Here is a 57671-nt window from a genome sequence, read left to right on the forward strand (position 1 = left end):
AGGAGGAGACCCGCCGACGAATCCTCGAGGTGAGCGAGCGCCTCGGCTACGACATGCAGGATCGCCGCGGAGGCATGCCGGCGCTGCGCGACGTGGCCGTGCTGTCCTCGCTCGCCGACGACGAAGAACTGCAGAACGCCTACTTCGCCGAACTGCGCGACGCGCTCCTCACCGCCGCCGAACAGCGCCGCGTCACGCTCACATTCCGTTCCGACATCGACCGACTCATCGAAGAGGCGGACCAGTACGACGGATTCATCTCCATCGGACCGGAGATCCACGCCGCCGAAAGCCTCTCCCGCTTGCACGACGCATTGCCGCACGGCGTGTTCATCGACGTGAATCCGGCCCCGAACCTGTTCGATTCGGTACAGCCCGATCTCGCGCAGACCGTGCTCGACGCAATCACCGAGGCGCGCCGGCGCGGCATGACGCGCATCGGATTCATCGGCGGCGATGGCTATTCGATGGGCGACTACGAGTACCCGGAAGACAGCCGTTCGATGGCCTACCGCAACTGGTGCGAACGGCTCGGACTCGACACGACCGGATTGTATTTCGTGGGCGGCAAGACCAGCGTGGACACCGGACGCGAGCTCGGCCGCCGAGTCGTCGCGCAGATCGGAGATCAGCCCGGCGAACTGGCCGCCAATCTGCCCGACTGCTTCATCGTGAGCGCCGACCCGATCACCGTGGGCGTGCTCCAGGAGTTCACGCAGGCCGGCATCGTCGTACCGCGCGACGTGGAACTCATCTCCATCAACAACCAGTCAATCGCCCGCTACACGTCACCGCCATTGACCACCTATGCCATCGACCTCAAGGCCATGGCGCACACCGCGCTCAGCCAACTCGTCGAATCGGTGAGCTACGGCGGCGACACCAAGCGCCACACGTTCCTCTCCACCAGGCTCGTGGTCCGGGGCAGCTTCACCCCGGCAGGAGAGTAGGCGAAGGCGAGCGGCAGCGGGCAACCATGCGGCCAGCCACAGGCTGCCCTCAGTTGCGGACGAGGTGTCAGGGAACCCACCCCCTCAGTCGGCTTCGCCGACAGCTCCCCCTAAAAGGGGAGCCATACCCCCTCAGCCGGCTCCGCCGACAGCTCCCCCTAGAAGGGGGAGCAGGAAAATCGCATGCGTCACAGATGCACTCCTTCTTCTTGCTCCCCCTTTTAGGGGGAGCTGTCCGGCTTCGCCGGACTGAGGGGGTTCCGGTCTTTGCACGGCTTTCCCCAACTCTCAGCTTCGTCAAGCGCGCCGCCACCGCCTTGGTCACGAAGTGGCCGCCCTGGCGCGGGAGGCATCCCGCTCGCCCGGGATGAAATCCCAAGGCATGCGGCGCGCGACCACACCGAATGCGAACAGCGCGATGAAGCCGATCACGGCGATGCGCAGCGGGCCGTCGGCCGCGGCGGACACCGCGGACGACACGACGCCCGCAGACCCCGAACCGGCCGCCCCTGAATCGACCACGCCGGTCCCGGCGTCCGCCGATCCGGCCGCAACAAACCCGGTGATCGCCATGACCGTCAGCACGCCGAGCACCACCGTGCGCACCGCATAGAACGCCACGCGAAGGCCGCCATGCCGCGGCACCGTCTCGATGGTCATATGCGTGAACATGCCGCCGAGCGTGGCTCCGCGGTGCGCGAGCGGCACGAGCAGCTCGAACACGAGGAACGCCATCGCCGCCGCGGTCGGCGCGATCGCGTTCATCCAGCCGATTCCCACCGTGATGCGCCCGCCGAACAGCGCGAAATCGCCGTTCGCGAGCGGCGTGGCGAGCGCGTGGAACAGCAGCACGACGGCCATCGTGAGCGGGAAGTACGCGGCCACAACGAGCATCATGTCGATGACGAACGTGACGGCGCGGTGCAGCGCTCCCGGCCGCGTATTCACCTCGTCGCGGCCCGGAAGCGCGGTGGCCGGCACCCATGCGCCGAACAGTTTCGCGATGCCGAGGCCGACAATCGCGCCGAGCGTGTTCGTCATCAGATCGTTGACGTCGAACTGGCGGTAGGCGCACGGGTAGAGTCCCCAGAATCCGGTGAGCTGCGATGATTCGATGAACAGCGACATGGCGAACCCGCCGCCGACCACCGCCCACCAGCGCCAGCGCAGCCAGCGGGCGAGCACGAAACCGAGCGGCACGAAGAACACGACGTTCATCACGAGCTGGAGCAGCCCGTACAGGCCCCCGTACTGGAGGTCCTCGAGGAATCGCAGCGGGTTGAGCTGCGGCGCGTAGTCGCCCACGTGCGCCGCGCAGAAGGCGTCCGGATCGTCGGGCATCGGGTAGAGCGTGAACGCGATAAGACCGGTGAAGTACAGCACGCTCAGATAGGACGCGCCGACCGACAGCGCGCGCAGGCGATGGTATCGGTGGTAGAGGCCGGCGAGAATCGGCAAGGTGAGTACAAGCGCGACCAGCGGCCACAGTAGCAGCGCGATTGCGAACGACGTGGAGAAATAACCCAAATAGCCAAGCATCGCGCCCCACTATAGCGGTTCCGCTTCCTCGAACGATGGGAACCGTCCGGCCACACGCGCGGGATGACAACGGTTTCACCCCATCGTTATCATGGGCGGCAGCGGCATGATTTCCCGTATGCGAGACGCACGACCGACGCCCACGTGGACCGAGACTGCCGCGACGACAACCGAGACGCGAGGAGCAGTATGAGCGCGAAACGGAATGATTTCAATCACAGGCCCACTATCTATGATGTGGCCGAGCGCGCCGGAACCTCGTATGCGACGGTCTCCCGCTATCTCAACGGGCGCAGCGGCGTGGCCGCGAGCACGGCAAAACGCATCGAGCAGGCGATCAAGGATGTCGACTACACGCCGAGCGCGGCCGCGCGGTCGCTCGCGCAGCAGCGCACGCATCTCATCGCATTGATCATCCACGCGCGGTCCGAGGACATCATCACCGATCCGAACATCATGCAGATCATCGCCAGCGCGAATGCGCGCGTCACGCGTGAGGGATGGCAGATGGTCACGTTGATGAGCGAGAACGACGGCGAGTCACGCGCCAATATCGAACGGCTGGTGTCCGGCGGATTCGCGGACGGCTACCTGCTGTACACGATGGAGGAGAATGACCCGCTTCTCCCGCTGTTCGAACGCCGCTCGATGCACGCGGTGATCTCCGGCACCGGATACCGTCAACAGCCACCGTTCGTGTCGGTGGATGTCGATAACGTCGCCGCGATGAGCGAGCTCATCCGGTACGTGTTGACGGGGGAGACGCACTCCGCCGGCGGTGACGCGGATGATGCGGACACCACGGACACCACCACTGCCGGCGACGCGACGGCGGCATTGCGCCGCACACGCCCCGCCTACATCTGCGGCCCGTTGAACATGCCGGGCGCGCCGGAGCGTCTCGCCGCGTTCCGAGCCGTCACCGGCGAGCTGCTGCCGGACAGCGCCGACTCCCTGCCCGTCCACTACGCGGCGGATTGGAAGACGACGAGCGCCGCCGCGGCCGTCCGCGCATGGGCGGAGGACGGCACGTTGGCGACGCGTGACGCGATCATCTGCGCGAACGATACGCTCGCTTTGGGTGCGATCGAAGAGCTGCACCGGTTGGGGTACGACGTGCCCGGCGACGTGGCGGTGTCCGGGTTCGACAATAGTTCGGCGGCCACATCGATCACGCCGCGACTGACCACGGTGGATCAGCATATGGAGCGTCGCGGATGGGTGATGGCGGGACTGGTCATCGACCAGATCCGCGACACCGACAAGAACGGTGACGGGAACGGTGACAGGAACGCGAGCGCGGATGACGCGGGCGATGCACCGTCGAAGACCGTGATGCTCGCTACCGATCTGGTAATCCGCGAATCCGCGTGAGCCTCGCGCGTGACAATCACAGACGGTCCACAACCGTCACGGTTCCTTCCACAACCAACACGGTTCCCTCCTTGGTTTGGCTCGTTGTTCCGTGACCAACCAAGGAGGGAACCGTGATAACGAAGGAAGCCGGGCCCCGGAGGAATGGGACCCGGCCTGATGTGAAGGAGCTTCAGGAGAAGTCTGGAGGGGGAGCGGCGCCGAGGCACCGCTCTGGTTGAACTGGATGGGCGTGACCGGCGTCAGCCTTGCTTGACGGTGAAGCCCTGATCGCTGCCGTACTTGGCGAGCGCCTTCTGGAAGGCCGCGAGGCCCTTCTCCAGCGTGGTGGACTTGTCCGTGTATGCCTTGCCGACGTAGTCGCCGTAGATGCTGTTGGCCTGGCCGGCGTAGGGGAGGAACTGGAAGGATTCGGTCACCTGGTCGGCGGCCTCGGCAAGCACCTCGTTGTAGGCCTGGTCGCCGAAGTAGGCGCGCACCTCATCGGAGCCCTTGAGGAAGTCGGCGTCCTTGAGCGTGGCCTTGTCGGCCGGGAAGGCACCGCCGTCGGTGCGGATCTTGATGCCTTCCTTGCTGTGGTTCGCGAAGTCGATGAACTTGAACGCGGCGTCCTGATTCTTGGAGGCGGAGGTCACGGCCAGCGCGGAGCCGCCGTTCTCGCCGTTGGACGGCTTGGAGGCGTCCCAGTTCGGCTGGAGGGCGACGCGCATGTTGCCCTTGGCGGCCGCGGAGTTGGAGACCAGGTTGGCGGGCATCCACGCACCTTCGAAGATGGTGGCGATGGTGCCGTCGCCGATGCCGCGGTTCCACTCGTCGGCCCACGTGGCAACCTTCGTGTTGATGAGGTCCTCGTCGATCATCTTCTGCCAGAAGTCGGCGACTGTCTTCACCTGCGGATCGGACGTGAAGTTGATGGTGACGTTCTCGCCCTTGGACTCGTACGGCTTGGCGCCGGCCTGCCACAGGAACGCGGTCATCACCTTGATGTCGCCTGCGTCGGCGGTGATGTAGTAGTCGTCGCCGAGGGCGCGGATCTTCTTGGCGTCCTGATAGTACTCGTCCCACGTCTTCGGGGCCTCGGTGATGCCGGCCTTGTCGAACGTGGCCTTGTTGTAGAACATGGCCTGCGGACCGGAGTCCATCGGCAGCGCGTACACGCCGTCGTTGAGGCTCACCGAGTTCCATGTGCCCGGCGTGTAGAACTTGTCGTAGCCGGAGGTCTTGTCCTTGATGTTCGCAAGCTGGCTCTGCTCGCCGATCACGAACTGCGGGACGGTCATGTATTCGAGCTGGACGACGTCGGGGATGCCGCTGCCGGCCTGGATCGCGTTGTTGAGCGAGGTGACGGTGGTGTCCGCCTTGCCTGTGTTGTTGAACTTGATCGTGATGTTCGGGTACTTCTTCTCGAACGCCTTGATGACCGGCTTGAGCGTGGGCTCCCACGCCCACAGGTTGAGCGTGACGTCGCCGTTCGCGTCGCCCGCGGCACCTTGGCTCGACGATCCGCCACATGCGGCCACGGATACGAGCATCGCGGCGGCTCCGACCACCGCCACGGTCTTCTTCAGTGAGAACTTCATGGTTTCCGTCCCTTCCTTGGGTGCTGCCGCACGTCGCTCCATCATCGGCGTGTGACCGGTTACGCTTCGATAGTATACACTGGTGTGTGACCGGTCACAACCTGTGTGTCGTTTCACCGGCGAGACGAACGACGGCCACGAAGGACGGAAGACCTATGACGACGAAGCAGCCACCTACGATGTCCACTATGACAACCGCACCGAAGAAACCCACCATCCGCGACGTGGCACGCCTCGCCGGCGTCTCCTACGGCACGGTCTCGCGCTATCTCAACGGCAACGAGCATGTCTCCCAGGACGCCGCCGAACGCATCGCCGCGGCCATCGAGCAGTCGCACTACACCCCGAACAAGGCCGCCCGCTCGCTCGCGCGACAGCGCACGCAGACCGTGGCGCTCATCATCCAGGTCGAGTCGAACGAGACGATGGTGCAGGCCAGCGTCTCCGAGGCGATGGTCGGCGCCAACCAGGTGCTCGGCGACGCCGGATACCAGATGGTCACCATCATCGCCAATTCCGACGAGTCGACGAGACGCATCACCCAGCTCGTCAACAGCGATTTCGCCGACGGCTACCTGCTGTTCTCGTTGAGCGAGGACGACAGTCTCGCCAACGCGTTCCTGGACGTCCGACGCCCGGTCGTGCGCTCCGAGGCGAGCGACCGCGGCGACCTGCCATACCCGGCCATCGACTTCGCCAACAGGGACGGCCAGCGCGCGATCACACGGTACCTGCTCGACAACGGCAGAACGCGTCTCGCCTACGTGTGCGGACCTGGATACTCGCCTACGTCCGGCAACCGTCTGGACGGCTTCCGGGATGCGGTGGGCGACGCCTACGACGAACGCCGCGTCTACTACGCGGATGATTGGGAGATCACCAGCGGCGAGATGGCGGCTGTGGCGTTCCAACCGCAACTCGACCGGATCGACGGCATCGTATGCGCCAACGACAGCATCGCCATCGGCGTGATCAACCAGCTCGCCCGGTTCGGGTACACGACTCCCGACGACATCGCCGTCACCGGATTCGACGATTCGCCGCTCGCCCTGCTCGTCAACCCGAAACTCACCACGGTCCGGCAGGATTCGCAGCTGCACGGCCGCGCGATGGCCGAGGCGTTGCTGCACATGCTGCACGGCGCCGCCATCGAGCCTCACCACGTGGAACTCCTCCCCACGTCCATCGTCAAACGTCAGTCCGCCTGACCCCGCCGCCAAACAGCTCCGGATACGACGAAGGCCCGCCGAAGCGGGCCTTGCACGATGCGCTCGATGGCGATCAGTCGTCGCCGAGCGTCACATGAACGCCGCCGACGAGCGAGCTGACGACGTTGTAGATCGCGGCGACCACCACGGCGAGGATCGTGAGCAGCACGATCTCGACGATGGAGAAGATCGTCACGGCGGACAGCACGGTGGGCAGGGAGAACACCTGCGCCAGGTTGAAGCCGTCCGCGTTGAGGCCGGTGGAGGCGACGATCTGCGTGATCTGGTCGAACACGCCGACCGCGTTGAGCAGCAGCCAGACAAGGGCCGCGGCGACGATCTGGATGAGCGCTCCGGCGATGGACATCATGAACGACACCTTCGCCACACTCCACACGTTGAGACGCGTGAGAGACAGGTTCATACGACGGGCGCGCGGCGTGCCGCGGCGCACGGCCGGACGGACCTTGATGCCGCCGGACGCCTTCGCCTTGGATTCGGCGTGCTCGCGGGCCTGGGATTCGTCGATCAGCGGCTTGTTGGACACGGAACGGGCCACACGCGGCGCATGCCCGTCCGCCGGGGCGACGGCGGGGGCTTCGGCCGGGGCGGCCTCGCCTTCGGGCCGCTCAGGCAGCTTCACTTCCGGCACGGGCTCCTCGTGCAGCTCTTCTTGGTTGTCGCTCATGTTGCTCCTTCACGATTCGCTGAATCTCTAGAGAGACTAGCAATCTTCGCAGACGATTACGCCTGCTCCGGTTCGTTGTTCACAGTCTCCGCGCCGGTCTCAGCCACGGCGGGGGCTTCGGCGACGGCACCCGTCGCCTCCGTAACGGTCTCCGGCTGCTCCTCGTCATCCGTCTCCTCGTTGCGCGCGATGGAGATGATCTCGTCGCCCTTGTCGGGCTTGGCGAGCGTGACGCCCTGCGTGTTGCGGCCGGTGCGCTTGACCTCGGCCACGGCGGAGCGGATCACCTTGCCGGACTTCATGATGGCGAGCACCTGGTCGTCCTCGGAGACGACGACCGCACCGACCAGCGAGCCGCGGCCCTCGGCCAGCTGGACGGCCTTGATGCCGAGGCCGTTGCGGCCCTGGAGACGGTACTCGGAGATCGCGGAACGCTTGGCGAAGCCCTCGTTCGTGACGACGAGCAGGTCCTTGTCGGTCTCGGACGGCACCACGTCCATGGCGAGCAGCTCGTCGCCGTCGCGGAACTTCATGCCCTGCACACCGGCGGTCTGGCGGCCCATCGGACGCAGCTGGGCGTCGTCGGCGGCGAACTTGAGGCTCATGCCGAGCTTGGAGACGAGGATGATGTCGTCCTCGGCGTTGCACAGCGCGGCGCCGATCAGCTCGTCGGCCGCCTCGCCGTTCTCGTCGGCCATGAGGCGCACGGCGATGAGTCCGCCCTGACGCGGCGAATCGTATTCGGACAGCGCGGTCTTCTTCACCTTGCCGGAACGCGTCGCGAGCACCAGGTACTTGGCGACCTCGTAGTTCGGGATGGACAGCACGGCCTGGATGGTCTCGTCCGGTCCGAACTGCAGCAGGTTCGCCACGTGCTGGCCCTTCGAGTCGCGCGAGCCCTCGGGCAGCTCGTACGCCTTGAGGCGGTACACACGGCCCTTGTTCGTGAAGAACAGCAGCCAGTTGTGCGTCGAGGTGAGGAAGAAGTGGTCCACCACGTCGTCCTCGCGCAGCTTGGCGCCCTTGATGCCCTTGCCGCCGCGGTGCTGCGCGCGGTATTCGTCGGCCTTGGTGCGCTTGACGAAGCCGGAGTGCGTGACGGTGACGACCACGTTCTCCTCGGGGATCAGATCCTCCTCGGTCATGTCGCCGGAGAACGGCAGGATGCGCGTGCGGCGGTCGTCGCCGTACTTGGCGACGATCTCGTCGAGCTCGTCGCCGACGATCTTGCGCTGGCGTTCCGGCTTGGCGAGGATGTCCGCATAGTCGGCGATCTTCCTCATGAGCTCGTTGTGCTCGTCGAGGATCTTCTGCCGTTCGAGGGCGGCGAGACGGCGCAGCTGCATCGCGAGGATCGCGTCGGCCTGCACCTGGTCCACGTCGAGCAGCTCCATCAGGCCGGTGCGCGCGGCGTCGGCGTCGGGGGAGCGGCGGATCAGGGCCACGACCTCGTCGATCATGTCGAGGGCCTTCAGGTAGCCCTGCAGGATGTGGTCGCGCTCCTCGGCCTCGCGCTTCAAGTACGCGGTGCGGCGGGCGATCACGTCGAGCTGGTGGGCGACCCAGTGACGCACGAACGCGTCGAGGGAGAGGGTGCGCGGCACGCCGTCGACGAGCGCGAGCATGTTCGCGCCGAACGTCTGCTGCAGCTGGGAGTGCTTGTACAGGTTGTTGAGGACGACCTTCGGCACGGCGTCGCGCTTGAGCACGAGCACGAGGCGCTGGCCGGTGCGGCCGGACGTCTCGTCGCGCATGTCGGCGATGCCCTGGATCTTGCCGTCGCGCACGGCCTCGCGGATGGAGACGACGAGACGGTCCGGGTTCACCTGGTACGGCAGCTCGGTGACGACCAGGCACATGCGGCCCTTGATCTCCTCGGTGTTCACGACGGCGCGCATCGTGATCAGGCCGCGGCCGGTGCGGTACGCCTGCTCGATGCCCTTGTGGCCGAGGATCGTGGCACCGGTGGGGAAGTCGGGGCCCTTGATGCGGGCGATGAGCGCGTCGAGCAGCTCCTCGCGGCTCGCGTCCGGATGGTCGAGCGCCCAGTGCACGCCGTCCGCCACCTCGCGCATGTTGTGCGGCGGGATGTTCGTCGCCATGCCGACGGCGATGCCGGACGAGCCGTTGCACAGCAGGTTCGGGAAGCGCGCGGGCAGCACGGTCGGCTCCTGCGTCTTGCCGTCGTAGTTGGGCACGAAGTCGACGGTCTCCTTGTCGATGTCGCGCACCATCTCCATCGAGAGCGGGGCCATGCGGCACTCGGTGTAACGCATGGCGGCGGCCGGGTCGTCGCCGGGGGAGCCGAAGTTGCCCTGGCCGTCGACGAGCATGTAGCGCATCGACCACGACTGGGCCATACGCACGAGGGTGTCGTAGATCGCGGAGTCGCCGTGCGGGTGGTACTTGCCCATCACGTCGCCGACGACGCGGGAGCACTTGTTGTAGCCGCGGTCGGGGCGGTAGCCGCCGTCGTACATCGCGTAGATCACGCGGCGGTGCACGGGCTTCAGGCCGTCGCGCACGTCCGGCAGGGCGCGGTCCACGATGACGCTCATCGCGTATGCGAGGTAGGACTCGCGCATCTCGACCTGCAGGTCCTTGCGCTGGATGCGTTCGCCGGTCATCAGGCCGTAGTCGGTGTTGTCGGCCTCCTGCGGGCTCAACGGCTCCATCGAGCCGTCGCCGGTCGGCTGGCCGTCGATCTGACCGTCGGCCTGGCCGTCAAGCTGGCCGTCGCCGTTGTTGTTCTCATCTGCCACTTGTCGTTCCTTCTATCGTTCAAGTTCGTTATGCCGCCCCCGCCGGCGGGGGCTCCCGTGAAGCGGGTGGAGTGGTCGCCCGGCGGCTTCCGGGAAACCGCCGGGCGACCACCCTTACGCGTCGATCCAGGCGGCGTTGCGGGCGTTGCGCTGGATGAAGAGGCGGCGGGGTTCGACCTCGTCGCCCATGAGCATCGAGAACGTCTCGTCGGCCGCGGCGGCGTCCTCGATCTGCACCTGCTTGAGCACGCGGTGCTCCGGGTCCATGGTCGTCTCCCACAGCTCCTGGTAGCTCATCTCGCCCAGACCCTTGTAGCGCTGGATGCCTTCGCCCTTCGGCAGCTGGCGTCCCTTCGCCTTGCCTTCGGCGAGCACGCGGTCGCGCTCGGAGTCGGTGTACACGAAGTCGTGCGGGCCCTTGGTCCACTTGAGGCGGTACAGCGGCGGCATGGCCACGTACACGTATCCGGCGGTGATCATCGGGCGCATGTAGCGGAAGAACAGGGTGAGGTTCAGCGTGGCGATGTGCGCGCCGTCCACATCGGCATCGGCCATGATGATGACCTTGTGGTAGCGCACCTTCGACAGGTCGAAGTCCTCGCCGTAGCCGCCGCCGACCGCGGTGATCAGCGATTCGATGGTGTCGGACTTCATCATGCGGTCGAGGCTGGCGCGCTCGGTGTTGAGGATCTTGCCTCGCAGCGGCAGGATGGCCTGCGTGATCGGGTTGCGCCCCTGAATCGCGGAGCCGCCTGCGGAGTCGCCCTCCACGATGAACAGCTCGCACTCCTCCGGGTTCGAGGACTGGCAGTCCTTGAGCTTGTCCGGCATGCCGGCCGACTCGAAGATCGACTTGCGGCGCGTGTTCTCGCGCGCCTTCTTCGCGGCCAGACGTGCGCGGGACGCCTCGATGGCCTTCTGGATGATGTTCTTCGCCTCGCCCGGATGCGCGTCGAACCAGTCGCCGAGCTTGTCGGTCATGACGCGCTGCACGAAGGTCTTCGCCTCGGAGTTGCCGAGCTTGGTCTTCGTCTGGCCTTCGAACTGCGGGGTGGTGAGCTTGACGGACACCACGGCCGTCAGGCCTTCGCGCACGTCGTCGCCGGACAGGTTCTCGTCCTTGTCCTTGAGGTTGTTCTTCTCGCGCGCGTAGCGGTTGACGAGCGAGGTGAGCGCCGCGCGGAAGCCCTCCTCGTGCGTGCCGCCCTCGGTGGTGGAGATCGTGTTGGCGAACGTGTGCACGGCCTCGGAGTAGGCGGTGGTCCACTGCATCGCGATCTCGGCGGAGATGCCGAGCTTGAGGTCCTCGGCGTCGAAGTTGATGACCTCGTCCTCGACGGGCGTCGCCTTGCGGGACTTGACGAGGTAGTCGACGTAGTCCTTGATGCCGTTCGCGTACTGGTAGGTGACGCTCTGGTGCAGCTCCTCGGCCACGTTGTCGCCGTCGCCGGCCACCTCGTCGCCCGCCTGGTCGACCTGACGCAGGTCGGTCAGCGAGATCTTGAGGCCCTTGTTGAGGAACGCCATCTGCTGGAAGCGGGAGCGCAGCGTCTCGAAGTCGTAGACGGTGGTCTCGAAGATCGCCGGGTCCGCCCAGAACGTGACGGACGTGCCGGTGGACTCGCCCTCGGCCATCGGCTCGCCCTTGGCGAGGCGGTCGGTCGGGTGCTGGTTGATGTACGTCTGCGTCCAGTGGAAGCCCTGACGGCGCACCTCGACGTCCACGCGCGTGGAGAGCGCGTTGACGACGGAGATGCCGACGCCGTGCAGGCCGCCGGAGACCGCGTAGCCGCCGCCGCCGAACTTGCCGCCGGCGTGCAGCTTGGTCATGACGGTCTCGACGCCGGAGACGCCCTCGCCGGGCACGATGTCGACCGGGATGCCGCGGCCGTCATCGACGACGCGGATGCCGTTGTCCGGCAGGATCGACACCTCGATGTGGCTCGCGTAGCCGGCGAGCGCCTCGTCGACGGAGTTGTCGACGATCTCGTACACGAGGTGGTGCAGGCCGCGCGGACCGGTCGAGCCGATGTACATGCCCGGGCGGATGCGCACCGCCTCCAGGCCTTCGAGCACCTTCAGGTCGGAGGCGTCGTAATGCTCGGGGGTCATCGACTCGTCGAGCTCGCCTTCCTGCAGTTCGGTGGTGTTGATGTGTTCGTCCGCGGCCTTGAGCTGTTCTTCCTTGCTCTCGGCATTGTCCAACGAATCCGCCACAGGGCTTCCTTCCTACATGTTCCCTGCATGTTCTTCACGCGAAGGGTTGTTTCGCGGGCCTATGCCCCAAAATCGCCCGTTACGGGGTCATGGAGCGTTTCGGCCATACTGCGGGTAATTCTACTCGTTTTTGCCGACGAACGCCATAGCACCCCGTAGAAACGCGTTTAGGGGCATATCGGAGACGAAGTCCCTTCCTGTCCGGTCTCTCCCCCACCCGCTTCGCGGGAGCCCCCCCTCGTCAGAGGGGGCCGAGATTTGCCTACCGCCGCCGCGCCCACTTGCGCGTGTATCCGGCGGCCGGGCCGACCACGCGGATCCGTTCGACCGTCAATCCCTCCAGATTGCGCCGGATCGTGCTTTCCAGCTGCGGGATCAGGTAGGTGAGCTGCGTCGCCCACACCTGCGATTCGGTGCCGATCGTGAGCACCCCGTCGCGCAGGGCGATCACGTGCGAGTGCTGCGCGATGGCGGGTCCGACGACGCGGTCCCAGTGGTTGTTGAGTTCGGAGAGCTTCAAATGCGGAATCCAGTCGCCGTTGCGCGCGATCAGGTTCGCGACGCCGCCGAGCCGCGCCGGGTCGCGCCCGGGCTTGCCGAAGCTCTCCCACGCGGCCTCGGCGCGTGCGGCGCGCGCCTTGCGCGACGATTCGCGCGCCGCGTAGCGCTCGAACACCTGCGCCGGCAGTTCGCGCGGGTCGAGTTTCAGCGTCACGGCGATCGGCGGCTTCATCGCGTCGCCGCCGCTTCCGGCGCGGCGGCATCCACGCCGTCGCCGGCCTCCGACGCGCGCCGCAGCTCGTCCACGTCGATGACGTTCACCGTGCGTCCGGCCACGCTCGGCGGCATCGCGGGGATGTCGCCGGCCGCGGCGACGGTGATGAGCACCTGGTCCTGATGCATCGCGAAATCGAGGATCTGTTCGCGCCGCGACTCGTCGAGCTGCGCGAACACATCATCGAGGATGACGACGGGCCTGACGCCGCGATCCTCGGCGACCGCCTCGAACAACGCCATCTTGAGCGCCAACGCCATCGTCCACATCTCGCCGTTCGACGCGAACTCGCGCGCCGGGACGCCGTCGAGCGTGACGGCGAGGTCGTCGCGCTGCGGCCCGATGAGGTTCACGCCGCGCGCCACCTCGCCCGCGTACAGGCGCTGGAAGTGGGCGGCGATGGCGGGACGCGGGTCGAACGCGGCGTCGCCGTCGGGGCCGGCCGGAACGGCCGTCGCCTCGGCGAACGACGGCGCGTAGGCGAGACCCGCCTCGCCGTTGCCGGACGCGAGCCGCGCGTAGATCGCGGCGAACGGGCCGGCGAGACGGTCGACGATGTGCGCACGCACGCGCGTGAGCTCGAGTCCCGCGTCGATGAACTGGCCGGTCCAGATCTCCAGGCCGCTCAGGGCCGCGTCGAACGCGCCCTCGCGGCTCTGGAGTTGCTTGAGGAGCGTCGCGCGCTGCCGGGCGATGCGCGTGAAGCGCTGCTGGCGTTCCGCGTACCGCGGGACGAGCAGCGCGCCCGCCTGGTCGAGGAAGTTGCGGCGCGTGGCCGGGTCGCCGGCGACGAGACGCTGGTCGTCCGGCGTGAACGCGACGGACGGCACCTCGCCGACGATGTCGCGCAGGTAGCGGGAGGGACCGGCGTCGACGCGTGCGCGGTTCGCGCCGCGCGCCGCGATCGTCGCCTCGTAGGTGACGGTGCGCGCGGGCGTCGCGGCGGCGGTGCCGGCGTCGGCCGCAGCCGCGCCGTCCGCCGCGCGCCCGTCGCCGTCCGCCGCGCGCCCGTCGCCGTCCGTCACGTTCGCGCGGATCGTGGCCTTCGTCGCGCCGCGCTCGACGAGCGGCAGCGACGACGACGTGCGGTGACTGGTTCCGGTGGACAGCACCTCGACCGCCTCGACGATGTTCGTCTTGCCCAGACCGTTCGCGCCGTGGAGCACGTTGACGCCGGGCGCGAAGTCGACCACCAGCTGCCCCCAGGAGCGGTAGTGGTCGAGCGCGAGGCGGGAGACGTACATGGGTTTGCGGCCTTTCGGTGTGGGGTGATCGACGGGGATTCGGCTGGAATCGCGGGTGATTAATGGGCGATTGGCGGGGACGGGGGAGTGGGGCGAAGTGGGGCACGTGCCGGGATGTTCGGTTTTGTGCGGTTCGCGGGGACTTGTGCGGATTGGGAAGGCCGGAGCGTGGAGCCCCGGCCGTGGTATCGATGATGATATTCGTTACGGCGGACGGATTTGCGATATCGCTAACGCTACCGCAAGCGCCGCCGTTCCGAATCAGCTGTTGAAGCGCATCGGGACGAGCAGGTAGCGGTAGTCCATCGACTCGTCGGAGTCGGCCTCCTGCTGGCCGTTGAACTCGACCGGCTTGACCGCGGTCGTCATCTTCATGCGGATGAACGGTTCGGTGATCGCGCTCAGACCCTCGATCAGGTAGGACGGGTTGAACGCGACGGTGATATCGTCGCCGTCCATGTCGATGTCGAGCACCTCGGTGGCCTGTGCCTCGTCGATCGCGCCGGCGGACAGTGTGACCTCCTGGCCGGAGAACACCATGCGGATCGGGGCGTTGCGTTCGGCGACCAGCGCGACTCGCTTGATCGCGGCGATCAGCGACTGGCGATCGACCACCGCTTGGATCGGGTAGTCGTCGGCGAACAGTCGGTCGACCGCCGGGAACTCGCCGTCGATGAGCTGCGAGGTGGAGGTGCGGCCGGCGTTCTCGAAACCGAGCAGCGAGGGGGAGTCCACGTCGAAATCGACGACGACGTTCTGGTGCTCGTCGAGCGAACGGGCGATGTCGCGCAGCAGCGAACCGCGCACCAGCGTCGTCGTGTTCACGTCCATGTCGTTCGGAGTCCAGGTGAAGCTGGCACGCGACAGGCGGAAGCGGTCGGTCGAGGTCATGATCACCTTGTCGCCGTCGAACTGCATGCGCACACCGGTCAGGACCGGACGGTTCTCCTCGCGGGAGACCGCGACGCACGCCTGGGCGACCGCCTGCACGAAGGTCGGGGCGTCGACCTGGCCGAGTTTGCCCGGAATTCCGGGCAGATCCGGGTATTCGGCCTCGGGCATGAGCTGCAGCGTGAAGGTCGACTTGCCGGAGGTAATCGTCATCGTCGAGCCGTCGGTGGCGAGGTAGGTCTTCTCGCCGGGCAGCGACTTGGTGATGTCGGCGAGCAGTTTGCCGAGCACGAGCACCGAACCGGCCTCGTCGACGCCGGCCTCGATGTGGTGACGGGCGGAGATCTCGTAGTTGAACGCCGACAGCTGCAGCGTTCCGTCGACCGCTTCGAGCTTGATGCCGGCGAGGATCGGGTTCGACGGGCGGGCGTCGATGACCCTGGTGGTCCACGCGACGGCGTCCGCCAACGCGGAGGAGTTGATTTCGACCTTCATGGTGCCTGCTTTCGTTTCGTTTTCGTCGTTTTCGTTCGCCACACGCGATTCTCCCGGACGGCTCCTTGCGCGAATCCCGCACGATGCGTTGTGGCGAACGATTTTCGGCTTTTTCCTGAGCTGGGATTCATTCTAGGCGATTGCGCCCCGCGCTTCGCTTCGCTCGCGCGGAAGGTGACGTTCCCACTATGGTGAGTCAAGAGAACACGTAAGTAGTAGTCGTAATAAGGCTTGTGGATAGTGTGGAAAACCCTCGCTGAGGGCTTGTGGCGTCTCGTTTCGGCGGCAGTGGAAAAATGTGGATAACCCATCGAGATATTGTGGATAAATCGGCGAGTTATCCACAGGCTTCGGGTCTCTTTTCGGTTTTCCACATTCGATGCGGGTTCATCCACTGGTTATCCACATGAAAACGGGCGGTCATCCACCGGTTTTCCACTGAGGTTACCCACATTTGTGAATAAGTATGTGGATAACTTTACCCCACTTTTTCTCGTTCCACGGAGTGTCGCGGGGTGATTTCGGCCGGGAGAATCGATTCTGGCGAACGTTTTCAGGGTGATTTTCGGACGGGTTTCGGAAGAGCGCGGATTCGTTCGCCACACGCGATCGACACGGCCAAGGTCGACGATGACCTTCGATTCGCTGCGTGACTACCCCTCAGTCATGCTGCGCATGACAGCTCCCCTGACAAGGGGAGCCTATTCAGTTGTGGCCCCCTCTGACGAGGGGGCTGTCGGCGTAGCCGACTGGGGGAGAGACCCCATGTACCCTCTACTTCTGCTTGAAGTCGGTGTTTCCCTGTTTCAGCCTGACGGTCAGTTCCATCACGTAGTTGTAGATCTCCTGACGGTCCTGCATGCCGTTGGAAATGCGGTCGCAGGCATGCATCACCGTCGTGTGGTCCTTACCGCCGAACACCTTGCCGATGTCGACGAGGCTCAGACTGGTCATCTCGCGCGTGAGGTACATGGCCACCTGCCGCGCGATCGCGATGTTCTTCATGCGCGACTTGCCGACGATGTCGTCGAACGACAGATGGAAGTACTTCGCCACCTGGCTGATGATGTCGGTGGGCTTCACCTCCACGTCGGTGGTGAAGAAATCCTGCAGCGTCTGCTCGGCCATCGTGCGCGTGACCGGCTGGTTGCTCAAGCTGGCGACGGCGGTGACGCGGGTCAGCGCGCCCTCCAGCTCGCGGATGTTCTCCGTGAAGCGTTCGGCGATGAGGTCGAGCACATCGTTGGGGATGTTGCTGTGGTTCATCGAGGCCATCATGCGCAGGATCGCGATGCGGGTCTCGAGGTCCGGCGGCTTCACGTCGACGGTCAGACCCGAATCGAAGCGCGAGATCAGTCGCGCCTCGAAGCCCTTGAGGTTCTTCGGCGCGACGTCGGAGGCGATGACGATGCGCTTGTTCGCCTGATGCAGCGCGTTGAACGTATGGAAGAACTGCTCCAGGGTGGCTTCCTTGCCGCCCAGGAACTGGATGTCGTCGATGAGCAGGACGTCGACCTCGCGGTAGCGCCGGTTGAATTCGGCAATCTGGCCCTGGTTCTGGGTCGTGTTCTGCAGCGCCTCGATGAACTCGTTCGTGAACTCCTCGGAATTCACGTACCGCACCTTGAGGCTCGGGTCCTTGACGAGCGCGTAGTTGCCGATCGCGTTGAGCAGGTGGGTCTTGCCCAGACCGGAACCGCCGTAGATACACAGCGGGTTGAAGTCGCGGCCCGATCCCTCGGCCACGGCGAGGGCGACAGTGCGGGCGAAACGGTTGGAATCGCCGGGGACGAACGTGTCGAACGTCGCGTTCTTGTTGAGGTGGGTCTCCGGATCGCGGGCCACCTTGTTGCGGCTCATCGGGTATCCGGCGGCGGTCGCCATGTCGACCGGGGTCGGAATCGTGGCCGGCATCGAGGTCGGCACGTTCGGCACCGGACCGCGCGAACCGAACGGCTCCTTGCCGAGATCGGCGATGGACGGCGGGTTCTCGGCGTCCATCGCGCCTCCCCGCTTCGATGCGGAGGCGCGGCGCGACGGCGTGACGGTCTCCGTCTTCGGCGTGGACGGTCGTCGCGGCGCGATCTTGAACGCCGGCGTCATGTCCTGACCGGTGACCATGTTCATCGCTTCGAGCAGCGGGCGGCGCAGTTCGTTCTCCAGCGCTTGGCGGGTTCCGGCGTTCTCGACGCACAGCACGATGGTCGTGCCGAACACGCCCTCCGGGTACACGCCTTCCAGCCATCCCTTGTCGCGCGGGGAAAGCGAGGAATTGTGCTTGAGCAGCGTCAGCGTGTCGGACCAGATATGGTTGGCCTCGGTCACCGGGTCGCGGGGTTCATCGGCCATGCCGGTCCTCCTTCCACTGCTCGAACGAATAAAGTGCGCACACCATTGTTACTCATAGCTTGGAAGTTATCCACAGGCTTGCGTGTTGCAATCATTGGATTGTGAATAACATTCCTGTAATTTGTGGATAACTCGCGGCTTCGGAACGGCGTCATATGGCGCTTTCGGCGTGTCGCGGCGTGTCGTGTCGGAACGGTGAATTGTGAATGAAATGCACCTGTGTTGACGTTGGGGGAGGGGTGAGGGTAGTTTGGTATAGCTTGACTCACGTGGGAGCCGCGCGTCAGCGTGGCCGAAAGACTTAGGAGCACAACTATGAAGAGGACCTTCCAGCCCAACAACCGCCGTCGTCACATGAAGCACGGCTTCCGTCAGCGCATGCGCACCCGTTCCGGCCGCGCCCTGATCAACCGTCGTCGCGCCAAGGGCCGCAAGACCCTGGCCGCCTGATTCAGACGGTCGGCGTCTTAGACTTTTCAAGACGGTCGTGGAACGGCTGAAAAGCCACAGCGAATTCGTCGCCGTGCTGAAACGCCGTCACAAGGTTTCGCGCAACGACATCGTCGTGCACTATCTGGTGCGCGACGATTCGCATACGCGTACCCTGGTGGCGCCCGAAGCGCGGCGCATGGGTCTCGCCGTATCAAAAGCGGTCGGGAACGCCGTCACGCGCAATACGGTCAAACGTCGTTTCCGCGTGCTCGCGCGCGCGTATGAGGACCGGCTGCCCGAGGGGTGCGACATCGTGATGCGCGCCAAGCCGAGCGCGGCTTCGGCTCCGTTCGAGTCCTTGGACGGGCAGGTGGCCTCGGCGTTCGCGAAGATCGCCGAACGGATCGATCGGGATATCCGGGAACGGTGACGCGATGAACGGCATGGCCGCCATGATGATCCGCGGGGTGCGCTGGTATCAGCGCACGTTCTCCGCGCATCGTGCGGTGCCGTGTTGTCGGTACTATCCGAGCTGCTCGAACTATGCCATCCAAGCGGTGGCGCGGTTCGGCGCCCTGCGTGGGGGAACGCTCGCCGTGCTGCGCCTGCTGCGGTGTCGGCCGTGGAGTCGCGGCGGCATCGACGACGTGCCCCGACGTTTCTCGTTGTTCTATCGTTTCCGATGGTCGAAGGCTCACGAGGAACCTCGATTGACGCCGTTGCCGACTGACGAATGGGGGAATCCCTTACCATGAACCAAAATCAATTCCTGCTGGACAGCGGCTTCTGGGGTTGGCTGTACAAGATCCTGACCCCGGTCGAGTGGCTGATGACGCAGATCATGAAGGTCGTCCATGACTTCTTCGTCATGCTCGGCATGAACCCGGTCGGCGTCTCATGGGTGCTGTCCATCATCGTGCTCGTGCTCGTCGTGCACGCGTGCATCCTCCCGATCTTCTACAAGCAGATGCTGTCGATGCGCAAGATGCAGGCGCTGCAGCCGAAGATGCAGAAGATCCAGAACAAGTACAAGGGCAAGACGGACCAGGCCAGCAAAGAGGCCCTGAGCCGCGAGATGATGAAGCTCTATCAGGACAACGACGCGAACCCGGCCGGTTCGTGCCTGCCGATGCTCATCCAGGGCCCCGTCTTCATGTGCATGTTCTACGTGCTGTCCGCCATCCCGTACATCGCGCGCGGCAAGCGTGCGGCGCTCGGCGCCTTCGACGTGGAGACCGCGAAGCAGTTCTCCGAATCCAAGGTGCTCGGCCTGGTGAACACCACCAGCACGTTCGGCAACGGCGACATGACGGCCAAGGCGATCATCGTGGTGTTCGTGGCGCTCATGTGCGGCTGCATGTTCTTCATGCAGTGGATCAACATGAACAAGAACATGAACCCGGCCACCATGCAGGGCCAGGCGGCCACGATGCAGAAGACCATGCTGTGGATCTTCCCGGTCATGTACATCTTCTCCGGCATCACGATGCCGTTCGCCGTGTTGGTCTACTGGCTGACGAACAACGTGTGCAACCTGCTGCGTACCTTCTGGCAGATGTACGCCTTCCCGACTCCCGGATCGCCCGCGGCCGACGCCAAGGAAGTCCGCGATCACGAGAAGGAGAACGCCCGCCGCGCCAAGGCCGGCCAGCTGTCCCTCGAGGATGAGGCGCTGGAGAAGGCCAAGGTCGAGGCGCAGCAGAAGGAATCGCGCGGCTATCAGCGCCAGCAGCCTCAGCGCAAGAACAAGAACAAAAAGAAATGACGAGTAAGTAAGGCCCGGTGTTTCACGTGAAACCGTGAAGCACCGGGCCGAGCTATCCCGGCTCGCCTACGTGGCTGGAGCGGATGGCTGGTTTAGACTATTCCCATAGACCCATGATCGAAGGAGGACCTCATGGCCCAGAATGACGACAAGACGGTGGATCAGCTCAACGACGAAGCCGACATCGCCGCCGACTACCTGGAAGGACTGCTCGACATCGCCGACTACGAGGGCGACATCGAGATGGGCGTGCGCAACGGCCGCCCGATGGTGCAGATCGTCGCCGACGACGACACCGACATCAAGCATCTCATCGGCCGCAACGGGGAAGTGGTCGATGCGCTCCAGCAGCTCACTCGTCTCGCCGTGCAGCAGAAGACCGGCGAGCGTTCCCGTCTCATCGTCGACGTCGACGGATTCCTCAAGCGCAAGCGCCAGCGTCTGCACGACATCGCGCTCGACGCCGTCGACGAGGTCAAGGAGACCGGCGAGCCGGTCGATCTCAAGCCGATGAACTCCTTCGAACGCAAGGTCGTTCACGACGTCGTGCGCGAGGAGGGGTTGAAGTCCCGCTCCCATGGTGAGGAGCCGCATCGTTACGTCACCATCTACCTGCGTGCCAACGCGGACGACTCCGACGAGGAGTGACGTCCCGTCCGGTCCGTGTGACGATCGATTGAGACTGCAGGAAACCGTAGAGAGAAGAGGGGAGTGGTATGGCCGACCAGCTGGACGGTTCGCCGGTGCTGCGCGATGTGCTTGGCGACGCCTATGAGCCGTTGCGCGTGTTTCACGTGAAACTCGCCGAGGAAGGGGAGCCGCGTGGGCTCATCGGCCCGCGCGACGTCGACATCATCTGGGAGCGGCATATCCTCAACTCGGCGGCGATTGTGCCGTTCGTGCGCGAGGCGACCGAAGACGAGCGGTTCAAGACCGTGGCCGACGTCGGCAGTGGCGGTGGATTCCCCGGTCTGGTGGCAGCAGCGTGCCTGCCCGACCATGAGTTCACGTTGATCGAGCCGATGGAACGTCGCGTGGAATGGCTCAAGGAATGTCGTGACGCGATGGGGCTCAAGAACGTGAGCGTGTTCCGCGCCCGCTCCGAAGAGGTCATCGACGCCATGCGCCATGACCGTGACCTGCATCCGTACGCCGTGGTGACCTGCCGCGCCGTCGCCCCGATGACCAAGCTTGCCGGGTGGACGCTGCCGCTGCTGAAGCCCCACGGCAGGCTCGTCGCGCTCAAGGGACGTTCCGCCCAGGCGGAGATCGACAAGGCCGCCAAGGAGATCGGCAAGCGCCGCGGTGTGAATCCGAGGGTCGTCGAGGCCCAGGTCGGGCCCGGTCTGGAGCCGACGCACGTGGTGCTGGTCGATAAGCGATAGGGGTGCGGTTTTCCACATTTCCACAGGTCGAACAAAGTTATCCACATTGTCAACCGAACGGTGGCTGTGCCGAAGAACGTTGATATATTGAGGATTTGAAACCAACGAAAACAGTCCGTCCACAGCCAGAGAATCGAGTTATCCACACTTATCCACATTTTTGTGGATAAGTGGGCAGTACTGGAATCCGATCCCGAATGGGGTCGGATTCCGGCATGTTGTGTTGTCAAGGAGAGGTCATGGCCGATAATCAGAATCCGATGGAGTCCGCCGAACAGACCATCAGGCGCATCTTCGCCGAGGGGGAGTCGCCGGTCGGTGCGGAGATCGCATTGGAGTCCAATCGTTACGCCAAGCTGCAGCAGCAGAAGTTCCCGAAGCCGTCCCGGACGCGTCTGATCGCCATCGCGAACCAGAAGGGCGGCGTCGGCAAGACCACGTCGACGGTGAACCTGGCGGCCGCGCTGGCCGAGCACGGGATGCGCGTCCTGGTCATCGACATGGATCCGCAGGGCAACGCCTCCACCGCCTTGGGTGTGAGCCATGCCTCGGGGGAGCCGTCCGTGTACGACGTGCTCGAAGGCCGTCTCACGCTGGCCGAGGCCATGCAGCCGTGCCCCGACTTCGACAACCTAGACGTGGTGCCTGCCTCCATCGATTTGTCCGGTGCGGAACTCGAGGTCGCCGACCTGCCGAATCGCAACTCCCTGCTCAAGGAGGCCGTCGACAAGTTCCTCGGGGAATCCGAGCATCACTACGACTACGTGTTCATCGACTGCCCGCCGAGCCTCGGCCTGCTCGTCATCAACGCGATGTGCGCCGTGCACGAGATGCTCATCCCGATCCAGGCGGAGTACTACGCGCTCGAAGGTCTTGGCCAGCTCATCAACACGATCGGCCTGGTCCAGGACCACTTCAACCCGAGCCTGACCGTGTCCACGATGCTCATCACGATGTTCGACCGTCGTACGCTGCTGAGCCGCGAGGTGTACAACGAAGTGAAGAAGCACTACCCGTCCATCGTGCTCGACACGACGATTCCGCGCACGGTGAAGATCTCAGAGGCGCCGAGCTTCAGCAAGAGCGTCATCGTCTACGACCCGCACGGCATGGGCGCCATCTCCTACGGCGAGGCCGCGCTGGAGATCACCCGCCGTTCCGAAAACGTATTGGAAGCCATCGCGACCAGGATGAAGGAGGCCTGATATGTCATCGAAATCCCGTCTCGGCAAAGGCCTCGGCGCGCTGTTCCCTGAACTGCCGGGGGAGGACTCTCCGGAGGAGAAGCCCAAGCACGACATTCCCCAGCGTAGGAAGCTGGAGGTGAAGCCCGTCTCTGTTTCACGTGAAACCAAGAAGAAGAGCGAGCCGAAATCCTCCTCCAAGCCGAAGAAGCAGCATCGCGCCGCGATGCCGGCGCTGAGCGACATCGCCCACCCGAGCGACATGTTCTTCAACGACACCGTCACCGGCGCCGTCGTGGAGAAGCCGATCCAGTCGTCGATTACCTCCCGCCAGTCCCCGTTGGAGAAGGCGACCGAACAGCATGTTTCACGTGAAACCGCGAAGAAGAAAAGCGACGAGAAGCCGGAGCTGAAGCCGGTCGAGGGCGGCTATCTGGCCGAGCTCAAGCTGTCCGACATCGGCCCGAACACCCACCAGCCGCGTACCGTCTTCGATGAGGACGATCTCAACGAACTGTCCGCCTCCATCAAGGAAGTCGGCGTCCTCCAGCCGATCGTCGTGCGGAAGCGTCCCGCCGCCCAGATCGAGGCGGCCCGCAAGGCGCAGGAAGGCCATGAGCCCGCCAACCAGTTCGACGGCCGCATGGACAGCCCGTACGAGCTCATCATGGGCGAACGCCGTTGGCGCGCATCCCAGCTCGCCGGACTCGAGACGATCCCCGCCATCGTCAAGACGACCGCCGACGACGATATGCTGCGCGACGCCCTGCTGGAGAACCTGCATCGCGTCGCCTTGAATCCGCTCGAAGAGGCCGCCGCCTACCAGCAGATGATCGACGAGTTCGGTCTGACGCAGGCGCAGCTCTCCAAGTCGGTCTCCAAGTCGCGCCCGCAGATCGCCAACACGCTCCGACTGCTCAACCTTCCCGCCGGCGTACAGAAGAAGGTCGCCGCCGGCATCCTCACCGCCGGCCATGCGCGCGCCCTCCTCGGACTCAACGACCCCGAGGCGATGGACAAGCTCGCCGTCCGCATCATCGCGGAAGGCCTGTCCGTGCGCAGCACCGAGGAGATCGTCGCGATGGCGAACCTCGACGACAAGGAACCGAAGAAGCCGAAGGCGCGCAAGAATGATCCGTGGGCCGGCTCGCCGATCAAGAGCAACCTCGAGGACCGCTTCGACACCAAGGTCTCGATCAAGGGCACCCCGAAGCACGGCCGCATCGAGATCGTCTTCTCGTCCCCCGAAGACATGGACCGCATCCTAGGCCTCCTCATGCCCCAAGACAACAACAAAGACGACTGGCGCTAACCCCCGGACATGCGCCTACGGCGCATGACAGCATTCTTGGCCCCCTCTGACGAGGGGGCTGTCAGCCGAAGGCTGACTGGGGGAGAGACCGCGGCCGTAGGCCGCAAAGAACTGAATCGGCCTTCTGTCGATACTATTTCTCCGCGGCCTACGGCCGCTTTTCTTCTCTCCCTCCGGCCGCCTGCGGCGGCCACCTCGTCCGTAACAACGGACAGCCTGCGGCTGGCCTCATATCGGCTCGCCTGTCGGCTCGCACATCGCCTACAAACGCCTCCGGCGTTTGCTTTACGGCGATGTCCCGTCAGAGGGAGGCAATCGGGTTAGCATCTTCCTAATGCGGCAAGACGCTCCTTTGTCGTGCGGTCGATTACCGTGCATACTTCGTAGAATCGTGTGTCCACATCGTGATTGCTGAATCTGACGACCTGTATTCCCTGTTGGTTCAGCAATGCCGTACGTCGATTATCTTGATCACGTTGGGCTTGCTCGTAGTGTCCACCGCCATCCAGTTCGACGGACAACTGGGCCTTGGCACAGTAGAAATCAACGATGAAATCACCAATTGGCTTCTGCCGTTGCCATCGTACAGGCTGGTTTCGTAGAAACTCGTACCATAGTTTCCGTTCCCATGGCGTCATGTTACGGCGCAAGGAGCGTGCATTGGCTACATTGCCGCGATTGCATTCCTTCACACGATTCCAGCGTAGTCATTCTCAGCAAGCAGGAGAGGATTATCCATCACGCGTAATCCGATATGCCTCCCTCTGATGAGGGAGGTGTCATCGCGAAGCGATGACGGAGGGAGAGAAGGGGAGCGGCCGTGAGGCCGCGGGGAAATTGTATCGGCCGTAGGCCGATTCCGTTTTCGCGGCCTGACGGCCGCGGTCTCTCCCCCACCCGGCTTCGCCGGGAGCCCCCTCGTCAGAGGGGGCCAAGTGGTTCGGTTCTTGCCTCAGTCGGCGAGGTAGTCTTGGGCGTCGAGGGCGGCTCGGCAGCCCATGCCGGCGGCGCTGATGGCCTGGCGGTAGGTGCGGTCGACGCAGTCGCCGGCGGCGAAGATGCCGGGCGTGGACGTGCGCGTGCTCGCGCCGTCCACGAGAATGTAGCCGTCGTCATCCTTCTTCACCACGTCACCGGTGAACGCGGTCGCGGGGGAGTGCCCGATAGCGACGAACACGGCCGCCGTGTCCAACGTGCCGGTCTCGCCGGTCACCGTATCGCGGATGTCGACGGACGTGACGCTGCCGGCCGCCGGCGCGGCCGCGGGCAGCGTCACGCCGCCCAGCGCGTTGCCCAGCTTGAGCGGGAAACCTGCCGCGCTCGCGCCGTTCGCGTCGGCGGTCTTGTCCGCGCCATCGGCGAGACCGAGGCCTCCTGTTTTGCCGGCGTTCAGGGTGATGCCGCCGATCGGCTTGAGGGAGAGCGAGGTCGGGAGGGAGGACGTCGCGGAGGGTGCGGCGTTCGCACCGGTGACGTCCACGGCCGCGGCGCCCGCGCCGGCGGCACCAGCACTATCGGTTCCCGTGGTGCCGCCGTGGATGGCGGTGACGACGGTGTTGGTGAGAAGCGTGAGTTTGTCGTTCGCGCGGGCGCGTTCCACCATGATCGCGGAGGCGCGGAACTCGTCGCGACGATGGATCAGCGTGACCGACGAACCGAATCGCGTCAGATACAGCGCCTCCTCGAACGCGGAATCACCGCCGCCGACCACGATGATCGGCTTGTTCTTGAAGAAGAACCCGTCGCAGGTGGCGCAATAGGAGACGCCGTGACCGGAATACTCCTCCTCGCCGGGCACGCCCAGCTTGCGGTAGGACGATCCGGTGGCGACGATCACCGCGCGGGATTCCAGCACGTCGCCGGAATCCAACGTGACGCGCTTGACGGTGGATTCCGGCGAGGAGTCATCGCCGTCAAGCACTTCGACCGACGTGACGTCCTCATGAATGAACTCGGTGCCGAAACGCTCCGCCTGGGCGCGCATCGCGTCCATCAGATCGGGGCCGAGAATACCGTCCGGGAACCCGGGGAAATTCTCCACTTCGGTGGTGTTGACGAGCTGGCCGCCGGGGGCGAGGGCGCCGGTGACGAGCACCGGGCGCAAGCCGGCGCGACCCAGATAGATGGCCGCCGTGTAACCGGCCGGCCCCGAACCGATGATGATCACGTTATGCACAGTCATACTGACAGCCTAGCCAAGGGGGTTCTCTCCCTCAGTCGGCCAAGAGGAGCCGATAAAGAAAGCCTCCCTCTGAGGAGGGAGGTGTCATCGCGAAGCGATGACGGAGGGAGAGAAGAAGAGCGGGCGTCAGGCCGCGGAGAAATAGTATCGGCCATAGGCCGATTTAGTTTTTCGCGGCCTGCGGGCGCGGTCTCTCCCCCAGTCAGCCTTCGGCTGACAGCCCCCTCGTCAGAGGGGGCCGAAAACGGGGTCACTCAGCGGTAGTAGGCGGCGGTGACGTTGATGTATTCGATGTCGGATTCGGCGGAGCCGTTGGTGGAGGCGCCGTCGGAGTCGTTGGACGTCTCGTTGTTGGACGTGTCGCCGAACGGCACGTTCTCCAGGTTCTTCTGGCTCGGCCACTGGTTGTTCTTGTCGACGCCGCTGTCCGCCGGGTTAGTGTTGCTGTGCATGAACGTCAGCACCGCGAACACGAGTGCCGCGACGATGAGCACGCTGGCGACGATGACCACCACCACCGTCGTGGTCATCTTGCCGAACAGACGCTGCTTCGCGAGATTATCACCGTCGCCCTGGGCGGCATCGGCCTGCACCGGAGACTCCTTCGGGGTGAAGCTCGGCGGCTGCTGCATCGACGCGTCCGGCATGGCGACGCCGCGCGCGTGCGGCGCAGGCGCGAACGCCACCGGCGTTCCGGCCGCACCATCATGTCCGATCGGCGCCATGTCGACGATCGTCGCGTCGGCGTCGGGAACGGGAATGCTCGGCGGAACGGCACCGGCGTTCGCGCCGGCAACGCCGTTCCCGGCCTGCGTTCCGATCGTTCCGTTCGCACCGTTCGCACCGGACGCACCGGATGCACCGTTCGCACCGGACGTCCCCGCCGCGGCAGGCGCGCCAGCGCCCAGGCCGCCGGCGACGGCCGTACCGGCCGCACCAGCGCCCGCAACCGGGGCTCCCGCACTCGCCGCACCGGACGCCGCGCCCGCGCCAGCGGTACCGGCGGCCGGAGCAGCGGACTTCGCCTTCATCTCGTGACGCACCGACGACACGTCGATCGCCTCGGTGGCCATGTTCGGATCGACGAACACGGGGATACGCGTGGTCTCCTCGCCGGGATTCGCGCCGGACGGCATCGTCGGCAACGCCTGCGTCTGGAACGAGAACTCGTGGAACAGGTCGTCGCCCTGATAACCCTGATAACCCTGGTACCCCTGGTCGTTCTGATAACCGGAGTCGTCGGAAGCCGGACGTTCGGGCAGCGCCGGCATGCGCATCGGCTTGCCCTTCGCGTCGGTGGGCAGACGGCCCGGCTGGTCGCCGAGCACGCGCGGCGAATAGTTGTCGAACGCGGCCTGCATTTCGGCGAACGTCTGCTTGTTCTGCTCGGCCACCACCTGTTCGGCGTGACGCGCGGCCTCCGCCTCGGTGAGCGGGCGGTGGATGGTGAGGTCCGGCAGCTTCTCCGTCGTGACCACGTGATGCGGCAGGCTGGTCAGATGCTCATTGCGCATGTCGCGCACGTGCACGGTGGCAATCGAGCCGGCACCGGCGTCGGACGGCAGCGCGATGTCCTGATCGGTCAGGTCGGTGAGCGGCTTGCACTCGCCCAGCAGCGCGGTCAGCTCGCTCAGCGTGAGCATCGGCTCGCTGCGGCGGCCGTCCTCCTTGGTGAGCTCCAGGCCGCGGGACAGGATCACGTGGAATTCGCCGGGGATGTCGCCGATCGACGCAAGATCATACGTCGTGTTCAGCGAGGTCGGGCGGCGCGTCAGCATCGCGTACAGCACGGACGCCAGCTGACGGATGGCGAGCTGTTCGCCCTGAATCGTCTTGGGGGCCTTCGTCGGTTCGACGAGCAGTCCGGCCAGCGGCGCATCGGCGATCTCGATGCCCTGCACGGAGATGCGGATCGTGTCGGTGGACAGACGCGGCTGCTCCAGCGCGGTCGCGATGGTCGCGGTTTCGGCGATGATCGAGCGCATCGCCTCGAAGCTGATCGTGCCGCGGGCCGGTCCGTTCAGATATTCGGTGAGGGACAGGCCGCTTTCCACGCGCGTGACGAGCACGGCGGCGTCGCCCGAACGGCGGAACTGCAGCACCGGCGTGATGCCGCTCTTGCGGCCGAGCTGCGTGGCCAGCGACGACACGTCCTCAAGCGTGCCCGGATCCGTGAGCACGAACAGCTGGCAATCGTGGGCGAGCACGCGGTCGTTGGCCCTCCAAGCCTGCACACCGGGCTCGTCACGAAGCAGCGTGACCAGGGTATAGCGGTTGAAAAGCGTGTCTCCCAGCTGAGGCTTCATAGTTTCTTCGACTCCGTAATGCGTAAGCGCTTCGACGCCACCATACGAGTCGATGGCGCTGCTGTCATTCTAATCATGGGGATGGTCGAAAAGGAAGGCGTCATCACGGCATCATCGCATCACGTCGCCGTCGCCATCGCCGCAACGTCGCCGGACCATCACCGGCGACGCAGCACGCGCGCGGACGCCGACCGCACGATCGCGGTGAACTCCTCGCAACGTAGCACGACGAGCATCACCGCGTACACGACCGCCGTGACCACCGTCGTCAGCGCGCAGAAGCCGAACGCCTGGAACCAGTTGAGACGGTCGTCGCGCATCGACGCGCCCAGCAGCGCCATGGCCGGATCGGTGAGCAGCCACGCGACCAGACCGGCGACGACCGCCGCCAGCAGCGCCTTCAGATACGTGACCGCGATGCGCCGGCCGTCCAGACTGCCGGCGAAGCGGCGTCGCAGCATCATGACCAGCGACGGGAAGCTCAGCAGGTAGCCGACCGTCATCGCGAGGCCCACGCCGGCCGTCCAGTAGCGGGCTGGCGCGAGCAGCATCACGGCGATCTCGAACACGACTTGGATGACGCTCACCTGCAGCTGGAACAGGAACGGGTGACGGCCGTCCTCGAACGCGAAGAACGTGCGCTGGATGAGCAGGTACGCGCTCGTGAGCGGCAGGCCGAGCGCCAGCGCGACCATCGGCCCGGCGATCAGCTTCGCCTCGGGCACGTTGACGCTGGGCAGCAGTGCGATCGTGATCGGCACCGGCATCACGACGATCGCCATCGTGAAGTACATCATCATCACGCCGACGTTGCGCAGGGCCCCGCTCAGGTCCTCGCGCGCCTCGTCGAGGTTGTGCGCGGCGACCGCGCGCGAGATCTTCGGGAAGATCGCGGTGCCGACCGACACGGCGATCAGCGAATACGGCAGGATGTACAGCGTGAACGCGTTCTGATAGGAGCCGTTGCCGGCGATGCCGTACAGGTCGTTGCCGGCGAACGGGGCGCCGTTGGTGATGCGCGCGTTGACGATGTTCGCGAGCTCCTGCACGCCCATCACGCCGACGCTCCACGCGGCCACCGGGCCCATCGCCTTGAGGCCGATGCCGCTCACGCCCCACTGCGGACGGTAGTGCAGGCCGAGGCGCATCAGCGGGACGAACAGGATCACCGCCTGGAACGCGACGCCCAGCGTCCACGTGCCGGCCGTGAGCATCACCTTGCCGGTGGTCCAGAACTCGAGCGGCGCGCGGGAGGCGGGGCCGAACAGGAACAGGAACATCGTGAAGCCGGCGCAGCTGATCACGTTCGCGCCGACCGAGCTCCACGCGTAGGTGACGAAGTTGTCCTTCGCGGCGAGGATCTGGCCGAGCACCGTGTACAGGCCGTAGAAGAAGATCTGCGGCATGCACCACAGCGTGAACGCGTTGACGAGCGCGCGCTCCGCCGGGCCCCAGCTGTTGTCGAGGTACAGCATCGTGAGCAGCGGGGTGGCGAGCATCATCAGCAGGGTCATGCCGGCGAGCATCGCGATCGCCAGGGTGATGAGCTTGTTGAGGCGGTCCTGCGCGTCATGCTCCTTGAGCGTGCGCACGATCTGCGGCACGAGCACCGCGTTGAAGATGCCGCCCGAGATCACGGTGAACAGCACCTGCGGGATCATCGCGCCCGTCTGGTAGGCGTTCGCCGCGATGCCGGTCGTGCCGAGACACGCGGCGAGCAGGATCGTGCGGATCTGGCCGGTGATGCGTGAGGCCATCGTCCCCGATGCCATGATCAGGGAGTTGCGGCCGACGTTGGAACTCATTCGTCGGGGTCCTTCTTACGGTTGAACTGTCGCCACAGGCCGAGCGCGCCGAGCGCCACGGCGAGGCCGATGATGATGAAGCCGGTCTTGTCGCTGATCTTGAGCACGCAGTTGATCGCGGTGTCCTGCGAGCCGCCGAACGTGCCGCCGTTGCGGTCCTGCAGCGAGACGTGCGCGGTGGCCGAACCGGAGGTTGCGGCGCGCAGCGTGAACGTCACCTGCGCCTCGCCGCGCGCCGGGATCGTCACCGTGTTGCGGCGCGACGTGACGATTTCCGGCGAATCGGTGATCGAGAAGACGCGGATCGTGACCGGATAGGGGGTGGCGTTGCTGACGGTCACCGGCATCGTCGCGGTTTCCGAGACCATCGTCACCGTCTCGGACGGCGTGAGGCTCACGCCGCCGAGCACGTCGTTGGCGAGCTGTTGCGCGCCGCCCACGGCCGTCATCGATGTGGTCGTGTCGACGCCTGCCGAGCCGCCGTCGATGGAGAGGGCGTGCAGCGCGAGTTCCGCGTGCGCGGCGAGCAGCCGCTTGACCCACGCGTTGGCCGCCGTGCCGCCGGCGGCCGCGCGTGAGGCCGTGCGTTTCGCGTCCTGCCGCGCCAGCGCCTGCGCGTCGTCCGTCGCGTCGCCGCCGTCGAGGATGCTGTCGCGGAAACGCGTGATGTCGCCGCGTCCCGCGGACAGCGAGGCGATCACGTTCGTCACGTCCGAGGAGTCCGCCGCGGACATGCCCGATTCGGCGGGCACGGCCGCGCGCGCGTCGTCGCCGGTCACGTAGGGATCGGCGTGCTCCAGCGCGTCGAAGTCGGTGGTCTTGAGCCAGGACGCCGATTCGACGGCGCTCATGAACGCGTCCACGGTGGAGGCGTCCGTGTCGGCGGAGAAGCAGACGAGCAGGTTGCGTTCGTTGTACGGCTGCTCCATCTGGTAGAACGCGCTCTGCGCGACGAAGCGGGCGAGACGGCCCGCCATCGTCGACTCGGCCGTGGCCTTCGCGTTCGTGGCCTTGCCTTTGGCGAGGTTGCTCAGTTCGCGCTGTTCGACGAGCACGGTCACGTCGCCGGCGTCGGTCGGCACGATCGCGGTGCCCGTGTGCACGGTGTCCGTTTCGGACGATTCGAAGTCATGCGTGGAGATGACGGTCGTGTAGCCCTGGCGGCGGGCGGCGGTGAGCGCGTCGAGCGTCCACTGGCCCTGGCCCTGCCAGGCGATCGTCTGCGACGTGGCCTTCTGGTCGCCGAGCGCCGCACGGTAGTCGGCGAGGGCGGCGTCCGCGTTCCACGCGTCGTCGGTGATGCCGGCGTTCGTGTAGCGTGCCGCGGCGTTCTCCTGCGCCGCGTAGGCGGTGATGTCGAAGCTCGCGGGCTGCATGATCGCCTTCGTCTGCGGCGGCATCGCCAGCGCGTCCAGATACGTGGGGTCGGCGATGGTCTGCAGCGAGGAGTGCTTCGAGATGGCCTGTTCGAGCGCATGGTCGAAGCGCGTGTGGTCGCCGTCCAGCACGGCCGCGCCGGTGGAGGTGGCGGAGGAGTTCGTGGAGCCGTCGGTGTCGGCGTCCGCGTCGGTGACGAGCTTCGTGAGCGTGTCTGCGTCGGCGGTCCAATGGTCGCTGGTCAGCGGCATCGCCATCGTGATGTTCATCGCCGGCGTGTTCGCGTTGTCGAGTCCGGCGGCCGAACGCGTCAGGAACGTGTGGACCTCGACGTTCGCGTCGTCGTGGCTGTACGTGACGAGCAGCGGCTTCGGACCCCAGTTGAGCATCTGCGTGAGGGCGTCCGCGCCGGCGTCCTGATCGATCGTGACCGTCGCGCTCTGCTTCGGCTGCAGCGCGGGCACGGACGCCGAGCCGAGACTCGCCGGCGCGGGAATCGGACTGTCGGACTGCGCCCACTCCTGCATGTCGGTGCGGGAGGTGAACGTGAACATCGGATTCGTCTCGAGCGTGACCTCGCCGGCCGCCCACGCGGAGTCGCCGGTGTTCGTGACGGTCGCCTTGAGGTGGAATCCGGACGTGTCGGTGACGACCGCGGTCATCTCGGTCAGCGCGAGCGTCTGCGTGGCGGTCGCGTCGGAGTTGTCGTCGGTCGTGCCGGTGCTCGTCGACTGTGCGGATTGCGTTGCGGTGCCGTTGTCGCCGTCGGCGGCGAAGGCGGTGGCCGGCGGCAGCACGGCACCTGCCACGACCGCCACGGCGATCAGCAGACCCGTCAGAATGCGCCATGCCTGGATGCGTCGTAGGGGGGCGTATGGAATCACTCGTTTGCCTGCCTGTTCAGTTTCCGGGAGTAGAGCCATGCGATCTTGCGCTCATTAGGGTAGCTGAGCACATCGTCCAAGTCCTTGAAATCCACCCAGATCGCGTCCTCCGCCTCATGGTCGGGGTCGCCTTCCACGGTGAGGTCGCCGCCGATCTGCTTCAACGCGAAATGATGGACGAGCTTGTGCACGCGCTGCGTCGTGCCGGTGAACCAGTAGTCGATCGTCGCAATCGACTCGACCACCTCACCGAGGATGCCCGTCTCCTCGTGCACCTCGCGCACGGCCGTCTGCTGCGGCGTCTCGCCCTTCTCGATATGGCCCTTCGGCAGGCACCATTCGAGGTGGCCGCTGCGCGAGTGGCGGGCGATGATCGCGACCCGGCCGCGCTCGTCGAACACGAGTCCGCCGGCCGAATACTCGCGCACGACGGGCAGCTCCTGCGCGTCGAGCGAGGCGAACGTCGTCGGGCCGTCGGACGTGCGTTTGCGCGGCATCATCGCCGGCGTCGGGATGCGCGGGTTCGTCGCGGCCGCGCCCGGCGTCGCGGCGTCCACGGTGGTCACCGTGACGCCGCCCGCCGGCTCGACCGTGACGGACGCCGTGACCGACGTCTCGACGCGCGTCGTGATGCGCTGGCCGCTGGGCGTCGTGTCGGAACCGGTGACGCGCACGCGCGCGAACACGGTCGCCGGAGTCGGCGTCGACATCGGCGTCGCTTTCGCCGCCTCCCGCGCGACCACCGACGCGACCGTCTGCGCCGTGTCGAGCGTGCCGGCGGTGTCGATGATGTCGCTCACCATCGGCGGCTTCGGCACGGCTGCCGGTTCGGTCCGCGCGGTCGCGGAAGCGGGTTTCGGTGATGGTGTGACGGGCGCGGGAACGGGCTTCGGACGGGATTGGGACGTGTACATGAGCACGTCGTCGTCATGGCCGTTTTGGGCATGGTTGACCGCGGCATCGTCGGCATGCTCCAGCATGCGCGCAAGGTCCGCGGGCGTAATCATGCCTTCCACCTTACTCAAGTCCCTGTGCATGTCGAGTAACGGTATGCTGGTAGCGACAGATACCAAGACGATGCACCGTGACCGATGCGCGGCGTATGAACCGTGTCCGAAAGGATTGGCGTGGATTTCGAAGTTTGGCCTGAAGCCATTGAATTGGGTCGCATGTTCGCCGCCGAAGGCTACGAGCTGGCGTTGGTGGGCGGACCCGTGCGCGACCTGCTGCTGCACCGCCGCAGCCACGACCTCGACTTCTGCACGTCGGCGCGCCCCGAGCAGTTCGAGCCGATCCTGCGTCGCTTCGGCCACGACGGCTTCTGGGACATGGGCCGCAAGTTCGGCACGCTGGGCGCGATGCGCCGCCGCGACGACGGCACCGAGGTCAAGGTGGAGGTCACCACCTACCGTTCCGACACGTACGATCCGGATTCGCGCAAGCCGGAGGTCCAGTACGGCGACACGTTGGAAGGTGACCTGTCCCGCCGCGACTTCACCGTCAACGCGATGGCGCTGCGCGTGCCCGACCTCGAATTCGTCGACCCGTTCGGCGGCGCGAACGACCTCGCGAAGGGCGTCCTGCGCACGCCGGTCGACCCGCGACAGTCGTTCGACGACGATCCGCTGCGCATGATGCGCGCCGTGCGCTTCGTCGCCCAGCTCGGCTTCTCCATCGAACCGGAGACCGCCGAGGCGATCAGCGCGATGACCGAACGCATCTCGATCGTGTCCGCCGAACGCGTGCGCGACGAGCTCACCAAGCTGCTGCTCTCCGACCGCCCGCGCGCCGGCATCGAAGCGCTCGTCGAATCCGGATTGGCGGACATCGTCCTGCCGGAGATCCCCGCACTCGAACTGCAGATCGACGAGCATCACCGCCACAAGGACGTGTTCGAGCACACGATGATCGTGCTCGACCGCGCCGTCGCGCTCGAAACCGGCGAGGACGGCCCGGTGCCGCGCCCCGACCTGACGCTGCGTCTCGCCGCGATCATGCACGACGTCGGCAAGCCGAAGACGCGCCGGTTCGAACCGGGCGGCAAGGTGAGCTTCCACCATCACGACGCCGTCGGCGCGAAGCTGACGCGCAAGCGCCTCAAGGCGCTGCGTTTCGACCACCACATCGTCGACGACGTGAGCGAGCTCGTGAACCTGCACCTGCGCTTCCACGGCTACGTGGACGAACCGTGGACGGACTCCGCGGTGCGCCGCTACGTGAAGGACGCCGGCCATCTGTACGAGCGGCTCAACCGTCTGACCCGCGCCGATGCGACCACGCAGAACCGCCGCAAGGCGCGCATCTTCGCCGAGGCGATGGACGAGATGGAGGCCCGCGTCAAGGAGCTCAAGGAGAAGGAGGACTTCGACGCGATCCGCCCGGATCTGGACGGCAACGAGATCATGTCGATCCTCGGCCTCGAGCCCGGCCCGATGGTCGGCCAAGCCTACCGCCACATGCTCGAATACCGCCTCGATAACGGCCCCGTAGACCACGATGTCGCCGTTGCCGAATTGAAACGATGGGCGAGTGAGTAGACTCGGCCCCCTCTGACGAGGGGGCTCCCGGCGGAGCCGGGTGGGGGAGAGAAAGAAGAGCGGCCGTAGGCCGCGGGAAACATGGAATCGGCCTTTGGCCGATGCGTTTTCCCCGCGGCCTACGGCCGCTCGTGTCTCTCCCTCCGGCCACCTGCGGCGGCCACCTCCCTCATCAGAGGGAGGCAGATAATCGATCAGTTGATCTCGGTGTGCTTGTCGGCTTTTCTCAGGCCGGCCTGCTGCATGGCCTCGACGGTCTTGCAGCCGTCGAAGTCCTTGATCGTGTCGCCGTGCTTCTTGACTTCCTTCTCGGAGTTCAGGTTGTTGAACGTGGCGCCGATCACCACGTCGACGAGACGATCCTGACGGTCGTCCATCACGAGCACCGCATCCGGGATGTACTCCTTGACCGTGTACGCCGGGTTGATCGCGTTCACGCCGAAGTAGATGGTCGTGCGGGTCACCTTGGCGCTCGTGTACGAGTCGATGGTGCGCACGTCGAACTGGCGGTCCTTGAGCGCCTCGCCGACGGCCGCGCCCAGACCGGTGAACTCGGTGCCGTTGCGCACGCGCAGGATCACCGAATTGTTGTCCGCCCACTTCATCGCGGTGCCGTCCTCGTTCTTCGCGGCGCACGGCACGGCCACGCCGTAGTTCGGCTTCGTGGCCTTCTTGGCCTGCTGGTCGACCTGGATCACGCCGGTGAAGAACAGCGTCGCGACGATGAGCACGACCACGAGAATCGCGCCGGTGATGGAGAACACGATCTTCTGACGGCGTAGCACATACGCCTTGCGTGCCTCGCGCTCGTCATACTCTTCGGCCATTCGGTTCCCTTTCCTTCGCTGCCTGACTTACGCAGTGCCTATTTACCTTAGCGTGCAACCGTGACGCTGACCGACGGGACGGCGGGCGCTTCGGCCGCGATGATGCGGTCCACCGCCTTCGACCGTTCCCATGCGGCGATCACGTCGCGGCGGATGGACGGCGTGGGCGTGAACGCCACGACGGACGGGCCCGATCCGGAGACGAACGCGTGGCTCGCGCCCGCCGCCAACGCCTCGCGGATTGCGGCGCCGGAGCGCGGATGCAGGCTGACCGCCGCCTTCTGCAGGTGGTTCCGGTCGCCTTCGCCGGCACCGACCACGTCGAATTCGCCGTACACTTCGGGCGTGCTCAGCTGCGCCTGGTAGGCGCCGACGAGCAGCGATCCCGCGTAGCCCTGTTCGCGCAGTCCTCGCGCCGCATCCGAATCGTCGGGAATCGTCTCGATGATCTCGCCGTATCCGGTGCCGTGCGCGTAGCCGCCGGCCACGCAGAACGGCATGTCCGCGCCGAGCGTCGCCGCGACCTCGCGCAGTCGGTCGAGCGGCCAGTCGAGCTCCCACAGCGCGTTCAGCGCGAGGATCGTCGCCGCAGCGTCCGCCGATCCGCCGGCGAGACCCGCGCCGACCGGAATGCGTTTCTCGATCGTCAGCGCGACGTCCGGTTCGCGGCCCGCCGCCTCCGCCATCGCGAACAGGGCGAGCACGGCGTGATTGCGGCGCATGTCCGCCGACGATGACGCGAGATCGCCGAGATGCTCGCCGCCCAGGTCGAGCGAGAATCCGGCGCCGGCCGGTTTCGCCGTGGCGGTGACCGTGTCGGTCAGACTGACCGCGCAGTAGATCGTGTCGAGCTCGTGGCGTCCGCCCCACTCGGCGTGGGAGGGGCCGACCTCGAGCGTGAGATTCGTCTTCGCCGGACAGTCGACGCTCACCGTGACGGGCGTGCTCATGCGCGTGCCTCCGCCGCGACGTCGTCGGCATGCGCGTCGTCGCCATCGCCGGAAAGCCGCATGACCGCCTCGGCCAACGCGGTGAACTCGTCGATGGTGAGGGTCTCGCCGCGACGTGTCGGATCGATGCCGGCCGCCTCGAACGTGCCGGCGGGAACCGTCTTCTTCAACGCGGCGTGCAGGGTCTTGCGACGCTGGCCGAAGGCCGCGTCGATGAGACGGAACGTCTCCTTGCGCAGGGACTCGGCGTGCGCCGCGACCTCGTCGCCGGCGACGCCGTCGTGCCGCGTGCGCGTGAACGCGACCAACGCGGAGTCGACGTTCGGCGCCGGCCAGAACACGTTGCGTCCGATCGTGCCGACGCGTGAGGCCTCGCCGTACCAGGCGAGCTTCACGCTCGGCGTGCCGTAGATCTTGCTGCCGGGCGTGGCGGCGAGACGGTCGGCGACCTCCTTCTGCACCATCACGAGGAACGATTCGAGGTTCGCGAACCGTTCCAGCAGTGTGAGGATGATCGGCGTCGCGACGTTGTACGGCAGGTTCGCGACGAGCGTGAACGGCTCGTCTCCGGCGAAGTCCGGCAGGTTCGCGGGATTGACGGTGAGCGCGTCGCGGTTGACGACGGCGAACCGGTCCACGGCCTCCGGCATGAACTCGGCGATCGTGTCCGGCAGACGCTCGGCCAGCGGCGGGTCGATCTCGACGGCGGTCATGCGCGCGCCGGTCTCGAGAATCGCCAAGGTGAGCGAGCCGAGACCGGGGCCGACCTCGAGCACGTGGCTTTCCGGGCCGACGTGCGCCTCACGCACGATGCGGCGCACGGTGCCCGGATCGATGACGAAGTTCTGGCCGAACTTCTTGGTGGGGCTCACGCCCGCCTCGGCGGCGATGCGGCGGATGTCGGCGGCGCCGAGCAGATGGCCCGTGGCCGTCTCCTCGGCGGTTGCGGTGGGTTCAGTCGTCACGTCGTTCAATACACCTTCCGAAATGGGATTCACGATATCAGTACCAGCCCTGCTGCTCCCAGATGCGCTTGCAGTTGGTGGGCGTGCCGTAGCGTTGGGCGATGTAGCTCAGACCCCAGTCGATCTGCACGGCGCCGTCGTCCTGCCAGCCGGTGCCCATCTTCGAGCCGGGCAGCGCCTGCGGGATGCCGTAGGCGGAGGAATACGGGTTGGCGGCGTTCCAACGCCAGCCGGACTCCTTGTTCCACAGCCAGACGATCGCGTCCCATTCGGCGCCGGTCCAGCCGCGCTGGGCGGCGGCCGCGGCCGCGTAGGTCTGCGCCTGGGCGACGCTCGGGTGCCACAGGCGGCCCGAACCGGAGCTGGAGCCGCCGGAGTTGCCGGAATTTCCGGAGTTGCCGGAATTTCCAGAGTTTCCGCTGTTGCCCGAATTGTTCCCGGAGTTGCCGGAATTCCCCGAGTTGTTGCCGCCGGAGTTGTTGTTTCCGGAGTTTCCGCTGTTGCCCGAGTTACCGGAGTTCGAGCCGGAATTGTTGGAGTTGCCCGAGTTCGAGTTGCCCGAGTTGTTCGAGTTGTTGCCGGAGTTCGACTCGTTCTTCTTGTCGGAGGAATCGTTCTTGTCGGACTTGTCCTTGTCGTCGTTCTTGTTCGACGTGTTCGGCTTCGTGGACTGGTTCGAACCGGAATCGGCCTTGCCGCTGCCGGTGTCCTCCTTCGGCTCCTCGACCTTCTCCGGACCGACCGCGATGATCTGGTCGACCGCGGCCTTCGTCGTCGTCTCGCTGGCGAGCGTCTCGCTCTCCGCGACGCCGTCCACATAGGTCACGTCGAAGACCTGCTGGATCTCGCCGTTCTGGCCCTGCTGGCGGATTTCCGTCTGGCCGGATTCGAGTGAGGAATCGATGATCGTCTGCGTGGAGTACGGCACCGACTTGGTGCGCGTCTCCTGGCCGTGGGTCACGCGCCTGACGCGCAGGATCGTCTCGCCGCCGTCCTCTTCGACGCTGACGCGATCCTCCTTGCCCACGTTGATGCCCTTGGAATCGAGGATGGAGGCCGCCGGAAGCTTGCCGTTCGGCGCTTCGGACGACTTGCCGTCCGCGATGACCGTGACCGGGCCCTCCTTGTTGATGACGAGGCCGCCGGTCAGCTGGTTGTAGATGTTGTCGATGTCGACGGTGATCTTCGAGGCCTGCTTCTCGTTCGCCTTGAAGAATCCGATGAGCTGGTCGGCGCTGTCCGCCACCGTCCAGAACGGGATCTCCTCGCCGTCCACGTTCACGGTGGTCTGGTAGGCGCTGCGCACGGTGACGACCGCATGGTTGGCGAGCGTGCTGCCGGACGAGGACTGCACGAGATCATGCGTCTTGACGCTGACGCCCTGCTCCTCGAGCAGACGGTCGACGCTCATCGCGTAGGTCTGGACGGTCGTCGTCTTGCCGTTCACCGTCAGCGCCACCGACTTGCGCGCGGAGAACGCGAACGTCGCCACACACGCCGCGAGCACCGTCACGACGCACACGGCCACACGGATACGACGCAACATCACGAATCGTTGCGGGGTCCACCGCCGTGCCATGCCATTACCTCGTTTCCCGCCCGCGATCGGTCCGGGCGCACTCGGTGCCCATCGTAGCGCACCATCTGCAAAGAAAAAGAAAAAGGGGGCGGGAGAGAAGGGGAAGTTCCCGCCCCCTATTATCAAGGCAAGGAGATGGTTGGGGGACTCTCCTGCCCTGTCCAGGAAGCCATAATCGGGGGAAGGCTCCTAGACGACTTACCCGTGTTAAGTATTTCCTGCGCGCCCCCGGCGCATCACACAGTATACGCCTTTTTCACGCATGACGAGCCTCTTGTCGGGATCGAACCGACGACCTGCCGCTTACAAGGCGGCCGCTCTGGCCATCTGAGCTAAAGAGGCGTGGCACGCAACAGTGTGTCGCGCACGCGGAAACCCAGCATAGCAGTTACCAGCGGACGAGCGCCAGCACCCTCAGTCGGCCTGCGGCCGCCAGCTCCCCCTGAAAGGGGGAGCAAAGAACAACGGATGCACTTCGTGCACTCGTCTCCCTGCGCCCCCTCAGGGGGAGCTGTCCCGCGAAGCGGGACCGAGGGGGTGCCGGAAGCGGCCCGCCCTAGTCCTCTTGGCTTACTTGCCGGTGGTGACGGAGATCGGCTTGCCGCTGGCGCCGATCGAGGGGAGCTGGCCTTCGACGCCGACCTGGTCGTCGGTAAGACCCAGCGCGGTGACGAGGCCCTCGTTGGAGGTCATGCCCGCGGTGGACAGCTGGTTCATATCCCAGTAGTTGCCATTGATGCGCACGGTCGGCGTGGTCATCTGGCCCTTGTAGCTGCCGGACACGTTGAACAGTTCGGAACGCTTCGGGTTGTACGTGTCGATCGCGTCCAGCCATGCCGTGTACTTGTCGACGCTCGCGGCGTTCGCGACCTTCTTGGAGACGCCCGCCTTGATCGCCTGCTGGCGCATCTGGTCGTCGGAGGTCTTCACGCCGGAGTTCTCGGCCGGCTGGAAGTCGTCGGCGTACATGTTCTGGATGAAGCCGAGGATGTGCGAGGCGTCCTTGTCCTGCTCGGCGATGGTGAGCAGCAGGTTTGCGGCGCGCGTCGAGTACTTGTCGGGGCTCCAGGTGTCGCCGAACGACATCGGGTGCAGGTCGAGGTTGATTTGGCCGGCTTCGACGAGCTTCTCCAGCGTCGCGCCGGACGCGCGCTCGAAGTTGCCGCAGCCGGAGCACATGAAGTCCATGTACACCTCGACGGTCGGCACGCCGTCGACCTTCTCGCCCACGCCGTCCTTCGAGACGATGACGCCGCCCTTCTCATCGGCGACGGACGGCTTGTCGGAGACCTCCTGCAGCTTCGAGTACGCCTGGTCGACGGTCAGGTTCGCGCCGGAGTTCTGCGAGGCGACGTGCGAACGCCAAATCGCGATGCCGGCGACGGCGATGAGCGCGACGACCACGGCGATCACGATCGCGCCGATGATGGTCTGCTGCCTGCGCTCCTTCGCCGCCTGCTCGGCGCGCGCCTTCGCCGCGGCCTCCTCGGCTGCGCGACGGGCGGCGCGGGTCTTGCGCTGTTTGGTGTTGTTCGCTTTCGTGGCCATGCGAGACGATCCTTTCCCAACCACTGAATGACTGATCTCTGATGACTGATCTGAGGGTCAGTCTAGCCCACGAATCGACATATACGCCCGTCGCTGATTGAACTCCATATGAACTGCGGGACCGCGCTACCGCCGTATCGCGCCCGCGCCGAGGCGTAGCATGCCGCTGCTCGGCCAGAGCGTGGTGAGGATCCACGCGATCGCGGCCATGCCGGCCAGCGCCAATCCGGTCGTCGTGAACGGTCCGTCGGTGAGCCACGGCAGTTCGTACGGCCACATGCCGTCCGGCAGCGGTGTCATCGCCCACGGCAGCTGCAGCGCGGCGGTCGCGGCGACCACGCCGACGAGGTCGATGATCGCGAACTGTACGGATCGGCCGAGCGCGGCGAGCAGCCCTTTGAGCAGATGCCACGGCAGCTGCACGACGCGCAACGCGGAATCCGATCCCTTGCGCATGCCGCCGCGGCGGCTTTCGCGCTCGATCTGCGCCTCCGTGCTGTACCCGACGGTGAACAGCAGCCACATCAGCGCCGCCGCCACGGCGAGGCCGATCAGCGGCTGGAACACCGCGGCGACCGCCGGTACGACGGCCATCATGCACAGGACGGCCACGCCCTGCTCGAGGTACTGCGCCCGCCGCGAGTCGGCGGTGTTGCGATGCTGCGGCGCGTTCGGATTCGCCGCGTTGCGGCCGTACTGCGATTGCGGCGATTGCGGCGTCTCGTACCCCGGCTGCGCGAAATCCGGCTGGACGTATTCCGGCTGCGGCGGCTCGTACTGCGGCGGCAGCAGCTCGGCCGGCGGCCGCGGCGGTTCCGGCGGCTGCATGTTCTGCGGCATCACCGCCGTCGCGTCCGGCTGGTCGCGCAGGAACGGCGGGACGTCGCCCTTCGGCTTCGGCGTCACGATCGGAATGTCGCGCGAGGAGGTCGGCACGTAGGCGGGCGGCAGGGAGGAGCCAGTACGGTTCGAGGCGTCCGCCACGCGCTGCAGCGGCGACTGGTCGTCGCCGGCCGCCGCCTCGCGCGCCGACGCCGCGCGGCCGGTGGCCGTGCGCGGCGTGCGGTTCGCGTTCGCGCTCTGGTTCGGATGGTTCGGATTCGTGCCGGCGGCCGCGGCGGAACCCGAGCCGGCGGCTGGGATGAGCGGCGGATTCGCCGCGTCGCCCGGACCGAGCACGTCGCTGGGCAGCGTGACCGTGCACTGGTCCGGCGTCAGCGCGCGCGTCGCGTCGACGCCGTCGTCCGCGTCGTCGCGCCATGCCGCGCGGCCGGTGGCCATGCGTGGCATGGGCGGCGTGGACGGCGCGACCGGCATGCCTGTGCCTGCGCCGCGCATCGTCGACGGCATCACCGACGTCGCCGGCAATGTGGCGGTCGCGCCGGGCGCTCCGGCCGCGTTACTTGCGTTACCGGCGCCGGTGCCGAGCACTCTGGTCGCCGCGTTGGGGCCGTCGTCAAAAGGGCGCATCACCTCGGTCGCGCCGTTGCCGGTCGCGCCGGTCGCATCGGTCGCGGAATCGCCGCCGAAGCCGTCGTCATCCCAATTCACGGGATTGAGCGCGTCCAGCGCGATCGCGTGGAGCAGCTGGTCGGGCGTGCAGCGGCGGCGTGGATCGGGATTGAGCGCGCTGCGGAACGCGGTGAGCGTGTGCGTGGGTAGCCCGGCGAGGTTCGCGTTGCCGCTCGCCTCGCGTTCCAGCACGGCCATCAGCGGCTTCGTGCCGAACACCGGTTCGCCGGTCGCGGCGAACGCGAGCACGGAGGCAACCGACCACCAGTCCGTCGCCTCGCTCGAATCGGCGCCATCGATGATCTCCGGCGCGATGAAGCCGGGTGTGCCCATCACGAGGCCCGTGCGCGTCACGTGGCTTTCGCCTTCGCCCATCGCGATGCCGAAGTCGACGAGCACCGGACCGGACGCGGAGACCATCACGTTCGTCGGTTTGATGTCGCGATGCACGATGCCGGCCGCATGCACGGCCTTGACGGCCTCCATCAGCTTGCGCGCGAGCCGTTCCAGATCGTCGCCCACGTACTTGCCGTTCGCGGCGACGTCGTCCTTGAGATTCCTGCCTTCGATGAGTTCGGTGACGATGAACGCGAGGGCGTCGTCGAGCTCCATGTCGACGATGCCGCACACGCCCGGATGATTCACCTTCTTCAACGCGAGGGCCTCGCGGCGCAGGCGCTCGCGCGGCGTCACGTTCTCCTTGAGGTTCGGGTCCTGCGCGGGGCGGCGGGAGGCAGGGGAGCCGGGGGCGCCCGGACCGGCCGCCGCGCCATCGCCGGAGAGATCATCGGACGAACCGTCCTCGGCGAGCGAATCACGCAGGATCTTCATCGCGTACACCTGACCGCCGTCGTCGAGCACGCGCCATACCGAACCCATCGCGCCGGAACCCAGGCGGGAGACGAGCGTATAGCCGCCCACCACTTCGCCCGGTTCCAGATTCAACGCCGTCAGATCACTCATACCGCCCATCCTATCCTTGGGCCTGGCATGCCGGTATATATGTGCCGGTCGGCCGTGCCGCCCATGCGTGCGGGGAATGGGCGGGCGTGCAGAATATGCATGCGAAACGACAGGATGGGGTGAGCGGGCGGCGTGGCCCGCGGCGGTCGTGCACAATCGGGGATAACGACATCGACGACGTGTCGGATGAAAGCAGAATCAAGGAGGAGAACGATGCTGAGCATCAACTGGAGCGACGTGATGAACGTCATCGCTTCGATCGCGCCGCAGCTGATCGCCATCGGCGTGGTGTTCGTGCTGGCGCTCGCGCTGACCATCGGCGTGAACAAGAAGACGGTGAAGAACGTCGCCACCCGCAAACTCGTGCATTCCGAATCGTGGATCGTGTTCCTGGTCGCCGTGGTCGTGGCCGTGTCCATGATGCTGTTCGGCCCGCTGGCCTCGCTGCTCAACAGCGCGACCGCCACCAAGTACACGCTGTCCGAGACCACGATCTCCAACGCGAACAAGCTCGCCAAGGAGATCCAGTCCGAGGCGATCACGATGCTGAAGAACGAGGACTCCAACCTGCCGCTCGCCTCGAAGAAGGTCAACGTGTTCGGCTGGGGCTCCACGAACCCGGTCTACGGCGGCACCGGCTCCGGCTCGATGAACCAGTCCTACAAGACCACCTCCATCCTCGACGGCCTCAAGCAGGCGGGCGTCGAGACCAACACCGAACTGAGCAAGCTGTACACCGACTACCGCAAGGACCGTCCGGTCGTGGCCATGGCCGAGCAGGACTGGACCCTGCCCGAAGTGCCGGCCAAGCAGTACTCGAGCAAGCTCATCTCCGATGCCAAGGCCTTCTCCGACGAGGCCGTGGTCGTCATCACCCGCGTCGGCGGCGAGGGCGCCGACCTGCCGAAGGACATGACCGCCAAGGGCATCACCTACCACGACAACTCCAAGGACTACAAGGACTTCCAGAAGGGCGGCAGCTTCCTCGAGCTCAGCCAGACCGAGAAGGACATGATCGACCTGGTCACCAAGAACTTCGACAAGGTCACCGTCGTCTACAACGGCGCCAACACCTTCGAGCTCGGCTTCGTCGACAACTACCCGCAGATCAAGTCCGTGCTGTGGTGCCCGCCCGCCGGCCAGACCGGCTTCTCCGCGCTCGGCGAGGTGCTCGCCGGCGACGTGAACCCGTCCGGCAGGACCTCCGACACCTTCGTCAAGGACCTCACCCAGCAGCCGAGCTACAACAACGCCGGTGATTTCAAGTACGACAACATGAAGGAGTTCGCCACCGAGAACTTCGAGGAGGGCAAGACCTCCCCGGCGTTCGTCAACTACGTCGAAGGCATCTACGTCGGCTACAAGTACTGGGAGACCGCGGCCGACGAAGGCGCGATCGACTACGACGACTACGTGCAGTACCCGTTCGGCTACGGCCTGAGCTACACCACCTTCGACCAGAAGATGGGCGACGTGACGTACTCCGACGGCAAGGTCTCCTTCGACGTGACCGTCACCAACACCGGCGACAAGGCCGGCAAGGACGTCGTCGAGACGTACTTCGACCCGCCGTACACCAACGGCGGCATCGAGAAGGCCAGCGCCAACCTGGTCGCCTTCGAGAAGACCAAGGAGCTCAAGCCCGGCGAATCCGAGACCGTGAAGATCTCGTTCGACGATGACGACATGGCCTCCTACGATTCCAAGACCGCGAAGGCCTACGTGCTCGAGGCGGGCGACTACGGCATCTCCATCCAGTCCGATTCGCACACCACGATCGACGAGAAGACCGTGACCGTCGACAAGACGATCACCTACGACTCCAAGTCCAACACGCACTCGGGTGACAAGACCGTCGCGACCAACGTGTTCGACGACGCCGAGGGCGAGGAGCAGGGCATCACCTACCTGTCCCGTGCCGACCACTTCGCCAACTACAAGCAGGCGACCGCCAAGCCGACGAACTACACGCTGTCCGCCGACCTCAAGGCCAAGTTCCGCAACCTGTCGAACTACAAGCCGTCCGAGACGAACGACGACTCCGACCAGATGCCGACCACCGGCGCGAAGAACGGCGTGCGTCTGGCCGACCTCACCGGCAAGGACTACGACGATCCGCTGTGGGACAAGCTGCTCGACCAGCTGACCTTCGACCAGATGGACAACCTGATCGCCTTCGGCGGCTACGGCACGCAGGCCGTGAACTCCGTCGGCAAGATCGCCCTGACCGACGTCGACGGCCCCGCCTCCCTGAACAACAACTTCACCGGCGTCGGCTCCATCGGCTTCCCGTCCTCCACCTCCGTGGCGTGCACGTGGAACAAGGATCTGGCCCGCCAGTTCGGCGACGGCATCGGCGACATGGCCCACGACATGCACGTGGCCGGCTGGTATGCCCCCGCCATGAACATCCACCGCAACGCGTTCGCCGGCCGTACCTTCGAGTACTTCTCCGAGGACGGCTACCTGTCCGGCGTGATGGCCTCCCAGCAGGTGGCCGGCGCGCAGGCCAAGGGCGTGTACGCCTTCATGAAGCACTTCGCCCTGAACGACCAGGAGACGAACCGACTGAGCGAGCTCAACACCTGGGCCAACGAGCAGTCGATCCGCGAGATCTACCTGAAGCCGTTCGAGATGAGCGTGAAGGAAGGCGGCGCGGGCGCCGTGATGAGCGCCTTCAACTACATCGGCACCGAGTGGGCCGGCTCGCACTCCGGACTGCTCAACACCGTCCTGCGTGACGAGTGGGGCTTCCGCGGCATGGTCCTCACCGACTACTTCGGCGGCTACGGCTACCAGAGCGGCGACCGCGCGATCCGCGGCGGCAACGACCTGATGCTCGCCACCACCGACGTGACGAACCACATCACCGACAAGTCCGCCACCTCGGTCAAGGCGATGCGCACCGCCTCGCACAACATCCTCTACACGGCCGCCAACAGCTGGCTGTACGAGAACGGCGAGCCCGACGTCGCCACCCCGATCTGGAAGACCATCTCCTACGTGGTCTGGGGCGTGACCGCCGTCCTCGCGATCGGACTCGAGGTCCTCACCATCAAGCGCTACCTCGCCCGCCGCAAGGCCACGAAGTAGCCCCGCCTCCCGGCCCCCTCTGATAGGACATCGCCGTAAAGCAAACGCCGGAGGCGTTTGTAGGCGATGTGTGAGTCGACAGGCGAGCTGATGTGAAGTCAGGCTGACTGGGGGAGAGAAGCGGCCGCAGGCCGCGGGTAACCGCATCATCCAACCGATGCCGTTCCCGCAGCCTGCGGCCGCTTCGCTGTCTCTCCGGTCTCTCTGTTCCCGTCTCACCAGTCCGTTCGCCGGCGCACGATCATGATCGCCACGACCAGCAGCGCCGCGACAGCGGCGACGATGGCGATCGTCGTCGTGCTGAGCGGCCGCCGCCCGTCGCCTTCCGTAGTCGACCGGCTCACGGATTCCGCGGTGAACGGGGAGACGTCCATCACGAGCAGCGCGGCCGGTTGCGCGGAATCGGTTGCCGAGGCGAGCAGCACGTACCAGATGCCGCCGTCCTGCGAGAACGTCCAGCCTGCCGCATGGCCGGTCGCCGCACCGGAAAGACCGGAATCACCGGAATCACCAGTGCCGTCGGCGGTCTCGAACGTCAGCGTGCGCGTGACCGTGGGATCGTTCCTGTCGAACGTGTTCACACGGAGTGCGATCGCGTCACCGTTTCCGTGGTCGATTGAGTACAGCAGCGTGCCGTCCGGATCGATGGCCGAGACGAGATCGCCCGTGTCCAGCCACTGCATGGTGCCTTCGTCGACGACGAGTCTGCCGTTCGTCATGCCGACGAGCAGGCGCGCGCCGTTCGGCGCGAGCAGGATGCGGTCGAGCGGCAGGTGCCGTCCGAACATCGTGCGCGCCACCGTCGCTTCGCCCGAACCGGTGCCCGAGTCCGAGCCGGAACCGGAATCCGAGCCGGGCTCATAGGCGTCGACGTCGATCGCCAGCACCCGCGAATCGGCGGTGCCCACGTACAGCGCGTGACGGTCCGCTGTTCCGGTGGCGTAGACGGTCGGCGACACGTCGTCCGCGATGTCGTCCATCACGCCGGTGGCGATGTCGACCGCCATCAGCCGCAACGATCGTCCGGCGGCGGCATCGTCGTCGGTGGTATCGGCATCACCAGAGCCTCCGTCCGTATCGCCGGCACCGGTCGTGTCATCGACGCCGACAAACCATACCGTCCCGGCCGAGTTCGTCGTGTACGGCGTGACGTCGCGGATTGCGGCGGCGGGGCCGGCGGCGGAATCGGCGTATCGCAGCGGGACGGCGGCGACGTTCTCGCCGCCTGCCGCCGCGAACGTGCGCAACGTCCACGAGCGCGGCGTATCGTCGCCGCCGGTGCCGTCGGGTTCGATCACGCCGATACGCGCGCCGTCCGGCGACAGCATGTAGTCGCTTCCGGTCGAGGGATGCAATGTGACCGTGAGATCGTCGACGCCGATCGCGGCGATGCCGTTCGCGCCGTTGACGAGCATCGTCCTGCCATCCGGCGTGAACTCGACGTGCGGCCGGGACGTGGCGAAACCGCCGTCCACCTGTGCGGTGCCGTCCGCGGACAGGTCCGTGATGCGGATTCGGCAGACCGTGCCGCCTTTGTCGATCGCGAACAGGAACCGGCCGCCGGGAGCGGACGTCAGCGCGATCGGATCGCTGCCGAGACAGGATGCGCCGCGCAGCGTCGTGACGGGGAGCGCGCCGGTGCGCTCGATCGCCGACGCGGCTGGGGGAGCTGCCGTGCAGAGCGCGACCGCGGTGCAGAAGGCGAGCGTGGAGCGCATCAGCGTGCGCACCGTCGCCGGAAGATGCGTGTCATGGCCGAACATGGGAGGGCTCCTTCATCGTCCGTCGTTTCTGTCGTTTTCCGTCGGATGCCGTATCCGTGATTCCAGCGTATCCGCGGCGTTCCGCGACGCCGGCGCATACGGCCGAAGGCATCAACGTTTGTCGTGACGGCGACCGGCGTCGCCCGCATCACAGCGTCCCGTCAACGTTTGATGATGAACCGTCGCGCGCACGGTGCCGCCGCCCGTCGCCGCGTGGGAATCGGCGATACACTGCGGATTATGGAACGGTCCGAAGAGGTACGTGGAAACGATGACGGCGGGACGGGCGTCTCGGTCGGCATCGTCGACAACGACGCCATCACCCTGTACGCGCTGCGCGCGATCATCCCGCGGATGCCGGGCATGCGGCTGGCGTGGGAGGCGACGGCCGGTCGGGAGGCGTTCGTCAGATGCGTGGAGGACGACGACCGCCCCGACGTGCTGCTGGTCGACATGGGGCTTGCGGACATGCCCGGCCCGCTGCTGTGCCGTCTCATCCGGTCCGCCGCGCCGCGCCCGCCGATGCTCGCCATCACCTCGTACCCGATCGAACTGTACGCGTCGGACGCGGCCGAGGCGGGAGCGCAGGGCATCATCGGCAAAACGGACATGCGCGACCTGCAACGGGCGATACGGATCGTGGCCGCCGGCGGAACGGTGCCGTCGCAGGCCGCACCCGACGTGCGTTTCGACGATGCCGGGACGGCGTTCCAACGCATCCGCCGCACGCCCGCCGAACCGGCGGCGACGCTGACATGGCCGGAGATGGAAGTGCTCAACCTGAGCGCGCAGGGGCTCAACCTCAACGAAATCGCGCGACGGCTCGGCATCCAGCCGCCCACCGCACGATCCCACGCGCGGCACGCGCGCATCAAACTGAACGCACGGACGTTGGGGGAGGCGCTGGTCAAATGGAATCAGGCGAAACGACGCTGAGACCGGTCGACGACGATCTGGCCGTCCACGGCGTGCGATGGCGCGCGCTGCACGACGCCGTCACCGGGGAATTGTCCGCGATCGCGCTGTTGTCGCAGAGCGCGGGAGAGGGGGAGTACGGCGGTGCCGATGGTGCGCGTGGTCGCGTTGGTTCCGTTGGCTCGGGTGATTCCGTTGGTTCGGGTGATTCCGGTGATTCGGGGGATTCGGGGGATGGTCGTGCGTTGATGAGGGACATCAACCGGCTGTCCCTCGCGGCTTTGGACAACACCCATGAGGTCATCCGCCTGCTGTCCGAGGCCGATGGGGTGCCGGCGGGTGCGCCGAGTGTGGCGACTGTGCCGGGTGCGGCTGCGTCGGCTGCCTCGGATGTCGCCCGGTATTTCGGGCGGCAGGAGCGGCGGCTGCGGAATCTGGGATTCCGCGGGATGATGACGGTGGACGTCGACGGCCGCCGGATCGCTCCGGGCATGGCGCGACTGATCCGCACGTGCGGCAAGGAGATATGCGCCAATATCGCCCGTCATGCGGATGCGGCCGTGCCATACCGGCTGACGGTGCGGCGTGAGGGCGGGCGTGACGACGGCCGTGACGGCGGTGCCATCATCATCGAACAGAGCAACGGCGTCACGGACCATGACACGGACCATGACGCCGTTGCCGGTACCGGCCGGCGGACTCTGCGATCGGGCTTCGGCCTCGCCCTCCTGCGCGAACAGGTCGAGCGTCACGGCGGCACCCTATCCCACGAAACCCGCAACGGAACCTGGCGCATCCGCATCCGGTTACCTCGATAGTCGGGGACGGAGACGGAATGCGACGGCGCCTCAATCAGCTCAATCGGATTGCGTTGTATTTCCGTAGAGAAGTGAAAGCATGGCAATAGGGGCCTTTCTCGTAGTTGTTCGGGTACGGGCCGCGAACAGGGCTCCAAGTCCATCCATCTCCGCCACGATTGGCCAAATCGTTTCGCCGCCTTCCCGGTCTGACGTACCGCATCACCGCATCAGCGACCACTTCCATGCGGGGATGACGTGTATCGTGCCGGCTTCGACCGCGACGGTCTCCTCATCATGCAACGTCAGGATGCTTCCGGAACCGAGGTGAGTGCGTGCCATGACCGCGGCCAACGAGCCGATCTCGCGGTTCCGCGTCTTCGTGGCGGTCATGTCCGCGGTCACCTGATACAGCGCGTATGGTTCGGCGGCGAGGGCGTCGCCGACCAGGAAGTCGACCTTCTCCTGCTTGGGGCCGGGCATGGTGTAGGACGTCACAGCCTCCGTCCTGCGTCCGGCGGTGCGGCGGTGCAGTTCGCAGAACACGGCCGTCTCCAATCGTTTGCCGAGATCCTGCTGGTTCGCGCGGGAAACCGCGTAGGCCATGCCCTGATCGACCGCGTACATCTTCGGCACGCTGGTGCTGCCCGGTTTGAGCGCCGTGCGGTATTCGGGCAGCTCGTAGACCAGATACGCCTGCTTGAACAGTTCCAGCAGTGTATTGACTTTGTCCCAATACACTTTCCAGCCGGTGGCTTTCAATGCGGCGACGAGTGCGTTGACGGACAGCTCGCACGCCGTGTTGCGCAATAGGTAGAGTGCGGTCTGCGTGACCATCGCGATGTTCTCTCGTCCGAACCGTTCCGCGACGTCGCGCGCCACCACGTCGCGCATGTAGCTTTGCAGCATCTCGACGCGATCCGGCTCGATCAGCCGTTGCACACCGGGGAATCCCCCTTCGACCAAATAGCGTTCGTATGCGCCTTCGAATCCGGTGACCTCCTGTGGCGAGAACGCCTCATTAATCACTTTAATCACTGCGGAAGCATCATCGGATTCGCCGTGGCCGTCCGGAACGGCATCCGGCACGGCGATGCCGCGGAACGTGCAGTATTCCCGGAACGACAGTGGCATCATCGCGTGCGCGTGCGATCGACCACGGAAGTTCGTGGCAATCTCCTCGCTGGACAGTTTCAATGATGAGCCGGTGATGACCAGCGTCACCTTCTCATGTTCCGTGATGCGTTGGCAGAATCCCTGCCAGTTCGCACATTCCTGCACCTCGTCGAGGAACAGGTACGCGCCTTCGCTTCGCGCTTCGGGCACCTGACGCCAGTACTCGTTGACGACGTCGTCGAGCACGTCATCCGGCATCGGCAGCAGGCGGTCGTCGGCGAAATTGAAGTAGAGGATGCGGTCGCGCGGCACTCCGGCGGCCAGCAGGTCATGGATCTTCTGGAACAGGTAGAACGTCTTGCCGCAACGCCGGATGCCGGTGATGATGTGCACGATGTTGAACATGGCGGGCTTGTCGAGTTGACGAATCACCTCGTCGCGGCGCGAGGGGGTGGGGATGTCGAGGCGCATGGCCTCGCGTACCAGCATGGCATAGGATTCGCGCGGATTGTCCGGAACCATGGTCGCCTCGTTCCTCTCATACGTTTATCGTCGCAACCTTTACGGTATCACTTCTTAAAAATTTTGAGAAGTAATACAGTGAACTTCTTAAGAATTTTGAGAAGTGGTATGCGTGGATCGTTCCGTAAGAGCCTGCGTGCCATTCGTGCGGGGGAAACGACAGGTTGTGTGCGCACCGCCCCGCGCGCTCGCGAATCCTGATTGAATCGAAGCAACGACGATGAAGAAATCGAACGAACAAGCCAATCACTGCAAGGGAGAGTGACATGGAACTCGAAGAGCTTTCGGTGGCCGAGAAGGCGGCGATGCTGTCCGGCGGATCCGAATGGGATTCGCGCGGCAACGACCGCGCCGGCGTGCCCAGCTTCGTGATGAGCGACGGCCCCCACGGCGTGCGACGCCAGCTCGGCGAAGGCGACCATCTGGGACTCGGCGCCTCCAAGCCCGCCACCTGCTTCCCGACCGCCGGCACCGTCGCCGGATCGTGGGATCCGGCGCTCGCCGAGCAGATGGGCGAGGCGCTCGGCCGCGAGGCGCACGACCTCGACGTGAACGTGCTGCTCGGTCCCGGCCTCAACATCAAACGCAACCCGCTGTGCGGCCGCAACTTCGAGTACTACTCGGAGGATCCGGTCGTCGCCGGCCGCATGGCCGCCGGCCTCATCCGCGGCATCCAGTCGAACGGCGTCTCCGCCTGCCCGAAGCATTTCGCGGTCAACAGCCAGGAGCTGCGCCGTCAGGCCTCCAACTCGGTCATCGACGAGCGCACGATGCGCGAGATCTACCTGACCGGATTCGAAATCGCCGTGCGCGAGGCCGCACCGATGACGATCATGACCTCATACAACGAGATCAACGGCGTCTACGCGCATGAGAACAAGCATCTGCTGCAGGACATCCTGCGCGACGAATGGGGATTCGACGGCATGGTCGTCTCCGATTGGGGCGGCTCCAACTCGGCCGTCGCCGCCGTCAAGGCGGGCGGCTCGCTCGAGATGCCGAGTCCCGGATTCACGTCCGTGAGCGAACTCGAAAGCGCCGTCGCCGCCGGTACGCTCTCCGAGGCGGACCTCGACGCCCGCGCCCGCGAAGTCGCGAAGGTCGCGGGCCGCACGCGCCTCGACGGCGTCGGCCGCGACGACCTGCTCGACGAATCCGTCATCAAGGCGCATCACGAGGCCGCGCGCCGCGTCGCCGAAGGCTCGATGGTCCTGCTGAAGAACGCGTCCGTGGGCACCCGCGGCACCGACGGCACCCCCGCGCTCCCGTTCCGCCCGGGCGCGCGCGTCGCCGTCGTCGGCGACATGGCGAAAACCCCGCGATTCCAGGGTTCCGGCTCGTCCAAGGTGAACGCCACGCGCGAAGAGAACATCCTCGACGAACTCGGCAAGTCCGACGCCGCCGAAGTCGCCGGCTACGCGCCCGGCTACGACCGCCAGGGCGCCGTGAAGCCGGAACTCGTGCGCGAGGCCGTCGACCTTGTCTCGCGCGACGACGTGGACGTCGCGCTCGCCGTCGTCGGCCTTGACGAACGCAGCGAATCCGAAGGCCTCGACCGTGCGACGATGGCCATCCCGCAGGCGCAGAACGATCTGATCGCCGCGCTCGCCGCGACCGGCAAGCCGGTCGTCGTCGTGCTCGTCGCCGGCTCCCCGGTCGAACTGCCGTGGCACGACGACGTCGCCGCGATCCTCTACATCGGACTGTCCGGACAGGCGGGCGCGTCCGCCACCGTGCGCGCGCTCACCGGCAAGGTCAATCCGTCGGGCCATCTCGCCGAAACGTGGCCGATGCGCTACGACGACTGCCCGTCCGCCGGCTGGTACCCGGCGACCGGCCGCGACGCCGTCTACCGTGAGGGCCCGTTCGTCGGCTACCGCTACTACGAGACCGCGGGCGTGCCCGTCCGCTTCCCGTTCGGCTACGGCCTGTCCTACGCCGCGTTCACGATGACGGGACTCGTCGCCGACGAGACCGGCGTCACCGTGACCGTCTCCAACGATTCCGACGTGGCCGGCGCGACCGTCGTCCAGCTGTACGTGGGCGGCCCGTCGCGCGGCACGGCAGGCGCGCACGCCGGCGCGGACGGCGCTTCCGGCGCCGCCGGCGTGCTGCGCCCCGCGCGCGAGCTCAAGGGATTCGCGAAGGTGACGCTCGCCGCGCACGAGACGCGCGACGTGCGCATCGACTTCGACCGGTACACGTTCCGCCACTTCGACGCCGCCGCGCGCGACGGTGCCGGCGCGTGGCGCACCGAGTCGGGCGTGTGGACGCTGTCGGTCGGCTTCGACGCCGAGACGCTGCCGTTGAGCGAGTCGTTCGCCGTCGCCGGCGACGTGGACGCGACCGGCCCCGACCCCGCGCTCGGCCACTATCTGACCGGCGACGTCAAGCACGTGACCGACGCCGAGATGGCCGCGCTGTTCGGTTATGACGTGATCGCGCGCTCCGGCCGCGACGGGGCGGCGACGTTCGGCGTCAACGATCCGATCTCGAGCTGGAGCGGTTCACGCGGATTCATCGCGAAGACCGTCGCGAACACGCTCAAGAAGCGGGAGGCGAGCGTGCGCGAGAAGACCGGAGCGCCCGACCTCAATACGCTGTTCATCCTCAACATGCCGCCACGGGCGATGAGCAAGATGACGCAGGGCATGGTCGATTCGGCCATGGTCGACGCGATCGTCGAGATCGGCAACGGGCACACGTTCCGTGGCCTCGGCTCGCTCATCGGGGCATACTTCCGCAACCAATCCGCCAACAAGCGCACCGCGAAGGAGATCAACCATGACTGACGCGACGAAGACCGCCGAAACCGCTACGTCCGCCAAGCCCACCGCCGAGGAGCTCGCGAAGATGGGCCCGATTCGTCGTTGGATCGCCACGCATCCGACGATCTGGGAGTTCATCCTGTTCAACGTGCTGTCGAACATCTCCACGATCGCCCGCTTCGTGGTCACGTGGATCGGCACCGCCGTGTTCGTCGCCGCGCTCGGGCTCACCGCGCCGTTCCACTTCCTGATCTTCAACTACCCGGAATCCGGCAACGGCGTGGGCGGCTTCCTCACCTTCCTCTTCGCCGAGGTGATCGCGCAGGTCGTGAACTTCTTCGTGCAGATGAAGTGGGTGTTCAAGTCCGATTCCAGCTTCCACGACGCCGCGTGGAAGTACGCGATCCTCGCCGTCGTGATCGTCGTCGTGAACCTCGTGCTGCCCGGCTACGTGACCGCGCTGTGCCAGGGCTGGGGCATGAACGCGGGGCTGGCCGGCACGATCGCCTCCGTCGTGAACACGCTCCTCGCCGTCGTCGTCAGCTACCCCCTCCTCAAGTTCTGGATCATGCCCAAGAACAAGTGACGGCGGTTCTGAATCGGCCCCCTCTGACGAGGGGGCTGTCCGCGTAGCGGACTGGGGGAGAGAGGTGGAGCGGCCATGAGGTCGCGGGAAAACCGCATCGGCCTTCGGCCGATTCCGTATTGCCGCCTGCGGCGACGTCTCTCCCTCCGTCCGCCTTCGGCGGCCACCTCCCTCGTCAGAGGGAGGCCTATCGCATCACCGCTCTATGCTCCCGGAATCAGCACGGTGAGCGTGAACCAGTGGTCTTCGGCTTTGATCGACACTTCGCCGCCGTATTGGGCGGCGATGTGCCGGATCGATTTGACGCCGAATCCGTGGCCGGTCGCGTTGCGTTTCGTGGTGCGCAGATTGCCCGCCGCATCCTTCTTCAACACCGCGTCGTAGTAGTTCTCCACGCGGATCACCGTGAACGCGCCCTGCCGGTACAGGGCGAGACGGATCAACCGTCGTTCCGGATCGTCCAATCGCGACGTCGCCTCGATCGCGTTGTCCAACGCGTTGCCGAACAGCGTCGCGATGTCCATCGAACTCATGTTCGCGGCGCCCAGCAGCGCACCGTCCGCGACCGCCGTGAACGTGATCCCACGCTCCTCGCATACGCGCGTCTTCGTCGTCAGAATCACGTCGAGCACCGGATTGCCGGAATGCTGCTGCGCGCTGTACTCGGCGACCGAACGCTCCAACTGCTCGAACCCGGCCGCCGCATGTTCCGGATCGACCTCGGCGCGCAACGCGGCGATCTGATGCTTGAGATCGTGCGCGAGCCGCCCGATCGACTCCAGATTCTCCTTCGACGCGAGATACTCCTGATGCTGGCTCTCCAACTGCGCGTTGATGGAGGCGAGCTCCGCGCTCGCCTCCATCCGCCGCGCCTGCTCCTGCTGCGCGTACAGGATTGCGAACCCGCAGAAGTCGACGAGCGTGCGGATGTAGAACACCTCCTGCCCGATCTTGCCGGAGAACGGCGTGTTCGTCGAAACGAAACTCAGATTGCTCATCGCGAACGTCACCACGGTGATCGCCACCGTGCCGACGGCCAGCTGCGCGCTGACGGTCGTCGGCGCGGACTGGCTGAAGTTGCGCCGTTCCACCGCCCACGCCGCGGCGAAACAGACCGTGTACACGCCGACCAGAATCAACGTCGCGAACGGCTGGCGCGGCGGCAGGTCCACGCCGTACGTGAGGAACGTCGAAAGCTGCCAGTGCAGCGACGCGACCAGCTCGGCGAGCACGAACGCACGCGCCGTCACATACAGGCACTCGCGTTTGCCGCCGCCGCTGCCGCGCCACACGATCAGCCACATGCAGCCGAACGCGAGCAGCATGCCGAGCGTCCAGAACCACAGCGGCATCGCTCCGGCCAGATACTGCACGCCGATCATCGCCGCCAATCCGATCGCCGCGACCGCCGCCGTGCGCCGCAAGGCCACGCGGCGGTGGATCACGGCGAGATAGGTGACGCACGCCGCCCACTCGCAGATCGCAGTGAACAGCCGTGGGATGTCCGGCATCGCGTTCGTGATCGTCGCGCCGAGACCGCCCATCACACGCCTCCCATGTACGCGGCCAGCGCGGTCATGAACGCCTTCTTGCGTGGACGGCTCACGCGCAACGGCTCGCCGTTCGACAGCACGCAGTCCTGGTCCGCCATGCCGGTCACGTGACGCAGGTTCACCAGATAGCAGGAGTTCGATCGGAAGAAATCCTTCTCCGCCAGCCGCTCCTCGAACGATTTCAGCGTGCCCGTCACCGACAGTTTGCCGCCGAGCGTATGGATGACGATCGTGTGCCGGATCGATTCGATGTACAGCACGTCGGCGAGTTCCAGCCGCTGCTGCGCGCCGCCCACGTCGATGAGGATCGACTCGTCGCCGCGCCGGCGCACCATGTCGATCGACCGTTTCAGCTCCTGGTTGAACGCGAACCACGGCACCGGTTTGAGCAGGTACGACAGCGCGCCCACCTGGTAGCCGTTGATCGCGTACTGCGGCGCCGCGGTGATGAACACGATGACGACGGTCTTGTCGCGCTCGCGGATGCGCCGCGCCGCCTCCATGCCGTCCATCTCCTTCATCTCGACGTCGAGCAGGAGGATGTCGTAGACGGGCGCGTATTTCTCGACGATCCTCGCGCCGTCGTCGAACACGGAGACGGTGAAGCGGATGCCGTCGTTCTCGGCCTGATAGCGGTTGAGATAGTCCAGGACCTGTTGGCAGGCCGAGGCGTCGTCCTCGACCACCCCGATTCTGATGTCGCGCATGACCAACCTCCCTGTCTCGCGTGGGCACCTCGTGCGGGCCTCCGGTTCCCGATTGTATCGGCCGGCCGCGCGCCGCGCCGGGAACGGGATGCGTGATTGGGGTGCGTGAACGGGGTGCACGGTTGGGATTTGTGATCGGGATACGTGATTGGGGAAACGCCAATGCGAAAGCGCTTTCCTTGCGTGAGCGCGAACAACGTGTATAGTGAGCCGAAGGTTCGACGGAAACGATTCCGCCGGTCCGGATAAGTAAACGCTGAGGTTTG

At 65.9% G+C, this 57671-nt stretch carries 42 protein-coding genes and 1 tRNA gene (1 of these 43 only partly in view); 17 read left to right on the top strand and 26 right to left on the bottom strand.

Annotated features, from left to right (window positions below):
• On the top strand, positions 1–950 hold the 3' portion of the coding sequence (locus AC1AYN_RS05895) for a LacI family DNA-binding transcriptional regulator (protein ID WP_476532541.1). 91 nt of this gene lie to the left of the window's left edge; 950 of the gene's 1041 nt are visible here — the last part of the coding sequence; its start codon lies beyond the left edge, outside the window; it ends in the stop codon at positions 948–950.
• A 321-nt stretch (positions 951–1271) separates the two neighbouring features.
• On the opposite strand, the gene AC1AYN_RS05900 is transcribed toward AC1AYN_RS05895, so the two are convergent.
• On the bottom strand, positions 1272–2489 hold the full coding sequence (locus AC1AYN_RS05900) for a VanZ family protein (protein WP_476532542.1): 1218 nt from the start codon (positions 2487–2489) through the stop codon (positions 1272–1274).
• 189 nt (positions 2490–2678) lie between these two features.
• On the opposite strand from AC1AYN_RS05900, the gene AC1AYN_RS05905 reads away from it, so the two are divergent.
• Positions 2679–3863 carry a LacI family DNA-binding transcriptional regulator gene (locus tag AC1AYN_RS05905; protein WP_476532543.1) on the top strand — a complete coding sequence of 395 codons (1185 nt, stop codon included), beginning with the start codon at positions 2679–2681 and terminating at the stop codon, positions 3861–3863.
• A gap of 242 nt (positions 3864–4105) precedes the next feature.
• Here AC1AYN_RS05905 and AC1AYN_RS05910 read toward each other — a convergent pair whose 3' ends face one another.
• Positions 4106–5443, bottom strand: coding sequence for an ABC transporter substrate-binding protein (locus AC1AYN_RS05910; protein WP_476532544.1), 1338 nt, complete (start codon positions 5441–5443; stop codon positions 4106–4108).
• 188 nt (positions 5444–5631) lie between these two features.
• Here AC1AYN_RS05910 and AC1AYN_RS05915 point away from each other — a divergent pair, with 188 nt between their 5' ends.
• Positions 5632–6651, top strand: coding sequence for a LacI family DNA-binding transcriptional regulator (locus AC1AYN_RS05915; protein ID WP_238567584.1), 1020 nt, complete (start codon positions 5632–5634; stop codon positions 6649–6651).
• A 73-nt stretch (positions 6652–6724) separates the two neighbouring features.
• Here AC1AYN_RS05915 and AC1AYN_RS05920 read toward each other — a convergent pair whose 3' ends face one another.
• From AC1AYN_RS05920 to dnaA, 7 genes are all read right to left on the bottom strand, one after another.
• A complete protein-coding gene (locus AC1AYN_RS05920) occupies positions 6725–7339 on the bottom strand; it encodes a DUF3566 domain-containing protein (RefSeq protein ID WP_034525637.1) in 615 nt (204 codons plus the stop codon).
• Positions 7340–7395: 56 nt separating this feature from the next.
• Positions 7396–10101, bottom strand: coding sequence for a DNA gyrase subunit A (gene gyrA, locus AC1AYN_RS05925; protein ID WP_476532545.1), 2706 nt, complete (start codon positions 10099–10101; stop codon positions 7396–7398).
• A gap of 114 nt (positions 10102–10215) precedes the next feature.
• Positions 10216–12318 (bottom strand): DNA topoisomerase (ATP-hydrolyzing) subunit B, encoded by a 2103-nt coding sequence (gene gyrB / locus AC1AYN_RS05930; protein WP_476532546.1) that lies wholly within the window; start codon positions 12316–12318, stop codon positions 10216–10218.
• 262 nt (positions 12319–12580) lie between these two features.
• Positions 12581–13051 carry a DciA family protein gene (locus tag AC1AYN_RS05935; protein WP_034525641.1) on the bottom strand — a complete coding sequence of 157 codons (471 nt, stop codon included), beginning with the start codon at positions 13049–13051 and terminating at the stop codon, positions 12581–12583.
• On the bottom strand, positions 13048–14337 hold the full coding sequence (gene recF, locus AC1AYN_RS05940) for a DNA replication/repair protein RecF (protein WP_476532547.1): 1290 nt from the start codon (positions 14335–14337) through the stop codon (positions 13048–13050). The genes AC1AYN_RS05935 and recF overlap by 4 nt, the downstream gene beginning before the upstream one ends.
• Before the next feature lie 261 nt (positions 14338–14598).
• Positions 14599–15723, bottom strand: a complete 1125-nt coding sequence (gene dnaN, locus AC1AYN_RS05945; protein WP_476503279.1) for a DNA polymerase III subunit beta — start codon at positions 15721–15723, stop codon at positions 14599–14601.
• A gap of 774 nt (positions 15724–16497) precedes the next feature.
• Complete coding sequence (dnaA, locus tag AC1AYN_RS05950; RefSeq protein WP_476532548.1) at positions 16498–18072, bottom strand: chromosomal replication initiator protein DnaA; 1575 nt, start codon at positions 18070–18072, stop codon at positions 16498–16500.
• A 315-nt stretch (positions 18073–18387) separates the two neighbouring features.
• Here dnaA and rpmH point away from each other — a divergent pair, with 315 nt between their 5' ends.
• From rpmH to AC1AYN_RS05990, 8 genes are all read left to right on the top strand, one after another.
• Entirely contained in the window at positions 18388–18522 is a 135-nt protein-coding gene (gene rpmH / locus AC1AYN_RS05955) for a 50S ribosomal protein L34 (RefSeq protein ID WP_034525651.1), read from the top strand.
• Positions 18523–18559: 37 nt separating this feature from the next.
• Positions 18560–18934, top strand: coding sequence for a ribonuclease P protein component (rnpA, locus tag AC1AYN_RS05960; RefSeq protein WP_476503277.1), 375 nt, complete (start codon positions 18560–18562; stop codon positions 18932–18934).
• A gap of 25 nt (positions 18935–18959) precedes the next feature.
• Positions 18960–19259 carry a membrane protein insertion efficiency factor YidD gene (gene yidD, locus AC1AYN_RS05965; protein WP_476503289.1) on the top strand — a complete coding sequence of 100 codons (300 nt, stop codon included), beginning with the start codon at positions 18960–18962 and terminating at the stop codon, positions 19257–19259.
• Positions 19256–20269 carry a membrane protein insertase YidC gene (gene yidC, locus AC1AYN_RS05970; RefSeq protein WP_476503276.1) on the top strand — a complete coding sequence of 338 codons (1014 nt, stop codon included), beginning with the start codon at positions 19256–19258 and terminating at the stop codon, positions 20267–20269. The genes yidD and yidC overlap by 4 nt, the downstream gene beginning before the upstream one ends.
• A 132-nt stretch (positions 20270–20401) precedes the next feature.
• Positions 20402–20917 (top strand): Jag family protein, encoded by a 516-nt coding sequence (locus AC1AYN_RS05975; protein ID WP_034525659.1) that lies wholly within the window; start codon positions 20402–20404, stop codon positions 20915–20917.
• 68 nt (positions 20918–20985) lie between these two features.
• Positions 20986–21654, top strand: coding sequence for a 16S rRNA (guanine(527)-N(7))-methyltransferase RsmG (gene rsmG, locus AC1AYN_RS05980; protein WP_476532549.1), 669 nt, complete (start codon positions 20986–20988; stop codon positions 21652–21654).
• A 260-nt stretch (positions 21655–21914) separates the two neighbouring features.
• Positions 21915–22859 (top strand): ParA family protein, encoded by a 945-nt coding sequence (locus AC1AYN_RS05985; protein WP_476503288.1) that lies wholly within the window; start codon positions 21915–21917, stop codon positions 22857–22859.
• Between the two features lies 1 nt (position 22860).
• Positions 22861–24150 carry a ParB/RepB/Spo0J family partition protein gene (locus tag AC1AYN_RS05990; RefSeq protein WP_476532550.1) on the top strand — a complete coding sequence of 430 codons (1290 nt, stop codon included), beginning with the start codon at positions 22861–22863 and terminating at the stop codon, positions 24148–24150.
• A 320-nt stretch (positions 24151–24470) separates the two neighbouring features.
• Here AC1AYN_RS05990 and AC1AYN_RS05995 read toward each other — a convergent pair whose 3' ends face one another.
• The 6 genes from AC1AYN_RS05995 to AC1AYN_RS06020 form a co-directional block, all read right to left on the bottom strand.
• Positions 24471–24842 (bottom strand): endonuclease domain-containing protein, encoded by a 372-nt coding sequence (locus AC1AYN_RS05995; RefSeq protein WP_476532551.1) that lies wholly within the window; start codon positions 24840–24842, stop codon positions 24471–24473.
• 260 nt (positions 24843–25102) lie between these two features.
• Positions 25103–26332, bottom strand: a complete 1230-nt coding sequence (locus tag AC1AYN_RS06000) for an NAD(P)/FAD-dependent oxidoreductase (protein ID WP_476532552.1) — start codon at positions 26330–26332, stop codon at positions 25103–25105.
• A gap of 254 nt (positions 26333–26586) precedes the next feature.
• A complete protein-coding gene (locus tag AC1AYN_RS06005) occupies positions 26587–28638 on the bottom strand; it encodes a protein kinase family protein (RefSeq protein WP_476532553.1) in 2052 nt (683 codons plus the stop codon).
• Between the two features lie 158 nt (positions 28639–28796).
• Entirely contained in the window at positions 28797–30443 is a 1647-nt protein-coding gene (murJ, locus tag AC1AYN_RS06010; protein ID WP_476503270.1) for a murein biosynthesis integral membrane protein MurJ, read from the bottom strand.
• Positions 30440–32704 (bottom strand): DUF6049 family protein, encoded by a 2265-nt coding sequence (locus AC1AYN_RS06015; RefSeq protein WP_476532554.1) that lies wholly within the window; start codon positions 32702–32704, stop codon positions 30440–30442. The genes murJ and AC1AYN_RS06015 overlap by 4 nt, the downstream gene beginning before the upstream one ends.
• On the bottom strand, positions 32701–33711 hold the full coding sequence (locus AC1AYN_RS06020) for an NUDIX hydrolase (protein ID WP_476532555.1): 1011 nt from the start codon (positions 33709–33711) through the stop codon (positions 32701–32703). Before AC1AYN_RS06020 ends, AC1AYN_RS06015 begins: the two co-directional genes overlap by 4 nt.
• A gap of 120 nt (positions 33712–33831) precedes the next feature.
• Here AC1AYN_RS06020 and AC1AYN_RS06025 point away from each other — a divergent pair, with 120 nt between their 5' ends.
• Positions 33832–35241 (top strand): CCA tRNA nucleotidyltransferase, encoded by a 1410-nt coding sequence (locus tag AC1AYN_RS06025; protein WP_476532556.1) that lies wholly within the window; start codon positions 33832–33834, stop codon positions 35239–35241.
• A gap of 194 nt (positions 35242–35435) precedes the next feature.
• Here AC1AYN_RS06025 and AC1AYN_RS06030 read toward each other — a convergent pair whose 3' ends face one another.
• The 7 genes from AC1AYN_RS06030 to AC1AYN_RS06060 form a co-directional block, all read right to left on the bottom strand.
• Positions 35436–36068 carry a LytR C-terminal domain-containing protein gene (locus tag AC1AYN_RS06030; protein WP_476503266.1) on the bottom strand — a complete coding sequence of 211 codons (633 nt, stop codon included), beginning with the start codon at positions 36066–36068 and terminating at the stop codon, positions 35436–35438.
• Positions 36069–36115: 47 nt separating this feature from the next.
• Positions 36116–37018 (bottom strand): 4-(cytidine 5'-diphospho)-2-C-methyl-D-erythritol kinase, encoded by a 903-nt coding sequence (locus AC1AYN_RS06035; protein WP_476532557.1) that lies wholly within the window; start codon positions 37016–37018, stop codon positions 36116–36118.
• A complete protein-coding gene (rsmA, locus tag AC1AYN_RS06040; RefSeq protein WP_476532558.1) occupies positions 37015–37983 on the bottom strand; it encodes a 16S rRNA (adenine(1518)-N(6)/adenine(1519)-N(6))-dimethyltransferase RsmA in 969 nt (322 codons plus the stop codon). The genes AC1AYN_RS06035 and rsmA overlap by 4 nt, the downstream gene beginning before the upstream one ends.
• A 37-nt stretch (positions 37984–38020) precedes the next feature.
• Complete coding sequence (locus tag AC1AYN_RS06045; protein ID WP_476532559.1) at positions 38021–39562, bottom strand: aggregation-promoting factor C-terminal-like domain-containing protein; 1542 nt, start codon at positions 39560–39562, stop codon at positions 38021–38023.
• 268 nt (positions 39563–39830) lie between these two features.
• A tRNA-Thr gene (locus tag AC1AYN_RS06050) sits at positions 39831–39904 on the bottom strand.
• A 228-nt stretch (positions 39905–40132) separates the two neighbouring features.
• Positions 40133–41110, bottom strand: a complete 978-nt coding sequence (locus AC1AYN_RS06055) for a DsbA family protein (protein WP_476532560.1) — start codon at positions 41108–41110, stop codon at positions 40133–40135.
• A 126-nt stretch (positions 41111–41236) separates the two neighbouring features.
• Positions 41237–43585 carry a serine/threonine-protein kinase gene (locus AC1AYN_RS06060; RefSeq protein WP_476532561.1) on the bottom strand — a complete coding sequence of 783 codons (2349 nt, stop codon included), beginning with the start codon at positions 43583–43585 and terminating at the stop codon, positions 41237–41239.
• A 213-nt stretch (positions 43586–43798) separates the two neighbouring features.
• On the opposite strand from AC1AYN_RS06060, the gene AC1AYN_RS06065 reads away from it, so the two are divergent.
• Entirely contained in the window at positions 43799–46678 is a 2880-nt protein-coding gene (locus AC1AYN_RS06065) for a beta-glucosidase (RefSeq protein WP_476532562.1), read from the top strand.
• A gap of 215 nt (positions 46679–46893) precedes the next feature.
• Here the strand turns inward: AC1AYN_RS06065 and AC1AYN_RS06070 are convergent, their stop codons facing one another.
• Entirely contained in the window at positions 46894–48441 is a 1548-nt protein-coding gene (locus AC1AYN_RS06070) for a hypothetical protein (protein ID WP_476532563.1), read from the bottom strand.
• Between the two features lie 171 nt (positions 48442–48612).
• Between AC1AYN_RS06070 and AC1AYN_RS06075 the strand changes: the two genes are divergently transcribed.
• Entirely contained in the window at positions 48613–49377 is a 765-nt protein-coding gene (locus tag AC1AYN_RS06075) for a response regulator transcription factor (protein ID WP_476532564.1), read from the top strand.
• Between the two features lie 227 nt (positions 49378–49604).
• A complete protein-coding gene (locus tag AC1AYN_RS06080) occupies positions 49605–50174 on the top strand; it encodes an ATP-binding protein (RefSeq protein ID WP_476532565.1) in 570 nt (189 codons plus the stop codon).
• 201 nt (positions 50175–50375) lie between these two features.
• Here AC1AYN_RS06080 and AC1AYN_RS06085 read toward each other — a convergent pair whose 3' ends face one another.
• On the bottom strand, positions 50376–51791 hold the full coding sequence (locus tag AC1AYN_RS06085; RefSeq protein ID WP_476532566.1) for an ATP-binding protein: 1416 nt from the start codon (positions 51789–51791) through the stop codon (positions 50376–50378).
• Positions 51792–52057: 266 nt separating this feature from the next.
• Here AC1AYN_RS06085 and AC1AYN_RS06090 point away from each other — a divergent pair, with 266 nt between their 5' ends.
• Together AC1AYN_RS06090 and AC1AYN_RS06095 are read left to right on the top strand one after the other, a co-directional pair.
• Positions 52058–54583, top strand: a complete 2526-nt coding sequence (locus AC1AYN_RS06090) for a glycoside hydrolase family 3 C-terminal domain-containing protein (protein WP_476532567.1) — start codon at positions 52058–52060, stop codon at positions 54581–54583.
• A gap of 61 nt (positions 54584–54644) precedes the next feature.
• A complete protein-coding gene (locus AC1AYN_RS06095) occupies positions 54645–55145 on the top strand; it encodes a GtrA family protein (RefSeq protein ID WP_476503261.1) in 501 nt (166 codons plus the stop codon).
• 203 nt (positions 55146–55348) lie between these two features.
• Here the strand turns inward: AC1AYN_RS06095 and AC1AYN_RS06100 are convergent, their stop codons facing one another.
• The gene (locus AC1AYN_RS06100) at positions 55349–56689 is read right to left on the bottom strand and encodes a sensor histidine kinase (protein ID WP_476503262.1); all 1341 of its coding nucleotides are present in this window, start codon (positions 56687–56689) and stop codon (positions 55349–55351) included.
• A complete protein-coding gene (locus AC1AYN_RS06105) occupies positions 56689–57405 on the bottom strand; it encodes a LytR/AlgR family response regulator transcription factor (protein ID WP_476532568.1) in 717 nt (238 codons plus the stop codon). The genes AC1AYN_RS06100 and AC1AYN_RS06105 overlap by 1 nt, the downstream gene beginning before the upstream one ends.
• Positions 57406–57671 lie beyond the last annotated feature (266 nt).

It is taken from the genome of Bifidobacterium sp. LH_413 (genome assembly GCF_056357015.1).

Coding starts and splice junctions, on each gene's coding strand:
- AC1AYN_RS06090 (WP_476532567.1), top strand. CDS start 52,058: ATGGAACTCGAAGAGCTTTCGGTGGCCGAGAAGGCGGCGATGCTGTCC.
- AC1AYN_RS06020 (WP_476532555.1), bottom strand. CDS start 33,711: ATGATTACGCCCGCGGACCTTGCGCGCATGCTGGAGCATGCCGACGAT.
- AC1AYN_RS05910 (WP_476532544.1), bottom strand. CDS start 5,443: ATGAAGTTCTCACTGAAGAAGACCGTGGCGGTGGTCGGAGCCGCCGCG.
- rsmG (WP_476532549.1), top strand. CDS start 20,986: ATGGCCGACCAGCTGGACGGTTCGCCGGTGCTGCGCGATGTGCTTGGC.
- yidC (WP_476503276.1), top strand. CDS start 19,256: ATGAACCAAAATCAATTCCTGCTGGACAGCGGCTTCTGGGGTTGGCTG.
- AC1AYN_RS06085 (WP_476532566.1), bottom strand. CDS start 51,791: ATGGTTCCGGACAATCCGCGCGAATCCTATGCCATGCTGGTACGCGAG.
- AC1AYN_RS05915 (WP_238567584.1), top strand. CDS start 5,632: ATGACAACCGCACCGAAGAAACCCACCATCCGCGACGTGGCACGCCTC.
- dnaA (WP_476532548.1), bottom strand. CDS start 18,072: ATGGCCGATGAACCCCGCGACCCGGTGACCGAGGCCAACCATATCTGG.
- AC1AYN_RS06105 (WP_476532568.1), bottom strand. CDS start 57,405: ATGCGCGACATCAGAATCGGGGTGGTCGAGGACGACGCCTCGGCCTGC.
- yidD (WP_476503289.1), top strand. CDS start 18,960: ATGATCCGCGGGGTGCGCTGGTATCAGCGCACGTTCTCCGCGCATCGT.
- AC1AYN_RS05920 (WP_034525637.1), bottom strand. CDS start 7,339: ATGAGCGACAACCAAGAAGAGCTGCACGAGGAGCCCGTGCCGGAAGTG.
- AC1AYN_RS06000 (WP_476532552.1), bottom strand. CDS start 26,332: ATGACTGTGCATAACGTGATCATCATCGGTTCGGGGCCGGCCGGTTAC.
- recF (WP_476532547.1), bottom strand. CDS start 14,337: ATGTACGTCTCCCGCCTCGCGCTCGACCACTACCGCTCCTGGGGGCAG.
- AC1AYN_RS06075 (WP_476532564.1), top strand. CDS start 48,613: ATGATGAACCGTCGCGCGCACGGTGCCGCCGCCCGTCGCCGCGTGGGA.
- AC1AYN_RS06065 (WP_476532562.1), top strand. CDS start 43,799: ATGCTGAGCATCAACTGGAGCGACGTGATGAACGTCATCGCTTCGATC.
- AC1AYN_RS06045 (WP_476532559.1), bottom strand. CDS start 39,562: ATGGCACGGCGGTGGACCCCGCAACGATTCGTGATGTTGCGTCGTATC.
- AC1AYN_RS05905 (WP_476532543.1), top strand. CDS start 2,679: ATGAGCGCGAAACGGAATGATTTCAATCACAGGCCCACTATCTATGAT.
- AC1AYN_RS05975 (WP_034525659.1), top strand. CDS start 20,402: ATGGCCCAGAATGACGACAAGACGGTGGATCAGCTCAACGACGAAGCC.
- AC1AYN_RS05900 (WP_476532542.1), bottom strand. CDS start 2,489: ATGCTTGGCTATTTGGGTTATTTCTCCACGTCGTTCGCAATCGCGCTG.
- AC1AYN_RS06095 (WP_476503261.1), top strand. CDS start 54,645: ATGGGCCCGATTCGTCGTTGGATCGCCACGCATCCGACGATCTGGGAG.
- rpmH (WP_034525651.1), top strand. CDS start 18,388: ATGAAGAGGACCTTCCAGCCCAACAACCGCCGTCGTCACATGAAGCAC.
- AC1AYN_RS06005 (WP_476532553.1), bottom strand. CDS start 28,638: ATGAAGCCTCAGCTGGGAGACACGCTTTTCAACCGCTATACCCTGGTC.
- AC1AYN_RS06030 (WP_476503266.1), bottom strand. CDS start 36,068: ATGGCCGAAGAGTATGACGAGCGCGAGGCACGCAAGGCGTATGTGCTA.
- AC1AYN_RS06035 (WP_476532557.1), bottom strand. CDS start 37,018: ATGAGCACGCCCGTCACGGTGAGCGTCGACTGTCCGGCGAAGACGAAT.
- AC1AYN_RS06080 (WP_476532565.1), top strand. CDS start 49,605: ATGAGGGACATCAACCGGCTGTCCCTCGCGGCTTTGGACAACACCCAT.
- dnaN (WP_476503279.1), bottom strand. CDS start 15,723: ATGAAGGTCGAAATCAACTCCTCCGCGTTGGCGGACGCCGTCGCGTGG.
- AC1AYN_RS06060 (WP_476532561.1), bottom strand. CDS start 43,585: ATGAGTGATCTGACGGCGTTGAATCTGGAACCGGGCGAAGTGGTGGGC.
- AC1AYN_RS06055 (WP_476532560.1), bottom strand. CDS start 41,110: ATGGCCACGAAAGCGAACAACACCAAACAGCGCAAGACCCGCGCCGCC.
- AC1AYN_RS05990 (WP_476532550.1), top strand. CDS start 22,861: ATGTCATCGAAATCCCGTCTCGGCAAAGGCCTCGGCGCGCTGTTCCCT.
- AC1AYN_RS05935 (WP_034525641.1), bottom strand. CDS start 13,051: ATGAAGCCGCCGATCGCCGTGACGCTGAAACTCGACCCGCGCGAACTG.
- AC1AYN_RS06100 (WP_476503262.1), bottom strand. CDS start 56,689: ATGGGCGGTCTCGGCGCGACGATCACGAACGCGATGCCGGACATCCCA.
- murJ (WP_476503270.1), bottom strand. CDS start 30,443: ATGAGTTCCAACGTCGGCCGCAACTCCCTGATCATGGCATCGGGGACG.
- AC1AYN_RS05985 (WP_476503288.1), top strand. CDS start 21,915: ATGGAGTCCGCCGAACAGACCATCAGGCGCATCTTCGCCGAGGGGGAG.
- AC1AYN_RS06070 (WP_476532563.1), bottom strand. CDS start 48,441: ATGTTCGGCCATGACACGCATCTTCCGGCGACGGTGCGCACGCTGATG.